Raw genomic sequence first — 57,671 nt, 5'->3', positions numbered from 1 at the left:
TAGGCTTTACCGCTCTGGTGGCCATAATATCTTATTTTGCAACGCGATCAACAGATGAAAGTTCTTCTGATGGATATTTTTTAGGAGGAAGAAGCCTTACTGCAGGGGTAATTGCGGGATCTTTATTATTGACAAACCTCTCTACGGAACAGATTGTTGGTCTTAACGGACAATCATATACAGAAGGTATTGTGGTGATGGCCTGGGAAACACTTGCTGCTATCGCTATGGTGGTTACCGCTATTTTCTTGCTGCCTAGGTATTTAAAAGGAGGTATCACAACGGTTCCTCAGTTCCTTAAGGATAGGTATGATGTTACAACAAAAACCCTTACCTCTGTCTTGTTCCTAACAGGTTATGTAGTGGTGTTGTTACCAACTATTCTTTATTCTGGAGCGCTTGCAATCAGTACCATGTTTGATTTGTCCACTATGTTAGGTGTTTCTGATAGTACGGCTTTAAACATGAGTATTTGGGGTATTGGAATCATTGGTTCTATATATGCCGTATTCGGTGGATTGAAGGCTGTTGCTGTTTCTGATACTATAAATGCTGTTGGGCTTCTGATAGGTGGACTTTTGATACCTATTTTTGGACTTATGGCCATTGGTGATGGAAGTGTTTTTGGAGGACTAGATGTTCTTTATCAAGCTAACCCTGATAAGTTCGATTCTACTGGTGAGATTACCAACAGTGTCCCATTTTCTACCCTGTTTACAGGTATGATGTTAATCAATTTGTTTTACTGGGGCACCAACCAACAAATTATACAAAGAGCATTGGGAGCTAAGAACTTGGCAGAAGGTCAGAAAGGATTGTTACTAGCTTCTTTTATTAAGATTTTAGGGCCGTTAATTGTGGTTCTGCCTGGTATTATTGCTTTTCATTATTTTCAAGGAGGATTAGAAATGCCTGATCAGGCGTATCCTGCTTTGGTAAATGCCGTATTGCCTAAATATTTGGTCGGCTTTTTTGTAGCCGTACTTTTTGGAGCAATTTTAAGTTCTTTTAATAGTGTATTGAACAGTTCTGTTACATTGTTTGGCTTGGATGTTTACAAGCAGCATATAAACCCAGAAGCTACAGAGCAAACGGTAGTGAAGTATGGTAAGATTTTTGGTATTGTTTTAGCAGTTGGGGCTATGCTTATTGCTCCATTAATATCTAATGCAGGTAGCCTTTTTGCTTATTTGCAGGAGTTAAACGGTATTTATACCATTCCTATATTTACCATAATTGTAGTAGGATATCTTACTAAGCGTGTTCCTGCAATTGCCGCTAAAATCGGGATTATAGCCGGTGTTGTACTGTACTGTTTCAGTCAGTTTTATTTACAGCCTTTGTTTGTTAATGGTGCATTAGAAGAAGCTGCCGCGGCAGGTTTAACTGATCCTGAAGCATTGGCATTAGTGAAAGCAGAAGCATATCCACACTTTATACATGTAATGGCAATCCTATTCGTGGTCAACGCATCCATTATGCTTATTATAGGTAAAATAAGACCGAACGAAGAACCATTTGAACTTGAGTATACAAAACAAGTATCTATAGAGCCTTATAAGTACGTGAAGCAAGTAGGTATTGTTATCTGTTTTATAGTTATTGCGCTGTATGTATACTTTGCTAAGTAGACTTAAACTCACTAGTATATAAAAGCTCCGTCTGACTAATCATCAGACGGGGCTTTCTTTTTGTTATCACGTTGCTTCAAAACTAATAGCTTGTGAAATAGATGCGATAGATTAGGTATCTACTCTAGAAAGGAAAAGTAGTATGTTCTTATGAGCACATTATAGTCTCGTTACCTATGCATTCGACTAAAACAAGCACTCATACTGCTTAAAAAAAAACAGCCCTAACAAATTAATGTCAGGGCTGTTTTAAACACTTAAATTTAATTTCTAGTAACCTGGGTTCTGAACTAGGTTAGGGTTCAAAATGATTTGTGTTGCAGGTATAGGAAATAATTGTTTGTTGGTGTCACCTATAGCAGAAGGATCTTTGAATTCCCAATCTTTAGTATATTGACCAAATCTAATCATATCATTTCTTCTCCAAAATTCAGCATACAGTTCTCTACCTCTTTCGTCCAATAAATCTTGCTCGGTAACTGTAGCCAATGGCTCGGCACCTCTCAAAACTCTAAGTTCATTTACTAAAGTTGTTGGGTCTCCACCACTACGCATGATAGCTTCTGCTTTCATTAAATGCGCATCAGAATATCTGAAGAATATTTCATGTTCAGCAAATTCACCATATTGTGGATGATACTTTATCACACGGATACCAGTTACTTCACTATTTTCAACTAAACTTTTTTCGCCGTTAGTTGCATTAGTAAAATCTCTCGTAAAGTTCAAAGGAGATGTGCCTCTGTCCGTAAGTTCGTCTCCATTAGGAGCAAACTGTTGTCCTATTAAGAAGCCAAAACCAATATTAGATCCATCAGCTAGACCGTCTGCATCTTTATCGGTAGTTCCATCAATTCCCGCAGGTTTTCCAGCTGAAGGAACATAGCCTCTTCTTTCTTCTTGGTCACCACCTTCTACGTTAGAATTCGCGTCACCTTCAAATATGTCATAAAATTCAGCTAAAGTACTAAAGCCATTCCATCCACCGGCTTGATCTGGTGTTGTAAGGTTGTAGTGAAGACCGTTCCAGATTCTATTACCAACAGAGGTCTTTACCCAAAAAATAGTTTCTTGGTCTGTGTCTGCCTTAAATATGTCAAAATATCCAGCGACTAATCCAAAACCATCACCGTTAATTTCATCCACTAAAGAAACTACTCTATTCATGTCTGCAGCGTCAGCTGTTCCGGATCCATTGAATATATGCTTGTTTAGCATAACTTTTGCTAATAAGTATCTGGCGGCTGATTTAGAAGCTGCTACTGTTTCACCATCTGGTGCAGTTGCTGGTAGTAATGAAATAGCAGTCTCTAGGTCTGCTACTATAAAATCAACGGCTTCGCTACCTGTTAGAACAGCAGGGTCCTCTAATGGATCTGCATTTGTATCTCTGAAAGGTACTTGACCATAATTGTCCAAAATAACATACATGCCTAATGCTCTAAGAAAAGAAGCATCTCCTTTTGAGGCTTCAGATGAAGCTGATCTAGAATCAAGCACTTCACTAGCAGTAAGTTGCAATTCGTTCCATTGGTTCCAAACGGTTGTAATGTACTGATGGTCTGGTGTCCAGGTATGTTGGTGTAATTGTCTCCATATTCCGTTATCTCCCCAGTCAGAACCTCTAGTAGGAACTAACAGTTCGTCCGTGGTCACTTCGCTCAAAGCAAATAAGTTAGCTTGGTCACCAATGTATCCATTAATCTGGTTGTACATAGCAGTAACAGAACTTGCAGCTTCTTCCGCGGTTTGTATTCCCTCAAAATTGGTAACCAATAAAGAGTCCGTTTCTTCAACCTCAAGGTCGCTACATGAGGATAATACTGATAGGGCCAAGGCCGGAAGTATCAGAATCTTCGATGTGTTTTTTATATATTTAATCATTGCTCTTTTTTTTTAATTTAGAATCTAGCATTTATTCCTAAGGTGAATGTTCGAGGTCTTGGGAAAGAAGTATAATCTATACCCTGACTCGGTATTCCTCCTGTAAAATCCCCATCTGAAGAAGTTGATGATGAAACTTCTGGGTCTAAGCCACTATAATCAGTAATCAAAAATAAGTTTTGACCGGTAAGTGACAATCTTAGGCTGTTTAGAGCTCCTTTTCCACTTAGTGGCACATTGTATCCAATACTTGCATTTTGCATACGAACGAAATCACCTTTCTCCAAGTATAGTGTAGAAACTTCTGATGATTGAAGCTCAAGAGCTTCTGGAGTTACATTTCTAGAAGTTTGAAAAGCTGCAGAATTCAAGAATGCATTTGCTGTATTATTATATACAGAGAATCCAAATTGTCCTGTAAAAAATGCTGATACATCCCAGTTTTTGACTGTCAGGTTTAGTGCTAAACCTGTAGTAATATCTGGTACTGCATCTTCACCTACAAAATCTTTATCATCAGCATTGAAATTTGGATTACCGTCTGCATCTTCAGAATAAGTAGCCATGTAATATGAGAAAAGCGATCTTCCTTCACCAAGACGTTGTGCAAATGCACCTGTAAGTCCAGGACCGTTCAATACACCAAAATCTGCAGTGGCTCCTTTTAAACCTTCTACGGTATTATCATTGTAAGCTATATTGAAAGATGTAGAAAAGGTAACGTCATCAGATTGAATGAAATCATAGTTCAATCCAAGCTCAATACCTTGGTTTATTAAAGTGCCGTCTTCTAAGTTTGTAAATTTAAAAGGGTCAAAAGCGGGAGCAGCGGCAGGCTGTCTGAATAATAAATCCTTGGTCTCTCTTCTATATAAATCTATTGATCCATTAAAACGGTCATCTCCAAATCCAAAATCTATACCAAAGTTATAATCTGTAGTAGACTCCCATTTTAGGTTAGAATTTTGTACAGCAACTGTTTCCGTACCAGGCCGGTTAATACTACCGTCATTATCTATAGTAGGCTTGCTATAACGAACTCTCTTTAAATAGTTGGCATAACCTAAACCTTCTTGGTTACCTGTGGTACCAGCACTCACTCTAAGTTTAAGAGTAGAGAATGCATCTCCAATGAAGTCTTCATCACCTAATTGCCATGCAAATGCACCAGAAGGGAAGTAACCATATTTGTTGTTAGTACCAAATCTTGAAGAACCATCAGCTCTAAGTGTTACAGTAAACAAATATTTGCTGTTCAAAGAGTAGTTGATTCTACCAAAAAATGACTGCAACTCATCAGTATTATCAAAAGCATCACCCCATGCTGAACGGAAAGAGTTTGATCTTGTCCCTAAAGTGCCAGCATCATTGAAAGGGTTTAGCGAGTTTACGAAACTGTCATCGGCATCATACCCGAACTGTTGGTAAGGACTTTTTATAGAATAACGTACGTTGTAAATAGATTCTTTTAGCTCTTGACCTATTCTATCAAGGTTGTTGAGGGATGTTCCCCAGCCCTGAGAGTTGATTCCTTGTCTCTGAAAATCTTGAAAAGTGAAACCTACAATAGCATCTATTGATGAGTTTGCAAACTCTTTTTTGTAATTTAAAGTAGCTTCCAACAATTTGCTCGTAGCTTCTAACGTGTTGAATGCTGCTTGACCATTATCAACAACTCTATCAAAATTCCTTACTCCTGGAGATATCACTGTAATTGCTTGCGCATCTGATCTGTCATAACCAACAGATACCTTTGCGGTAAGTTCTTCTGTAATGTCATATTCAGCCGAAAGATTTGTTAAAAACCTATCCGTATGAGTTTCCGATTGCCAGTTAGCTAAATAGTTTGCTGGATTTACAAGATTTCCATCTATACTAAACGTACTACTTGAAGGCCAAGTCGGGTTTGCTGCATAAGCTGCACCAATTAAGTTTCCACTTGATCCAGAAGCACCACTAATTGGAGGAGCTTCATCATTTACTCTAGAAAGGGTAGATTGAAAATTAATTCTTAATTTATCATCTAAAAATCTTTGAGATAGATTTACCCTTCCTGTAATTCTTTCTTGTGAAGATTTTTGAATTACACCAAATTGCTTTCCATAAGAAAAAGTAGCTCTTACGTTTCCGCTACCGTAGTTATTGCTATAAGCTAAGTTTTGGTTTTGAGAAGCAGTATTTCTAGTAATATAATCTTGCCAATCTGTATTTTGTCCAAAATCTAATCCGTCCGCAATTTCTTGAGATCTTAAGCTAGCTGATTTTGAAATAAATTCAGGTCCATCAAACAAATCATATTCGTCTGCTGGTGAAGAAACACTAAATGTTGAGTTGAATTCCCAGCTTCCTCCTGCACCTGCTTTTCCGGTTTTAGTGGTTACGATAACCACACCATTTGCACCTCTTGACCCATAAATAGCTGTTGCAGAAGCATCTTTTAGTATAGAGATACTTTCAATGTCACTTGGGTTTATAAAGCTTAAAGGATTTTTTGTTGCATTTCCTCCGTTAACTATGTCTCCGCCATCCGGAGTTGTAGACTCGCCTGAAAGAGGTATACCATCTACTACAAATAAAGGATTGTTATTGGAGCGAATTGAATTTGCTCCTCTAATACGAATATTAACACCAGCTCCAGGTTCACCACTTGATTGTGAAATCTGTACCCCGGCACTTTTACCTTGTATTAATTGTTCCGGAGATGATATAACACCGCCATTAAAATCTTCTGCCTTTACTGCGGTAACAGATCCCGTAGCATCCTTAATAGTAGTTGATCCATAACCTATAATAACAACCTCATCCAAAGCTTGAGCGTCTTCTTGTAAGGTTACGTTAACTGTAGATTGACCATTAACCGGTACTTCTTGCGAAGCAAAGCCAATGTAACTGAATATTAATGTGGCATCTTCTGGTACTCCGCTTATTGCGTAGTTTCCGTCAAAATCCGTTTGTGCTCCTGTAGTTGTGCCTTTAATTACAACACTTGCTCCCGGCAAGGGGCCGCTGGCGTCGGAAACGGTTCCCGATACATCCTGAGCCTGTGCTATGCCAAAGCTTAGAAAAGCCGCAACCATAACCAGGTTTTTTAGTAGCATAATCTTCATAAATGAATTGTTTTAAGTTGAGTTAAATTATAATATAATGTTAAATGTATACAAAAACGATGTTAATACCCATCAATTAGCATTAGCAAAAACTACGAAAACGGTTTCGTGTTGATAACTTTCATAAAATTCGATACTATTAAAAAATATATCGAATTAATATTGAATCAATAAAAAATGTGGTTGAAAATGGGGAGACGGTATGTAATTCCAAATATACAGATTTCTTTTTAATTGAAAAACGGTTGAAATCTAGTGATGATTAGTTAAGATTGTTAAAAATTATAGAAGGTTGTCATTTGCCCATATTAAAGTTTAATTTCACTATCCAAAAGTTATAAGATTTGAAACGAAAGATTACTCTAAAACAAATAGCACGAGAATTAGGGGTGTCTATCTCTACGGTTTCAAAATCGTTAAAGGATAGTGATGAGATAAGTACGGACACCAAACAAAAGGTAAAAGCCTTTGCTAAACTTTATAATTACAGGCCTAATAATATAGCACTAAGCCTTAAAAATAGAAGAACTAAAAATATAGGAGTTGTCATTCCAGATATTGTACACCACTTTTTTACTACCGTTTTTAGGGGTATTGAGAAATATGCTAACCAACACGGTTATAATGTAGTAGTGTGTGTGTCTGACGAGTCTTACGAGAAAGAGGTGTTTAATATGGAGCTTCTCGCCAATGGTAGTATTGACGGTTTTATAATGTCTGTTTCTGCGGAAACGCAACAAAAAAATGATTTTAGCCATTTAAAAGAGGTGATGGAACAGGGTTTTCCTTTAGTTCTTTTTGATCGTGTAATTGATGAAATTGAATGTGATAAGGTAATAATGAACGATGAAGAAATTGCCTATCAAGCTACGGCTAAAATGATTGCAGAAGGCCGGAAAAAAATTGCGTTGGTAACTACTGAAAGCTATTTTAACGTTAGTGAAAAGAGGGCGGAAGGTTATAAGCGAGCACTTAAAGAACATGGTGTTGATTATGATGAAAAACTAACCTTGGTACTACCTTTTAAAGGAGTAGAAGAATCATATATAGAGGACTTTGTAGAAAACAAGAATTTTGACGGGGTGCTTTGTGTAAATGAAATTTTTGCAGTTTTGCTTATGGCGACAACTCAAAAGAAGGGGATTAGAGTTCCTGAAGATGTATCGGTGATTGGTTTTACAGATGGGCTCTTGTCGCGTTATTCATCACCGACATTAACTACTGTTGCTCAGCATGGAGAGAAAATGGGCGAAATGGCAGCTGAGATGTTGATAGAAAAACTTGAAAACGAAATTGGGTTTCATGAAGAAGAAGACTATAGGACAGAAATTATTAAAGCAACACTTATAGAAAGAGGTTCTACTATAAATACCTAGTGGAAACGCAGGTTTAAATAATCAACTTTTTTATATTATAATAAGTCGAAATTATATGAGTATATCAGCATTTATATTTGACCTAGACGGTGTTATTGTCGATACCGCAAAATACCATTACTTAGCTTGGAGAAAACTGGCAAATGAGCTTGGTTTTGAATTTACAAAAGAGCAAAACGAACAGTTTAAGGGAGTAAGCCGCAAAAGGTGTCTAGAAATTCTTTTAGATATTGGCGGTATTACAGCAACTCAAAACCAGTTTGATAGATGGATGATTGAAAAAAACGAAGACTATCTAGAATATATAGAAAAGATGGATGAGTCGGAAATTCTTCCGGACGTACCTAAGGTTTTAGATTTTCTAAAGGAAAGGAATATTCCTATTGCTTTAGGTTCGGCTAGTAAAAATGCGAGACCTATTTTAGAAAAAGTACACTTATTGTCTTATTTTGATGCCATTGTAGACGGCAATGATGTAACAAAAGCAAAACCAGACCCAGAAGTCTTTTTAATTGCCGCTAGAAAATTGAAAACAGCACCTGAAAAATGCCTTGTTTTTGAAGATGCAGTAGCGGGAATACAAGCGGCAAACAATGCTAATATGTTGAGTGTTGGCATTGGTCATCCAGATATTCTTTCAGAAGCCAAATATAATTTCAAGGATTTTTCCGAAATGAGTATTGAGTTCCTTACAGACTTAATTGCCGATTAAGTTTAATTTTGTAAACTTTTCCCACCCCTAAATTTTAAGTAAAATGCAAGAGTATATAAAAGCAGACCCTTGGTCAATAATTGAAGAGGGATTTGATAGAGAATTGGTCAAGTCATCTGAAAGTATTTTTAGTATTGGTAACGGGGCCATGGGGCAACGTGCCAATTTTGAAGAACAGTATACAGGTGAAACTTTTCAGGGGAGTTATATTGCTGGAGTTTACTACCCTGATAAAACTCGTGTTGGCTGGTGGAAAAATGGCTATCCGGAGTATTTTGCTAAGGTTTTAAATGCACCTAATTGGATTGGTATTGGCGTTTATATAGATGGTGAGGTTCTAGATTTGAATACTTGTAAAAAAGTAGAAGGATTTAGTCGGGAGCTTAATATGAAAGAAGGATGGTACCAGCGTGTTTTTACAGCTGTTTTACCAAATGACGCAAAAGTTTCTATAAAAGTCACCCGATTTTTATCTCTTGATTTGGATGAAGTAGGGGCAATCAATTATGAGGTTAAGGCCGAGAGCGGTGATGTAGAAATTAAATTCGTTCCTTATCTAGATAGTGGTATAACCAATGAAGATTCTAACTGGGATGATAAGTTCTGGAACACCACTTCCGTTACTTCAGAGGCCAATCAGGCTTTTATTGAGGCGCATACTATGAAAACCAATTTTGAGACCTGCACTTTTATGGAAAGCAGGTTATTTCTTAATGGACAAGCATTAGACAATAAACCAGCAGAACAAACTGCAGAATTCCGTGTTGCACACGAATTTGTACAAACGGTGAAGAAAGGTGAAACTTTGGCGCTTCATAAATTTGGAGGGTATGTGGTTTCTCGGAACCATAAAGCTTCCGCATTGGTAGAAGCTTCTAAAAAGTCGCTAGCTAAAGCTTTCAATTTAGGGTTTGAAGCGTTGTTAGATAAACAAAAACAAGCTTGGGCCAAAATTTGGGAGATGAGTGACATCACTATTGAAGGTGATATAAAAGCTCAGCAAGGAATCCGGTTTAATATTTTTCAGCTAAATCAAACCTATTTGGGTAAAGATTCTCATTTAAATATAGGTCCAAAAGGTTTTACAGGCGAAAAATACGGAGGAAGTACGTATTGGGATACGGAAGCCTATTGTATTCCTTTTTACATGGCTACTAAGGACCAAAATGTTGCTCGTAGTTTATTAAAATATAGATATAATCATCTGGAAAAGGCTATTGAAAATGCTCAGAAATTGGGCTTTTCTAACGGTGCAGCCCTTTACCCAATGGTAACCATGAATGGTGAAGAGTGCCATAATGAATGGGAAATTACATTTGAAGAAATACACCGTAACGGAGCTATAGCTTTCGCAATTTACAACTACTACCGTTTTACGGGAGACTATTCGTATATCCCAGAAATGGGTCTTGAGGTTCTTATTGGTATTGCTCGTTTCTGGCATCAAAGAGCCAATTTTTCTGCCCTTAAAGACAAATATGTGATTTTGGGAGTAACGGGCCCCAATGAATATGAGAACAACGTTAATAATAATTGGTACACGAATTATCTGGCCAAGTGGTGTATTGATTTTACCATAGAGCAGTTACAGAAAGTAGATGACGGATATAATGAAGATTATAATCGCATTATCGGCAAAACTAAACTTACCGATGCAGAGGTAACTCAATGGGCAAAAGTAGCTGATAATATGTACTTCCCTTATTCAGAAGATAAGGGTGTCTTTTTACAGCAAGATGGCTTTTTAGATAAGCAATTGGTTACGGTTAGCGAACTTCCAAAGGCACAAAGGCCTATCAATCAAAAATGGAGTTGGGATCGCATTTTACGTTCGCCATATATTAAGCAGGCAGACGTACTTCAATGTTTCTATTTCTTTGAAGACCATTTTACGAAAGAACAGTTAGAGAAGCATTATGATTTTTATGAGCCTTTTACGGTTCACGAATCATCACTGTCGCCTTGCGTGCATAGTATTCAGGCTGCAAAGCTCAATCGCATGCAACAGGCCTATACCTTTTATCTGAGAACATCTAGATTAGATTTGGATGATTATAACCGTGAAGTTGAAGAAGGTTTGCATATTACTTCTATGGCAGGTACTTGGATGAGTATTGTTGAAGGTTTTGGTGGAATGAGAGTTGTAGATGATAAACTTTCTTTTGAGCCTAAAATACCGGAACAATGGGAAGCGTATTCATTTAAAATAAATTTTAGAGATAGAATTCTTAAGGTAACTGTGAAAAAAGACAGCACGGAGCTTTTATTGAACGGTCAAGAAGATATGTCAATCCGCTTAAAAGGAGAGCGAATTGTTTTGGAACCCAACAAAATTAAAGTCGTTTAAAACATGGGTCAAAATAAAAAGCAGGTCGTATATCATGTGTTTACAAGATTGTTTGGTAATACCAATACAACCAATAAGCCTTGGGGTACTATTGAAGAGAACGGAGTAGGCAAGTTTGCTGATTTCTCTAAGAAAGCCTTACAGGAAATAAAAAACCTAGGTGTTACTCATATCTGGTATACCGGTGTGCCTCATCATGCTGTAATAAATGACTATACGTCATACGGGATTTCTAATGACGATCCAGATGTTGTAAAAGGTAGAGCAGGTTCCCCATATGCTGTAAAGGATTATTATAATGTAAATCCTGATTTAGCCAAGAATCCAGAAAACAGACTGCAAGAATTTAAAAATTTAGTTGGCCGTACGCACAAAGCCGGTCTTAAGTTAATTATCGATATAGTGCCCAATCATGTGGCGCGTAAGTATGAGGGTGGGTCTACACCAGACGGTCAAGAACCTTTTGGAGCTTCTGATGATACATCGGTTGAATACCATCGAGATAACAATTTTTATTACATTCCCAATACTCCTTTTCAAGTGCCTGAATGGAGAGATGGTTACTTACCATTAGGGGGAGAGAATCACGAAGCCTTAGATCATAAATTTTGTGAAAATCCTGCAAAATGGACCGGCAATGGCTCGCGTTTGGCAAAACCTGATTTTAATGATTGGTACGAAACAGTCAAAATTAATTATGGAGTACGACCAGATGGCTCTTATGATTTTGATGTGCTTCCGGATGATTTTGGAGGAAAAGATTATAAAGCTCATTTTGAGTTTTGGCAAGAAAGGTCTGTACCTAATTCTTGGGTGAAGTTTAAAGATATTGCCCTTTATTGGGTAGATATGGGTGTAGACGGATTCCGTTACGATATGGCCGAGCTGGTGCCGGTAGAGTTTTGGAGTTATATGAACTCTAACATCAAAATGAAAAATCCAGAAGCCTTTTTAATGGCTGAGGTTTACAACCCTCATGAATACCGCAATTATATTTTTAGAGGAAAAATGGACTACCTATATGACAAGGTAGAGATGTATGATTCTTTAAAGGATATCATGCAAGGCAATGGCTGGACGGACCATATACCGGTAATAAAAAATGGAACCAAAGATATTGAACATCATCTGTTACATTTTTTAGAGAATCATGATGAGCAGCGTATTGCATCCCCAGATTTTGCTGGTGATGCTAAAAAAGGAAAACCTGCTATGGTAGTTTCGGCAACGATGACCACTGCTCCGGTTATGATTTATTTTGGACAGGAAGTGGGTGAGCCGGCAGTAGAAAAAGCTGGTTTTGGAGGTCCTACCCGTACATCTATTTTTGATTATATAGGTGTGCCACATCATCAACGGTGGTTGAATAATAAGAAATTTGACGGTGGCCAGCTTTCTGAAAACGAAGTAGAACTACGTGATTTTTATCAGCGTTTATTGACTTTTTCGGTCAATAGTGATGCATTAATGGGCGCTTATCAAGACATTCATTTTTATAATAAAGATCATGCGGAATATTACAACCATCATGTGCTTTCTTATGTGCGTTGGTCAGATAATGAGAAACTAATTGTTATCTCTAACTTTGATGCTAACGATTGGTTCGGTTTTGAACTGAAGCTTCCTGAAAACATCGTTCGTGAATGGCAATTGTCTAATGGAGAACATACCATAACCGATGCACTTTACGGGGTTGAGAAAACTTTAAAAGTAGAAAATGGTTTCGCTCAAGTGCGAATCGATATAAATCCACTTGAATCTTTTATTTTCGTCGTAAAATAGTTTGTCATGAGTAAGTTGTCAATTCTGACTGTCTTTTGTGTTTTAGTTTTATCAAGTTGTATGGAAAATAATAAACCCCTCGTAATTGGTCACCGTGGTGCCATGGGGCATGAAACCGAAAATACTATTGCCTCTATAGAAAAGGCTATGGAATTGGATGTGGATATGATAGAGATTGATGTTTTTAAAATCAAAAGCGGGGAAATCGTAGTTTTTCATGATGACTCTGTAGAACGGCTGACCGATGGTAAAGGCGAAATAGAAAGCTATACGCTAGCGGAGCTGAAAGCTTTGACGGTAGAAGGTGGACATAAAATTCCAACGCTTCAGGAAGTTTTGGATGTCATGGGAGGAAAAACCCAACTTAACATTGAGTTGAAAGGAAGAAACACGGCAACTGATGTAAATAGAATGATCGAAGCCGATGTGAAAGCCGGAAAGTGGAAGCTAAACGATATTATCATTTCTAGTTTTGAATGGGATGAATTGCGAGACATACGTAAGTTAAATTCAGATGTTCGTATTGCTATCCTAATTGAGGAAGACCCACTAGATGCACTTGAAGTTGGTAAAGAGTTAAATGCAGAAGCTATCAATCCTAGTTTTAAAAAACTTACAGCAGAGAACAACCTGAAAATTAAGGAAGCAGGTTTTAAAATTTATCCTTGGACAGTGAACGAACCACAAGATATTCTACATATGAAGAGATTTGGTGTAGACGGTATCATTACCAATTATCCTGAACGCGTAAATTAATGTTTGATGTTATAATTATAGGTGGTGGAGCAGCAGGGTTTTATACAGCAATTCATATTGCGGAGTCAAAGCCCAATCTCAAAATAGCAATTCTAGAACGTGGTAAAGATGTTCTAGGTAAGGTAAAAGTTTCTGGCGGAGGCCGTTGTAACGTAACCCACGCAGAATTTGATCCCAAAGAATTAACTAAAAACTATCCCAGAGGAGAAAAGGAACTTTTAGGTCCTTTTCATACCTATTGTAGTGGTGATACAGTCGGTTTTTTTGAGGAAAGAGGAATTACCTTGAAAATTGAACCAGACGGCCGTATGTTTCCGGAATCGGATTCTTCTCAGACTATTATAGATTGTTTTCTGGGTGAAGCAGACCGCTTGGGTATTAAAATACTAAAGCATAGTGCAGTTTCTAAAATTGAGTCTATTCCATTAGGAAATGATGAGTCAGGCTGGGAGATAACAACAATTAAGCATGCCTACCAATGTAAAAAAGTGGTGGTAGCTACGGGTAGCAACCCCAAAATATGGAAACTTTTAGAGAATTTGGGTCATTCCTTGGTGCCTGCAGTTCCCTCTTTATTTACTTTTAATTGTAAAGATGAACGTATTTCTGGTATACCTGGTGTAAGCACTATGGCAGAAGTTGAGGTGTTCGAGAACCAAGTATATCAATCAAAAGTAACCACAAAATTAAAGAGTAATAGTTCTAAATCTGCTGTGCTAACTTCAGATGGGCCATTGCTTATTACCCATTGGGGTTTGAGCGGGCCGGCAATTCTAAAGCTATCTGCATGGGGAGCGCGATTGCTAAGCGAAATGGAATACCGATTTAAAATCCGCGTGAACTGGTTGCCCGAGTATAATTTTGAAGGGTTGATGGGACTATTCTCTGAAATTAAAGAAATAGAGGCTAAAAAAACAGTATTGCGTACCAAAGCGGTGGAGGTACCGCGCCGTTTGTGGACAAATCTTGTAAGGGCCTCGGATATTTCAGAAACCGATAAATGGGCAGATGTTACCAAAAATCAATTAGAAAAATTGGCTAAACAACTTACCCAATGTGAGCTTAAAATTGATGGCAAGAGTACGTTCAAAGAAGAATTTGTAACTGCGGGAGGTGTTGATTTAAAGGAAGTTAACTTCAAGACTTACGAAAGTAAAAAGTTGCCAGGTATGTATTTTGCCGGAGAAATTATAGATGTAGATGCTATAACCGGAGGCTTCAATTTTCAAAATGCATGGACAGGTGGTTATATTGCTGCTCAAGCAGTTGCAAACACCTTTTAAATGAAAGTTTATATTGCTCTTTTAAGGGGAATCAACGTTAGTGGAAAAAGGAAAGTCCCCATGGCTGACTTGCGGGCTATGTTTACGGATATGGGTTTTATCAATGTAAAAACTTATATACAAAGTGGCAATGTAGTTTTTCAAAGTAAAGAAGATAAGACGGCCATTTTAGAAGATTCGATTGCAGAACATATCAAAAATACCTTTGGCTTTGAAGTACCTGTTCTGGTGAAAACCAAAACAGAACTTGAGGTAATATTTAAAAATAACCCTTATACGGATTCAGATGCCATTGCAGAGAAGCAAGTATATTTTGTATTGTTGAAAAATCCAGCAGAAAAAGAACTTACAAAGGCATTTCATTCAGAAAAATATGTCAATGAGGATTTTAAAATAACCGATGATTGCGTTTATTTACTTTGTAAAATAGGCTACGGAAAAGCAAAATTGAATAATAATCTTATTGAAAGAAAACTGAAAGTAGAAGCCACAACACGTAATTATAATACGATGGTGAAGTTGCTAGACTTGTCCTCTTAAAGCCATTAAGAATTTAGTTCCCACAGCTTATAATTCAGAACCGTGGCAAAACAAACCCATAACAGATATGGTACTAACAACCATGCAGCGGTTGTACTCACTACTTTGAACCTTTTTATAGTAATTGATAGGACTATTACAAGGGTAACTATTATTAGAAGCGCTAAGAATGGTTCTTTCAATCCAAAGAAAACTAGGCTCCAAGAGGCATTGAGCATCAATTGAAACCCAAAATGATAAAGCGCTGTTTGCACCCAAAGGTGATGAAGACCCTTTGCCCAAACAATACCTGCGGCTACGCCCATCATAACATACAGAACCGTCCAAACAGGAGCGAACAGCCAGCTGGGAGGGTTAAAACTAGGTTTATTAAGCGTAGTGAACCAATCGTTTACTGAACTTTGTGTAACAAAACTAGACAGAAAGCCAATGGCCAAACAAATACTTACAGCGTATGCTATATAAAGGGCTTTCTTTTTCAAAATGATTAGCGTTTACCCCTAAAATAGTGATTTATTCTATTGACTGCCACCACAATCTTGGTAAAAACTATCTTTGCACAAAATATTTCGCGATGACCGAAAAAGAATTTATTCCTTCTCCTTACACAAAGTCCGTTTCATCTGGAAAAACGACTTACAAATCTCCAAGCAATATTGCTTTGGTAAAATATTGGGGAAAGAAGAAAAATCAAATCCCTGCTAATCCTTCCATCAGTTTTACTTTAAGTGAATGTGCCACCGTAACTACACTTTCGTACACAAAATTAGATACGCCAAGTGCTATTTTTTCTTTTGATGTTTCTTTAGATGGAAAAAAGGAAGAAGGCTTCAAACCTAAAATCAAAACCTTTTTTGAGCGGGTGTACCAATACCTTCCGTTTTTAAAAGACTATCATTTTGAGATTGAAACTTCTAATTCGTTTCCTCATAGTAGCGGTATTGCTTCTTCGGCATCTGGTATGAGCGCATTGGCTCTTTGCCTTATGGAGATAGAACGAAACCTGAATCCTATGATGACAGCTGAGTTTTTCAATCAGAAAGCTTCTTTTTTAGCACGATTGGGTTCAGGTAGTGCGGCTCGTAGTATAAAAGGTAGTTTGGTTCAATGGGGTGAGCACGAAGATATCGATGCAAGTTCTGATTTGTATGGAGTAGAATATCCTCACAAAGTGCATCCTGTTTTTCAAAATTATTGCGATACCATTCTTTTAGTTGATAAAGGTCAAAAGCAGGTAAGTAGTACGGTAGGGCATGATCTTATGCATGGTCATCCGTTTGCGGAGCAACGTTTCAATCAGGCGCATGAAAACCTATTGAAATTACAATCCATTTTTGAAACCGGAGATATTGATGAATTTATAGGAATTGTAGAAAGTGAGGCATTAACACTTCATGCTATGATGATGACGAGCCGACCGTATTTTATTCTTATGAAGCCAAATACGTTAGAAATCATTAATAAAATTTGGGCATTCAGAGAAACTTCTAAAACCCACGTTTGCTTTACGTTAGATGCTGGGGCGAACGTTCATGTGCTCTATCCTGAAAACGAAAAAGTAGAGGTAGAGCAGTTCATAAAAGATGAACTGGCTCAATTTTGCCAAAACGGACAATTTATAAACGACCATGTAGGAAAGGGCGCACAAAAAATAAACTAGAAACTTCATAATTAAACGGAGTGAACACCGTTAATGATTCAAGAAGAATATGCCGTTTTAATCCGTAGCGCTTGAAAAAACGTATATATAGCATATCTTTATAAGAGGCTGATAACCAATTTGGCTAATGTCGGGTAAGAATTATCACTTAATTCCGACTAATTACAGCAGGGTTAATGGTTTTAACAGATAAAATTGTAGCGTTAATCGTGTTGTGGAGCGAATTTATAGAACCATCAATGGTATATTTCGTATTTTCGCGCCATATCTAATCAACTAGATAATGAAAGGACCGTTATTTTATTCAAAAATACTTCTCTTTGGAGAATATGGAATTATTAAAGACTCTAAAGGGCTTTCTATTCCGTATAACTTTTTCAAGGGCGCTTTAAAGACCGATGAGAATCCGTCTGAAACTGCCAAGAAATCCAATGCTAGCCTACGTGAGTTTGTAGGTTATCTAGAGATGGTGCATAAAAATAGCCCTGACTTAGTTTCTTTTGATTTTGATGCTTTGAAAGCAGACGTTACCGGTGGTATGTACTTTGATAGTTCTATCCCGCAAGGTTACGGTGTTGGTAGTAGTGGTGCACTTGTAGCAGCTATTTACGATAAGTATGCACAAAATAAAATTACAGTTCTAGAGAACTTGACTAGAGAGAAATTATTGACGTTAAAAGAGGTTTTCGGTAAAATGGAGTCTTTTTTCCACGGAAAATCTTCAGGTCTTGATCCTTTAAATAGTTATTTAAGTATTCCTATTCTTATCAATTCAAAAGATAATATAGAGTCTACAAGTATACCCACACAAAACCCGGAAGGTAAGGGTGCTGTATTCTTGTTAGATAGTGGTTCAACAGGTGAAACGGCTCCTATGGTTCAGATTTTCATGGAAAAGATGAAGCAAGAAGGTTTCCGTAACATGCTTAAAGACCAGTTCATTAAGCATACAGATGCTTGCGTTGAAGACTTTGTTAGTGGTAATGTAAGTTCACTTTTTGGTAACCTAAAACAATTGTCTCACGTAGTGCTAGATAATTTTAAGCCTATGATACCTGTAAAGTTCCATGATTTATGGAAAAATGGTATTGAAACCAATGATTACTATCTAAAACTTTGTGGTTCTGGTGGTGGTGGCTACATTCTAGGTTTTGCAGAAGACTTGGATAAAGCTAAAAAAGCATTGAAAGACTACAATTTGGAAGTGGTTTACAACTTCTAAAATCTCATATACATGTTTGGTAGAAAAAATAGACTTTTACTGTTAAAGGTATTCAGTCTTTTTTCTGTTGTTCGCGGTTACAATATTCTTATGATTGTTTTGGCGCAATATCTGGCGTCTATCTATATTTTGGCGCACCAGCTACCTGTCAGGGATGTTGTTTTGGATTTTAATCTTTTCATCATCGTAGTATCTTCAGCTTTGGTTATAGCCAGCGGTTATATTATCAATAATTTTTATGATGCAGAAAAGGACTTGATAAACAAGCCTAGGAAGAGTATGATCGATCGCTTCGTAGGGCAACAGTTTAAACTTACCACATACTTTATCCTCAATTTTTTAGCGGTCATTGCAGCTAGCTACGTATCGTTTAAAGCTGTGTTTTTCTTTTCGGCCTATATTTTTGGTATTTGGATTTACTCACATAAGCTAAAACGTTTACCGTTTATTGGGAATTTTGTTTCGGCAACCTTGGCAATTGCACCATTTTTCGCAGTTTTCGTTTATTACAAGAATTTCGAAAATGTAATATTCGTACATGCCATGTTCTTATTCCTCCTTATTCTAGCGCGCGAGATGATAAAAGACCTCGAAAACCTAAAAGGAGATTTAGTACAGAATTATAAGACCATACCTATTTTATATGGTGGTAGAGTATCCAAAATTCTCATTTCCATATTAATTGTATTAACGTTAATTCCTTCACTTTTGTTAATACTCAGGTTTGACGTAGGATATATGAATTACTACTTTATGGCCTGTGTGGTTCTTCTTATCCTATTTTTGGTTTTACTTTTTAAATCGAAATCAAAAAAAGAGTACGTCTGGCTGCACAACATTCTTAAACTAATTATCATCGTAGGGGTTTTTAGTATATTATTGATAGATGTAGGTCTGGTTTTAAATAGAATTTTATAATGGAGAATATATTAAAAGTGGCCTTGGCGCAGATTTCGCCGGTTTGGTTAGATAAAGAGGCAACACTCAAAAAGATAGAGGTCGCCATTCAGAAAGCTGCAAATGAAAAAGCGGAGCTTGTTGTTTTTGGAGAGGCCCTTTTACCAGGTTACCCATTCTGGTTGGCATTGACCGATGGTGCCGCTTGGGATACGAAAGTCAATAAAGAATTACATGCGCACTACGCTCGTAATTCAATTCAGATTGAATTAGGCGAATTGGACTCAGTGTGTAAATTGGCTAAAGAAAATAAGATTGCCATTTATTTGGGCATTATAGAAAGAGCTCAGAATAGGGGAGGGCATAGTTTGTATTGCTCTTTAGTTTATATAGATGCAAGCGGAGAAATTAAATCGGTTCACCGTAAGCTACAACCCACTTATGACGAACGCCTGACTTGGTCACCAGGTGATGGAAACGGACTTCAGGTTCATCCACTAAAAGAATTTACCGTTGGCGGACTAAATTGTTGGGAGAATTGGATGCCTTTGCCAAGAACCGCGCTTTACGGTTTAGGAGAAAATTTACATATTGCCGTGTGGCCAGGTAGTGATCATAATACAAAAGATATTACCCGTTTTATAGCACGTGAATCTCGCAGCTTCGTAATTTCAGTTTCTTCATTGATGAAAAGAGAAGATTTTCCTGAAACCACACCACATTTAGCCGAAATTTTGAAAAAAGCACCCGCTGTTATGGCTAATGGTGGTTCATGTATTGCCGGCCCGGATGGTGAGTGGTTGGTTGAGCCTGTGTTAGATAGAGAAGGATTACTGTATCATAACCTAGATTTTAATAGGGTTTACGAGGAACGTCAGAATTTTGATCCGGTCGGGCACTATTCAAGACCAGATGTTACTAAGCTTACCGTAAATAGGAAACGACAATCTACTGTAGAGTTCAAAGATTAAAGTTACCTTTGCATAAATTATAGACATGGGTAGATCAGATTCCAACGATGATAAGAGAGCTTCAGGCAGGCAAGGTGGTACTTTTCGCAAGAAAAGTTATGCACGAGGAAATTCACCTGTAAAGAAGAATACAGAACAACAACAACAACCTAAGAAGCCATCAGATCCTAATTTGATTCGCTTGAACAAGTATGTGGCTAATTCAGGTGTTTGTTCACGTAGAGAAGCTGATATCTATATTTCCGCAGGTAGTGTTACCGTAAACGGAAAGCCCGTAATTGAAATGGGTTATAAAGTGAAGCTTACCGATCAAGTTAAGTTTGACGGTCGTTTGCTGAACCCTATAAAGAAAGAATACGTTCTACTTAATAAACCAAAAGACTTCACAACTGCAGCTCGTAACGAGCATGGCAGACGTACCGCTTTGGGCTTAATTTCAAAAGCAACTAAAACTGAGCTTTTACCAGTTGGTAAGTTGAGTAAAGATACTACAGGTCTTTTGTTGTTTACCAATGATGGTGACTTAACAAAACGTCTTAACAGCCCTAAAAACGGTCTTAGAAAGATATTTCATATTGAGCTAAGCAAGCCCTTACGTAGTGCCGACTTGAAAAAGATTCAAGAAGGTATTTTGGTAGATGAAAACGTAATTAAGGTACAGGACGTTAGTTTTGTAGATAAAGCACCCAAAAACCAAGTGGGTATGGAAATCTTTAGTACACGAACCAATATCGTACAACGTATCTTTGAAACATTGGGTTATGAAATCGTAAAATTAGATCGTGTAGTTTATGCAGGTCTTACCAAAAAAGATTTACCTAGAGGACACTGGCGCTATTTGACAGAACAAGAGGTAGTCAATTTGGGTATGGTTAAATAAAAGCTCCTTTCGGAGCTTAGTATTCTAGGTTTTATTTTCATTGACTTTTAGTTGGATTGATATCCTTTGCCAAAGCGATAACTAAGCATAATACCGTGCGTGTTACCAACGGGTGAATCTTTCAATGCCATATTGTAATGGTATATCAAACGAAAGTTTTTAATAAGATAGAGGCCTGCTAATAGGTTCACGGATGAATTGCTTCGGTATCCTGCACCTAGTTCAAAGCGGTTTTTAAAACTTATAGAAACGTTTGTGTCTACTTGCAAGGGGGCTCCTTTTTCAGTTTTAATTAGAATGCTCGGTTTTAGCATAAAATCTTCAAAACGATTATTATAAAAACGATAACCGAAATAACCATATATAGGGCTTTCGAGTTTAAGGTCGTCATTTGATGCCAAACGGTCTCCTAATACATTTGGTGATGAAACTCCAGCATAAAAACGTGCATGATTAAATAAAAATCCAATGCCAATAGTAGGTATGGTTGCATTAATGTTTTGACTAAAATTAGGATCGTCTGCAATACCTAGCTCTAACAAATTATCTTGATATTTTTGTACTCCTGCTGTTATACCAAAAGACAAAGTACCTGGTTGGTAAATTTGCCAATAGGGGCGATCGTCTTCAAAATCAAAGAATATTTTATATGAATATGCCATGAAAGCACTGGTAGAAGTTGTAACTCCAATTTCATCGCGAATTAAACCAGCGCCAACTCCTATCTTGCCTTCTTGTCTTCCTACACTAATGGGAGAGTGAAAACTAAGACTAAAGTTTTTAGGACTTCCTTCAAAGGAGCTGAATCCCGTATTGGTTATTGTTACTTCAGTATCGGGCAATAAACCTGCGTAGGCAGAATTGATTACAAACGGATTGAAATTGTATTCTGGGAAAACAGCAGTTTGCTGACCAAAAGTTGAATTGTATGATAAGAATGACAGTAGAACACCTAGTGCTAACTTGCCAATTTTCTGATTTATTTTCATTGGTTTAGCGCTTGATTACTACGTATCCTTTAGTTTTCTTAAGAATTGTTTCTCCTTCAATTTCAATATGAAAGAAATAGGTGCCTGATGGTAATTGGCCAGCTCCCATTTTGGTTTTAAGGTTGGCATCACCTCTAAAAACTTCTGAACCATTGTTATAATTTTCTATTTTAAAGACGGCATCACCCCAGCGGTTATAGATGGTTACCATGTTTTTAGGGTAATAATCTATATTTTCTATATGCCAATATTCATTAATGCCATCACCATCCGGAGAGAAGCCATATTTGGTATCATCTTCTGGTATAAGTGTAGTAAATGTTTGTTCTTCACATGTTACAGCATCTCCCTTACTATTGTATGCGGTAACGTTTACATAAATTTCCGTTCCAAACGGAAACTCTCCATTATGCATATAACTGGTTAATGGACCAACATCCTGATTGTTAACAATGTCAGTTCCTCCAGAAGTTGTTCCAATAGAAATGCGATAACCGTCTGTTTTCTCTACTTCATTCCAAGTAATAGTACTTTCTAAGGCAACCTCGCTTTCTCCGTTAAAAGGACTTGTAATTGAAGTACATTCTGGAATAATTACCTCGGTCTTAAAACTATCTGAAGTACATCCAAGAGCATCACCAGAGGTGTTGTAAGGGACTATGGTTACAAATATCAGTGTTTCAGAAGGAAGGTCATTTCCAAAAGTATAGCTGGTTAGGGATGCAACATCTTCATTATTTACAATATCAGTTCCGTTGGCTGAAGTACCTACAGAAATCCGGTATCCATCAGCATCAAGACTTTTATTCCAAGAAATATCCGATATAATTGAAACTTCGGTGGCATTGTTTAATGGAGACGACAAGTTGGTACAAGGTGGTATGGGTCTTATGGTGAAACTTTCGGAAGTACATCCAAGTGCATCGCCAACCTCATTGTATGGGGTAATGGTTACTGTAACAACTTCACCTTGGTTAAAATCATTTTGAAAAACATGGGTAGTTCCAGTTACGATTAAGTCAGTTTGGTTGTTAGATGTTGTACTTCCCGCATTTATTGTCAACTTATAGCCATCTGCATCTAAAATTTCATTCCATTTTAACTCACTGACTTCCGCAACAATATCATTATTAGCAGGGGAAATCAAATTGGTGCATAAGGGAACCGATTTAATTGTAAAACTCTCTGAAGAACATCCAAGGGCATCACCAACTTCGTTGTAAGGAGTAACAGTTACGGTAACTGTTTCAGATTGTTCAAAGTCATTTGTAAAATCATAAGATATACCAGATGTTATATTGAAGTCGGTTAAATTATTGGCTGTACTATTGCTTCCAGTTACCGTTAATTTGTAGCCAGTAGCATCAGCAATTGGAGTCCATTCAATATTAGTATCTACTGCTACATCAATAGCATTTGCCGTAGGGGAAACTAAATTGGTGCATAAAGGCACTGGTTTAATGGTAAATCTTTCTGAAGAACACCCAATAGCATCTCCTATTTCATTGTAAGAAACTAGTGTTACGGTAACTGTTTCTCCTTGTTCAAAAATGGCAGGAAAATCGTAGCTATAACCTGTAGATAATACTAAATCGGTTACATTGTTAGCGGTACTGCTGCTAGCGGAAACGGTTAATTTGTATCCGTTAGCTTCGGCAATTGTAGCCCATTCAATATTTGTGTCTACAGCTACATTAATGCTGCCGTCAATAGGTAAAGTTAAGTTAGTACACGAGGGTACGGGTTTGATTGTAAAGCTTTCCGACGAACACCCAATAGCATTGCCCACTTCATTGTAAGGTGTAATGGTTACGGTAACCGTTTCACCTTGTTCAAAATCATTGGTAAAAGAATGCGTTGTGCCAGAAGTAACGTCAAAATCCGTTAAGTTATTTGCAGTACTACTGCTAGCTGTAACCGTCAACTTGTATCCTGTTGCTTCTGGAATAGAGTTCCATGTAATATCAGTATCAACGGCAATGTCAACAGCAGTATTTATTGGAGAGCTAAGTGTTGTACATGACGGAACAGGCTTAATTGTAAAGCTTTCTGAAGTACATCCAACAGCACTGCCCTGATCATTGTAAGGAACGATGGTAACAGAGACGGTCTCACCTTGTTCAAAGTCGTTAGTAAAATTATAAGTAGTTCCTGATGTAACATCAAAATCTGTTATGTTGTTAGCAGTACTACTGCTAGCTAAAACGGTTAGTTTGTAGCCATCTGCGCCTGTGCTAGCATTCCATTCCAAATTAGTGTCAACCGCAATATTTACGCTGCTGTTTGCAGGAGTTGTTAGTGTTGTACAAGCGGGTACGGGAGGTGGAATTATAGTAAAGCTTTCGGAAGTACATGGTCCGGTTGCATCACCAACTGAATTATAAGGTACAATGGTTATAGTAACAGTTTCACCTCTTTCAAAGTCATTGGAAAAAGTGTGAGTTGTACCAGAAGTAACATCAAAGTCTGTTAAGTTATTTGCTGTGCTGCTACTTGCCGTAACGGTCAACTTATAACCATCTGTATTGCTACTAGCGCTCCACTCAATACTTGTATCAACTGCAATATTCGTAGCTCCGTTTGTAGGAGTCATTAAGGTAGTACATGATGGTGGTCCGTCAGTAGTGAAACTTACCTCGGTACAAGGACCTATGGCATTCCCATTATCATTATACGGAATGACTGTTACATAAATAAGAGCGCTTTCGGGAAGGTCTGCTAATAAATCATAAGTAGTTACATTATTTACATCTGCGGTAAAAATATCTGTGCCTTCAGAAGTAGTCCCTACGTTTAACATATATCCGGTAGCCGAACTAACTTCAGCCCATGTTAGATTAGTGGCAGGTGATACTTCTGTTGCCAAATCTGCCGGTGTTGTTAGTACAGTACAACTTGGAGGACTTGTAGAATCTCCTGTTGTAAACGTTTCTTCAATACAGCCTGTAGCATCACCTTCATCGTTATAAGGAACAATTGTAACGTAGTGTAATCTACTTTCCTGTAAATCTCCTGGAATAACATAATTTGTAACACCTACCACATCAGCATTATTTACTACTTCAATTCCCCCAGACGATGTGCCTACAATTACTAAATAACCGGCAGCATTTGTTACTGGTGTCCAACTTAGTTGGGTATCAATAGGAACATCATTTGCGCCATTTAGCGGTGCTGTTAAGCTGGTGCAAGTTGGTGGTACAGGAATTAACTCTGTATGGAAAAATTCTTCGGTACATGCGTTTGCATCACCCTCATCATTGTATGGGGTAATGGTTACAAATATATCGCTGTCTTCTGGTAGGTTTGTGGCAAATTCATAAGTGGTTTTATTACCAACATCTTCAGCGTTAAGTATATCATTTGCCCCTGTTGACGTACCAACTGTTAATTTGTAACCGTCTGCGTTTGAAATAGGGTTCCAGCTTAAGTCACTAGTTACCAGCACATCAGTTGCGGGAAGCGTAGGTTGTGTAAGGTTAGTACATTCGGGTATAGTGGCAAGGTCGTTAGATATGGTAAAGCTTTCTTCGGTACAAGGTCCTACTGCATCTCCTTCATCATTAAAAGGAATTATAGTTACGTAGACAACGTCTCCTGTATTAAAATCTGATGCAAATTCGTACGATGTTTCATTGGTTATAGTTACATTATTTACAACATCAGTACCGCCAGCTGTAGTGCCAACAGTTAAACGATACCCTTGCGCAAAAAGAGCGGGTTCCCATGTGATGTTGGTATTTACTGGTACGTCTACATCTCCATTTAATGGTGATGCTAGTAGTGTGCAGTCTGGAATTGGGCAATCGCGAACATCTAAACTAAACGTCCACCCAAAATTGTCTATCATGGCTTGTCTTTCTTCTTGCGCATCGCAATAAGGAAGACCTTCTGCGCCAAGTGTTATGCCACTTGTCAAGGTTTGTTCTGACCAAGCAATTAATGTGTTGTCATAGTTTTCTCTAATCAGTGCGGTGTTATCCAGCATGTCTCGCATATCGGTAACTCCACTTACATCCCATTCGGCTAAATTTTGATTTAGTGCTGTAGCATTATAGAAAGCAGAACGCATAGTTACATTACCTATATTCCATAAATCCATTGGTTGATTATATGCTGAAGCTCCATAGAACATATAGTCCATATTGCTAACACCAGAAAGACGCCATTTATTTAAACTTTGATTAAAAGTCGTTGCATCACGAAACATCTCTTCCATGGTGGTAACATCTCTTACATTCCATGCTTCAATAATTCCATTAAAAGCGGTAGCTCCATGGAACATATCTTCCATAGTGGTTACAGAAGCTACATTCCATGAATTCATGGTTTGGTTATAGGCAACCGCATCTTCGAACATAGATTGCATCGTTTGCACATAAGAAACATCCCAAGAATCAATGGACTGATTAAAAGCAGTAGCGCCGCTAAACATTTCTTCCATAGTTAAGACTTCGCCAGTATTCCAATTCTGAATGGGTTGATCAAATACAGATGCATCTTCAAACATAGATTTCATATTGGTTACAGAGCCAACATTCCAATTGCCAATAATATCATTAAATGCCGCTGCGCCTTTGAACATTAAAGGCATTAAGGTTACCGATGAAACATCCCAAGAATTTAATGGTTGATTAAATAATAAAGCACTTTCAAACATAGAAGTCATGTCGGCCACTGCACTAACATTCCATTGATCTAAGGGTTGGTTAAAAGCTTCAGCTGATTCAAACATGGATTGCATGCTTACCACTGAGTTGACATTCCAGTTTTGCAAAGGTTGATTAAATACTTGGGCATCGTTAAACATAGAATGCATGCTGGTTACACGAGAAACATTCCAGTTGGCAATGGGTTGGTTGAACAAAAAAGAATTTTTGAACATAGATGCCATATTTGTTACTAAACTGACATCCCATCCATTTAGCGGTTGATTGAAATTTTCTGCACTTTCAAACATACTTATCATGGTTATAACAGAAGATACGTCCCAGATATTAATAGCTTGATTGAATGCTGTTGAACGTGAGAACATAGAATTCATATTCGTGACTTTTGCAACATCCCAGTTATCAAGCGGACTATCAAAAGCAGTGGCTAGGCTGAACATATAACTCATATCGGTGACATTACTAACATTCCAATCATTTAAGTTTTGATCGAAAGAAGTAGTACCGTTAAACATATACCTCATGTCAGTAACGTTACTAACATTCCAGTTATTCAAGGGTTGATTAAAAAATTCGGTTCTCCTAAACATTAACCCCATGTTGGTGACCTTACTTACATCCCAGTTATTTAGTGGTTGATTAAAATCCATGTACCGTACAAAACCATCAAACATTCTGTACATATTTGTTACGTTGCTAACATCCCAAGAATTTAAAGGTTGGTTGAAAAGTTCGGCTCTTTCAAACATTGCTGACATATTAGTCACATTACTAACATCCCAATTATCTATATTGCCGTTAAACAATGAGGCCTCCGCGAAAGCTTCGGACATATCTGTTACTTGTGAGAGGTTTGGAACGTCTGTAGCATTGTAAATCATGTTTTCACAACCGCTACACGCCTTTTTCATAGATTGGTACACATGAGTACCCCACTGATCAATAGAAATTACTTCGTCATCATCTCCACTCGAGAAGTAGGGAGCAGGAAAATCGCCAATAATCGCTATAGTATAAATTCCAGGAGTGTTGTAAATGTGGGTAATATCATTTGTAACATTATTGTTGTATTCACTATCACCCCAATCAATTGAAAAGTTATAAGAAAATGAAGTATTTCTTTGTATTTTGAAATTGTATTGATCAAGACCGGAGGCTGATCCAAGTCTAGTATCAATTGTAATCTTGTAGGCATCGAGGCTATTTACCCATGATGGAACCGTTGTAAAAGTAAATTCTTCGCAACCAATTGCAGGTCCTTCTGCATTATAAGGGGTAATTGTGATGAAAACAATATCACCAGGAATAAACTCATTACTAAAAGTTAAAATTTGTACGTTACCAACATCATAATTATCTGCAGGTGAACCATTGATATTAACAAAACTTCTGACTCCAGCTCTTTCGACTTCAAGGTCAATATAATAACCCGTGGCGTTCGGTGCTGCGGCCCAATGAATGTTTGAATTTGCGGGTACGTTAGTATCTCCTGCTGTAGGGTTTGTTATCGTTGTGCAAAATACATTACTACAGTTTACAATATCACCAGTAATATTCCAGCCATGATTGTCGATAAGATCTTGGCGCACCAATCGACTATCGCAATATTTTACACCGGTAGCACCTAAGCTTACATTGTCTTTAAAAGTTTGTGTTGCCCAACTAATCAGCGTGTCATCGTAATTCTCTTGCGAAAGACCTGAATTAGAGAGCATAGAACTCATATTTCCAACATTTGCAATATTCCAAGGCACTAAGTTTTGGTCAAAAGCAGTAGCGTTTAAAAACATACTTGACATGTTAGTGGTACTACTTGTATTCCAATTACTTAAAGTTTGGTTGAATACTAATGAATTTGCAAACATTCCACTCATGTTGTATACTCCATTGACCGACCAACTATTTAAAGGTTGATTAAAATTATCGGCGTTTTTGAACATACTCGATAAATTAATGGCACTAGATATATTCCAAAGTTGTATGTCTTGGTTAAAGGATGAATCTTCAAACATACTAGCCATGTCTGTCACCTTACTTACATCCCATTGGTCAAGAGGTTGATCAAAAGCTGTTATGTAGAATGATGCCCAACCTGAAAACATACTATTCATATTGGTTACGGAACTTACATCCCAATTGTTTATGGGTTGATTGAATGTAGAACTTTCGAACATACCGGCCATGGTAGTTACATTGCTTACATCCCATTGATCAAGAGGTTGGTTGAAATTTTTTAAACCGCCAGCACTTCCGAAAGTATTACTCATGTTGGTGACATTCGAAACATTCCAATTATTTATGGGCTGATTAAAGGGGGTATTGCTGGCGAACATGCTTGCTATTGTTGTAACATTCGAAACATTCCAATTGTCTAATGGCTTGTTATATTTGCCACTACGAAACATCTCAGACATGTCAGTAACATTGTCAACTACCCAATTGTTAATAGGCTCGTCGAAAGCAGAACTACTAAACATACTTTCCATATTTGTTACTTTGGCAACATTCCAGTTATTTAAAGGTTGATTGAAAGCTCTTGTATATTCAAAGGTTGACACCATATTTGTTACATTCGAAACATTCCAATTATTGATGTTTTGATTAAAGTCTTCTGCGCTTTGAAAAAGACTTTCCATGGTGGTTACAGCGCCTGTATTCCAATTATCTAAGGGCTCATTGAATAGTTCTGCTTTGTAAAAAGAAAATGACATGTCTGTTACCGAGTTAGTTGTCCAATTAGCTAATGGCCTATTAAATATTTCGGCTTCATAGAAAATACCTGATATATCGGTAATTGTGCTGGTGTCCCAATTATTTACTATACCATTAAATGAGGTACAGCCTCTGAACATTTGCTTTAGAGAGGTAATCTGAGAAAGGTCAGGTGAATCTATAGCATCAAAATTTAAGTTTTCACAACCATAGAAAGCATTTTCCATAGTTTGCCATTGTATAGTGCCCCAATTCAAAATTTCAATAATTTTTAGTCTATCTCCTGTATCATTAAAATAGATTGATGGAAAGTCACCACTTATAGAAATTGTATAAGGTCCTGGTGTTGCGTATGAATGTGTAATGTCACCAGTAACTCCAGTATCGGTATTGCTATCTCCCCAATCTACCGAATAATTATAGCTAGTGTAAGCTGGGTTGGTAGGTATGGTAACTTCATTAATGGTAGAAGAACCGGTACTAATATTGTTTGTATTCCAAATAGAAGTAAACGATTGGGAGAAAACGCCCGTGCTAAGTAGTAATAATACTAGCAGAGATAGTAGGTTCTTGGTCATTTTAGGATGGTTTTTGTATCTAGACTACAAAGAGGTCCAAATACGTAGTTTGGTGACTAGGGCATTTAGTGACTTGAAGAATTACTCCTCGTTTAGAATAATATCAGCTAGTATTTCTTCCATTTCGTTTTCGGTGAGCCCAGCAGTAATTTTTGAGCTATAAATAAAACGAATGATGTCTTTTTCTACGGGAAGAAAATCATTGTCTGCACTAATTTGTGAGCAGAGAAAGCTAAATTCATCTTCGCATTTGTCTGAATGACCAAAACCAAGGGCATGCCCTAATTCATGCTTTAACAATACTTCTAAGGGATTCGAAATCCAAATACGTGTAGAAACTAAAACTGAGTTTTCGGAAGGGGTCATTGCAAAACCATCGTAGTTTCCATCTTTTATTTCTTCATACATATCCGGCCAAATAGTTTCTACTTCTTCTTTCGTTCCAAAAAATAGATTGGCGTTTGCTTCTTCTGAGTTTTCAACTAGAGAAATACTAAAGGCGCTATCTGTAAATAAGGAGTTGTATTGTGTTATTACACTTTCAACGGTAGTTTTATATTCTTGTGAAATTGTTCCGTTGAGGTACATTTTCATGGGGCTTCCCCATTTTTGGTTGGCGCTCAACGAGGTGTTACTAACACCTTTCCAGAAAGTTAGGTGTTGGGCGTAGGTAATTATTTCTTTTTGTTCTTCGGATAGGATAGTGGTCTCATCAATATCGTTTATCGAAAGATTAAAATTCTGGTCAACAATTGTTTTTCCATCAAAAGCAGATACGGTAAATGGATAAGAATTTGTGGTTTCAAAATCGAGTTTGAGATTTGTTCCTGTTTTAATTTCACCTGTAGATTCGTTAATGAAAATATCCACATCGGATTCTAAGGTGTAGGTTATCTCATCATTATCATCATCAGTAGCGCTTGCAAAACCAATGGAACTATCTGATGGGGAATGCTCATTTATTGAGTAGGTACCTGTTTTGAAAACCGGAGATTTATTTGAGCTTTCTTCCGAGGGGTTCTCTGTTTTTTCTACTGTAGAAGTGGTTTCTTCTGCCGTTTCGTCAAATGATTCAGCTGTAACATTTTCAAGGTCCGTACTACAGGAAATTACCCATAAGGACAATAGGGGGATGAAAATTCTTTTCATAGGTTTGGTTGGTTGAAATCGATTTGGTCATATCAACTAGGTTGTTAAAAGTATAGGATAGGCATATGGTCGAGAAATTTTTGTTGTGAACACCATGATTTGTATGGCGAGTATGTTAAAATTGAGAGTTTGGAAATTTCTGTCAGACAGAATAGCTGCTATATTATTGATTTTTAGAAAATTAAATAGTTTTCGTACGAGTTTGGAAAGCAGCGTGTATTCTCCCGAGTTTATCGGGAAAATGAGAAAGATATAATGTGAAGTGAAATTTTTAAGCTTGCAGAATTCTATTAATTGTTTTTTTCTTCAAACAACAATCAAGATTCCGGATCTAGAATAACAGTGTCCGGTTCGTAGTCCAATTTTATGGTAATGTTCTTTCTAGCGGTTGCCATATACATTTTATAGATTACTATTTCCCCGTCTTTTAGTACCCCAATTTCGATAGGAAAATTAAAAACATGGTGTTTTTGAAGTTGCTCAATATTAGATTTTATGATTATAATCTTTTGCCTAAGACTAAGCCAAAATGGGGAATAGTATCACCATTGGAATCAAATTGAATTGCCCCCAAAAGACCTAGATAAAAATTATCTCCAATCTGAAAATTATAGTTTAAGCGAAGCGATGCTCCTACTGCAAAAGTTCTAGCCGGAGAGAACCTAAGACTACTGCGAACGGGATATGGAAGGTCTGTCCCTGCTGGGAATAAGACAGAATCCAAGTCCATAAGCGAGGTAGCCTGATATCGAAATAAGGGCAGAATGGAAATACCGAATTGTTGGGTGGTCGTTTGTATAAAATTATATCTAATACCTGTGACAATCTGAAAACCGGCAGTAACCGTATGCAATGTAGCATCGACCCTTTCGCCATCCGATAGTTCATAAAAAAGTGGAGTGTAGGGGGAATCGTTCAGGGTACCTTCGAAACCCAATTGCCAATAAAATTTATTTGAAAATTCCTTACCATAGTTGGTGCCGAAATGATACCCAGTAATATCGCCTGTTCCATGTATACTGAGCCCAAATGAAAACTCCAAATACGATTTTGATTCGTTTTGTCCGTAAAGAATGAACAATGGGGCTATGAAAAGAGTGAAAATTAAAATGTTCTTCATAATTAGTTGCTGTTTAATTTTCTTTCAACCTAATAACTTCATCTTTCCTAAATCGTAGCGTTTGTAACGATTTTCCGAGAACTGAACTATTCTGGTGTCTAAGTTATCATCATCTCTCTTAGCACTAATTTTAACTGATTTTGTCAGAGACAAAATGTTGGCGATTGAATCATTTTGAAAAGTGTTAAATATGACTAAAAATTCTTATTAAAAGTGTAGGAATAAAAAGGTTAACTTTTTATTAACATGTAAGATTAGAGAAGGGTGGCAAGTAATTTATTTACTCTCCGGAGTATGCTCTACGATTAATTTAAAGTATAATAAATAGTGTAATTCTTGGTTTTGTCTAGCATGAGCATCCTTTTATGACAAAAAAGTAGATTAGTGAAATTTTGAGATCTAGTGTTTATGTATAGAAAGTTATTTTTTTAAAAAACTATGGTAGACAAGAAATGATTTCATATTTGTAAGAGAAAAAAGGAAAGAAGTTATATGAAATTAGGCCCAAAAAAAATCACTAATTACTCTTCTCTTCAAACAACAACCAAGATTCCGGATCTAGAATAACATTGTCCGGTTCGTAGTCCAATTTTATGGTAATGTTCTTTCTAGCGGTTGCCATATCCATTTTATAGATCACGATTTCCCCGTCTTTTATTACCCCAATTTCTATAGGAAAATTAAAAACATGGTGTTTTTGAAGTTGCTCAATATTGATTTGCAATTTTTTCTTGTCGTAACTCCAATTCCATTTAAGCTCAGGATGTCCTTTGGTAAAAAGCCATTGCTGAAAGAACGCTTCAAGGTCTTCACCCGAAGCCTCCTCCATTATTTTTTGAAAGTCGGCTGACATTGCATTGGAATTCCGATAAGCTTTGTAATAGGCTTGTATGCCTTTCCAAAAAGTGTCATCACCTATTTTATGGCGAAGCATATTTAATGTCCAACCTCCTTTTTGATACGTGTTGATGCTCAAGACCTTTAGCGGGTCAGTAATGGAAGGGTCTACAATGGGTGAGGGGTTTTGCAAGTAGTAGTCAATTATCTGCTTGCGGTCAAGTTCTAACTCTTCTTTTCGTTTGTCATTACCATAAACACTTTCTTGGTATAGGATAGTAAAATAGGTGGCAAAACCTTCACTAAGCCAAACATGATTCCAGTCATTTTCACTGGCGGAATTTCCGAACCATTGGTGTGCGATTTCGTGTGCAATAAGACCTTCAACTTCATTTTTACCAGTTACAGAATTTTCAAAGTAAGAAATAGTTCCTGCATTTTCCAGGCCTCCCCATTGGGTCTTGGCTTGCATGTTGGCTAACTTGGCGTACGAATATGGACCAATGTTATCAATAAAATATTTTAAGACCTTGGTTGCTACACCATAATCTGAAAAACCATCTAATCGGTTTTCAGGGTATACCCATGCACTTACGGGAATGTCATAAACTTCGTCTAACAAAGTGCTAGCAAACTTGGTTACACCAATAGTAACCACTTTCATAGCTACGGGAGCAGGTTCTTTGAAGGTAGTGAGTTTTAAATCATTTCCTAGATTGCTTTCCTCAATTTTATCACCAGTAGCTACTACATCGTAATGGTCAGGAGCGGTAATCCTGAATTCAATTGTAGCCTTGTCGGAAGGATGATCTACAGAAGGGAGCCAATGCCGTGCTAAATTAGGCCAGTTGTCACCAAAGAATGAGCGTTGGCCAAATTTAGTGGTGTCAATGACAAGGCCTCTTTCGGGAATACCTTCATAAACTACTTTATATATTCTTGTTTTTTCTTCGGATGAAGTTGGAGTGATTTTAATCTTATTCTGCTCAAAGGAGTACTTAGCAAGCTTATCGCCTTCAAAGACATTAGTAACTTGCATGCCGTAGTTACCCGATTTAGCAATTAAGTCCAACGCAAACGGATTAACTTCATTTTTAAAGGCTACGGTAATTTCAGCCTCTCCTTTTATGCTATTGGATTCGTCATTTAAAGTAAGCCCGAAAACATAACCCTGCACGTCAGCAGATGTATTTCTTTGGTAGGTGTCTTGGGCGTTTGCCTTTTGCCCAATTAGCACTAATAAAGTCAAAAAAATAAAATACGTGTTGTGAGCTCTTGTTTTCATAAACCGTTTCCTTCTATGCTAGCTAATTTAAGAGATCTTATCCATCTTCCCTTTAATCTCCTTCAAACAAAGATTCCCTAAACTACCTTCGTGTGTGTGGTGAATATCTCGCTTTGGAGTAAAGGTACCTTCTTGAATTTCTTGTCCCATTTTTTTATAGGCATCTCTAAAAGGCATTCCGTTCTGCACCAGCTCGTTTAAAGTGTCTACACTAAATAGATAGTCGTATTTTGGGTCTTCCAATATACCTTTGTTTACCTTCATTTCCTTAAGGCTGAATGTCAGAATCTCAATACAGGCTTTCATATCCTGAATAGCCGGAACAATAATTTCCTTTACCAATTGTAAATCTCGGTGGTAACCACTTGGTAGGTTATTGATAACCAAAGTCAACTGATTGGGAATACTTTGAAGCTTGTTGCATTTACCTCGTACCAATTCAAAAACATCGGGGTTTTTCTTATGTGGCATAATACTACTACCAGTAGTCAACTCATCTGGAAAGGATAGAAAGTTGAAATTCTGACTCATGTACAAACAGATGTCCATAGCTAGTTTTGATAGGGTAGCGGCAATATTTGCCATACCAAATGCAGTAGCTTTTTCTACTTTTCCACGACCCATTTGGGCAGCGACTACGTTATATTTCAAAGTCTTAAAACCCATTTCTTTAGTAGTGAAACTACGGTCTATAGGAAAAGAACTTCCGTAACCAGCAGCACTCCCAAGCGGATTTTGGTCCGCTACTTTATACGCAGCATCAACAAAATATAAATCATCAATAAGGCTTTCTGCATAGGCTGATAACCAGAGTCCGAAAGAAGAAGGCATTGCAATTTGTAAGTGAGTATACCCAGGAAGTAATACGTCTTTGTGTTTTTCGGCAAGTTCCAATAACAAATCAAACAATTCCTTGGTTCCTGATTTTATTTCAGAAAGTTCATGTTTTAGGTACAGGTGCATGGCAACAAGAACTTGATCGTTTCTTGATCTGGCCGTGTGTATTTTTTTTCCTGTATCGCCTAGTTTTTCGGTAAGGACGTATTCTATTTTGGAGTGCATATCCTCAAAAGAATCTTCAATTACAAACTCGCCTTTTTCAATGGTCTCGGCAATAGCATCCAATTCTTTGACCAAAGCGTTAGTTTCTTCTGTGGTTAATAATCCTATTTTACCTAACATCTTAGCATGTGCCTGCGATGCGATAACGTCGTATTTAGCCAAATGTAAATCTAGTTCGCGGTCGTTTCCAACAGTAAAATGGTCTATTTTTTTATCGGTGCTAAAGCCTTTGTCCCAAAGTTTCATAGTGTTCTATATTGGTTGGTATCAACTTGTAAATAGGTGTGGATACCGTTATTCGTTTTATTTTTTAATAAAGCCGTCTAAGATTTTAATATACAAATCAATACCGTCTTCAATTTCTTTTACGTAGATATATTCATCTGCCGAATGCGAACGAGTACTATCGCCAGGTCCCAATTTTAAAGATTGACAACTTAATGCAGCCTGATCTGAAAGAGTAGGGGAGCCATAAGTTTTTCGGCCTAAAGCAATCCCTGATTGGATAAGCGGATGGTCTTTAGATATTGCCGAAGAATTTAAACGTAACGAACGTTCTTTTAATTCACACGGAGCTTCTTTCTTCAGTAACTCAGCTATTTCTGCATTGGTATATTTATCGTTTACACGTACGTCTACAACTAATTCTACTTTTGCCGGTACAACGTTATGCTGTGTTCCTGCATTTATTTGGGTAACGGTCATTTTTACTTCACCTAAAGCTTCGGAAACTTTATCGAACTTATAATTTTTGAACCATTCCAAAACCTCAATAGTGTTATAAATGGAATTGTCATCGTTCGGATGCGCAGCATGTGAAGGCGTACCTTTTATGACTGCATCAAAAACAACGAGTCCTTTTTCTGCAATGGCTAAATCCAATAAAGTTGGTTCACCAACAATAGCCACATCAATTTTAGGAAGTATTTCCAACAACCCTCTTAAACTATTTGAGCCGGCAGTTTCCTCTTCCATAGAGGCCACCATTAAAATATTATGATTAAGATTTTCTTCGGCATAAAAATGCGTGAAGGTCGCTATTAACGATACCAATGGGCCACCTGCATCATTACTACCTAAACCGTATAATTTACCATCTTCAATATGCGGATTGAAAGGGTCTCTGGTATAGGCGGAGTTTGGTTTTACCGTATCGTGATGAGAATTTAAAAGTAACGTAGGTTTGCTTTCGTCAAAATGTTTGTTCACCGCATAAACGTTGTTTATGTGGCGCTTGAAAGGAATGTTAAAAGACTTGAACCAGTTTTCAATGGCGTCTGCAGTTTTATCTTCTTCAGATGAAAACGATTGAATCGAAATCAGTTCTTTTAATAAATCTATCGCTTTTTGCGTTAATGCTGCTTGTTCCATTTTTATAGGGTAAGAGTCGTGAATAAAGTAGATTTAGGGTCTAACATACTAATATCTCCAATACGCACCTGATGTACGTTTTTTTGTAAAGCGTGAAAGCAATTTTCCATTTTTGGTAGCATACCGTCAGCAATAATTTTCTGTTTTAGTAAGTCTTGGTAGGATGCGCTATCAATATTTTTTACAACCGAGTCATCATCATTCACATTTAAAAGAACACCTTTTCTTTCAAAACAATAGTAAAGAATAGTTTCATAGTTTCCGCTCATTCCTATAGCAAGTTCAGAAGCAATGGTATCTGCATTGGTGTTTAGTAATTGACCTTTGCCATCATGTGTCATAGCACAGAAAACAGGAGTAAGACCAGCTTCTAAAAGTTTTGCAATAGTTTTTGTGCTAACTCCATCAACATCACCCGCATAGCCATAATCAATGTCTTTTACAGGTCTTTTATGAGCTTGAATGGTATCGCCATCCGCACCGCTTAATCCAATAGCATTACAGTCGTGCGATTGCAACTCTGCTACAATATTTTTATTTACCAATCCGGCATAAACCATGGTAATCAGACCCAAACTTTCTTCGTCAGTAATTCTGCGGCCATCAATAAGTTTTGATTTAATACCTAATCTGGTACCTAATTTTGTGGCTAGTTTTCCTCCACCGTGGACCAATATTTTGGGCCCTTTCAATTCGGAAAATGCTTTTAGGAACTTAGAAAGTTCTTCTTTATTCTCGATGACGTTTCCGCCTATTTTTATGATGGATAATTTCATGCCTACTGTTCCAAGATTTTCTTCAATACAATCTGCGCTGCATAAGTTCTGTTATTGGCCTGTTCTATAACAAGCGATTGGTCACCATCTAAAACAGCATCTGCAACCACTATGTTTCTACGTACAGGAAGACAATGCATGAATTTTGCGTTACCTACTTTTTCAGGAGTCATCGTCCAGTTTTTATCTTGGCTCAGTACTTTGCCATAATCAGAGTAGCTACTCCAGTTTTTTACATAAATGAAATCAGCATCTTCACAGGCCTTTTTCTGGTCGTGCTCAATGGTTGTCCCTTTGGTAATTTCTGGGTTCAACTCGTATCCTTCCGGGTGTGTAATAACAAAATCGGCATCTTGTAAATGCATCATCTCAATAAAGGAATTGGCCACAGCATGCGGTAATGCCTTTGGATGCGGCGCCCAAGAAAGTACCACTTTAGGTCTTGCTTTCGTGTTTTGTTCGGCCAGAGTGATGGCATCTGCTAGGGCTTGTAAAGGATGACCTACCGAACTTTCCATATTTACGATGGGAACACTGGCGTATTTTTTGAAACCATTTAAAACTCGTTCGGCTTCATCTTCTTCTTTATCCTGTAATCCAGCGAAAGCTCTAATGGCAACAATATCGCAATACTGAGAAATAACCTGTGCAGCTTCTTTAATGTGCTCAGAAGTACCTTGATCCATAACGGTACCATCGGCATATTCTAAAGCCCATCCTTCACTTCCAAAGTTCATAACAATAACTTCCAATCCAAGGTTCATAGCTGCTTTTTGAGTACTTAAGCGCGTACGAAGACTGTTGTTGAAAAACAATAAACCAATAGTTTTATCTGAACCTAGGTTTTTATGTTTTCTTGGGTCTTCTTTCAGGTCTCTGGCTTCTTCTACCCAATTATCTAGCGAATCTATGTCTTGTAAAGAAAGGTAATGTTTCATTTGTGTTCTGTTTCTCTGGATATTCTACTTATTTCCTGTGGATGTGTTTTACATCAATGGTCTTTTGAAAACTGACCGTCTTTGGTTTTTATTTTGGTATGTTTTCCTGAACCGGCAAAAGCATCTGTAATGAAGCTATCGTTAAGACCGTTTACAATCCAAGTTTCAATACCAGCATTCTGTGCAATGGTCGCTGCCTCAATTTTTGATTGCATCCCACCAGTACCGTGTGATGATTTACCCGAGCTAACTTCTTGTTGTAAACTAGAGACGCCTAGTACTTCAGGAATGGTCTCTGGTTGCCCGTTGTCTATAGAATTTTTGGTATATATGCCATTTGTGTTGGTGGCAATCATGAGGAGGTCTGCTTTAAGAAGTGCTGCGGTTAAGGCGGCTAACTTATCATTATCACCAAATTGAATCTCATCTGCAGCAACCGTATCATTTTCATTAATAATGGGAATGAAATTGTTACTTACCAAGATGTCTATGGTATTCTTGATGTTGGCTTTGGACTTAGGGTTCTCAAAGTCTGAATACGATAAAAGACACTGTGCAGAAAAAAGGCCAAGCTCTCTAAAGCTTTCTTGAAACATGCGCATCAAATGCGGTTGTCCAATAGCAGCTAAGGCTTGTTTTACGTTAATCTCTTCTCCGTTATGCTCTAGTTTTACAAATTGTTTTGCTGCCGCAATAGCACCAGAACTAACAATGACAAACTCATAGTCGTCTTTGAGCGCCGCAATTTGCCTGCCTATATCCTCTATCTTTCCTCGAGAAATCTGATTGGTTTCCTTCGTTAAGGTATTTGAGCCTATTTTTAATAAAATCCTTTTTTTCATTAGGTGTTCTTTTACTTCATTTGGGTGCCAGAAGGAAAATGAAATTTATCCTCTTGTTTGCCCGTTTCCTTTTACATACCACTTATTGGTTACCAAATGTTGAAGACCTATAGGGCCTCTTTGGTGCAATTTATCTGTACTGATGGCAAGTTCCCCGCCTAAACCAAATTGACCTCCATCTGTAAAGCGAGTGGAAGCATTATGATATACTGCAGCCGTATCTACATTATTCATGAAATAGTCTGCTGTTTCATTGTTTGATGTGATAATTGCCGCTGAGTGGCCGCCACCGTATTTATTTATTCTTGAAATAGCATCTTCAATATCAGAGGTTTGGCCAATTACAATCTTGTAATCTAAAAACTCTTCATACCAAACGTTCTCGTCTTCTATGGTTTTGGTGCCTTCCATACCTGAAATAACATCATCAGCTAAAATTTCAACATTGCTCTTTTTCAGTTCCTGTATTAAGTGTTGAAGAAATTGTTGTTTTCGAGGTAAATCTGAAGAAATAAGAACTTTGTCCAACGCATTACAAGCCGATATTTTGGTAGTTTTTCCGTTGATGATAATATCAATCGCCATCTCTAAATCTGCTTCTTCATCTATGTATACAAAATTGTTCCCACGACCGCTTATAATAACTGGGCAGGTAGCATGTTGTTTTACAAAGGCAATTAGTCTTTCTCCTCCTCTAGGAACAATGAGGTCTACTTTTTGGGTAGGCTTTTCAAGAAAAGCCTGTGTTTCCGTTCTATCGAACTGTAAATAGGTAACCCAATCTTCTTCAGCTTCGTTGGCTTCAAGAGCCTTATGCCATAGATCGACTAGGAATAAATTGCTGTTCAGCGATTCTTTTCCGCCTTTCAATAAAATTTTATTTCCTGATTTAAAAGCGATACCAGCGGCCTCAATAGTAACATCCGGTCTAGATTCGTAGATAATTAGAATAGTTCCAAAGGGTGCGGTTTTGTTGCTTACCTGCATACCATTGTCATGAGAAAAACTAAAGCGTTCAACACCTAAAGGGTCTTCTTGAGAAGCAAGTTGTTGCAGGCTCAAAATCATACCGTCTATTTTTCCTTGGTCAACTTTGAGGCGATCACGCATAGCGATATCGTCACCCAAATAACTGTCCATGTCAATTTTGTTGGCGGCGAGAATAGCGGTCCGTTCTTTGCCCAACAAGTGCGCCATGTCCAAAAGTACAGCGTTGCGTTTTTTGATGTCCAATAATAAACTCATTACAGTTCGGCTTTTAAGGCGGTGAAAAATGTATCTAAGTGAGCTTCGGTAATATTTAAAGCAGGAAGTACTCTCAAGACATACTTGTCTTTGGCGCCTCCGGTAAATAGTTTTTGGTTATGAATTAGTCTCTTTCTTAAATCAGCAACTTCAAAATCAAATTGAAGACCAAGCATAAGTCCTCTGCCTTTCACTTTTTTGATTTGTGATATTTCTGCGGCTAACGCCCTGAAATATCCTTCTAAATGAGCTGCGTTTTCAATGAGTTTTTCATCTTCCAATACTTCTAGAACAGCTAAAGTAGCCACGGAAGCCAAATGATTTCCTCCAAACGTAGTTCCTAATAATCCGTAGGAAGCTTTGATGTCTTCATGGATTAAAATGCCACCCACAGGGAAGCCATTGCCCATGCCTTTAGCAACCGAAATAATATCTGGTTGTATGTTGTGATGTTGAAAAGCAAAGAATTTACCGCTTCTACCAAAACCACATTGTACTTCATCTGCAATAAGTAAAGCTTCGTTGACTTTAGCTAATGCTGCAATTTTTTGGAAAAACTCAGTAGTTGGCTCGTCTAAACCACCAACACCTTGTATGGTTTCTATGATAACCGCACAAACATCGCCTTTTTCTATTTCAGACTCAAATGCCTGTACATCATTGAAAGGTAAAAAAGTAACCTTTTGTTGTAAGTTGATAGGAGCGTTTATCTTTGGGTTATCCGTAGCTGCAACAGCCGCAGAAGTACGCCCGTGAAAACCATTATTGAATGCAATTACCCTAGATTTCCCGGTATGGAAAGATGCTAGTTTTAAAGCATTTTCATTGGCTTCAGCACCAGAATTGCATAAAAAGAGATTGTAATTTTCGCAATCTGAAAGTTGACCAAGTTTTGTAGCCAGTTCTTCTTGCAACGGGTTTTTTACAGAGTTGCTGTAAAAACCAATTTTATTCAGCTGATCGGTAAGGCGTTTTACATAATGTGGGTGAGAATGACCAATAGAGATTACGGCGTGCCCTCCGTAGAAATCTAAATAATCTATTCCTTTTTCATCGGTTACTACAATTCCCTTTGCTGAAACTGGGGTTACATCGTATAATGGGTAAACATCGAATAAATTCATAACTTTTGCCATTGTGCCGCGCCATACGCCTTGCACATATTTTAACGGAGAGTTTTACAACTGCCCTTCTTTAATTCTACTGATTTTTTCATAGGAAGCTACGATTCCTTGTATAAGGGATGAGCTTAAACCTTGGTGTTCCATTTCGTTCAAACCTTGAATGGTACAGCCTTTTGGTGTTGTTACCTTATCAATCTCTGCTTCTGGATGGCTACCGGATTCAATTAGCAAGCTAGCTGCACCGCTACAAGTATGCATAGCTAATTCTTGTGCCTCTTTAGCATCAAAGCCTAACTGAATAGCACCTTGGGTGGTAGCACGTATTAAACGCATCCAAAAAGCAATACCACTAGCACAAATAACCGTTGCAGCTTGCATTTGCCCTTCGGGTATTTCCATAGAATGACCCATACGATTGAAAATGGCCTTCGCTAAATCAATTTTCTTTTTACCTTTTTCATTACTACAGATACAGGTCATAGATTGACCAACTGAAATAGCGGTGTTAGGCATACTTCTTATAATATTGTAGTCCGAGCCCAGAATCGCTTCCATTTTGGCTATACTGAACCCTGTAATGGTAGAAATTACCACATGGTTTTCGGTAAGCAAATCCTTGATGTCCTCAAGAATATTTTCTAGTTGACTAGGTTGCACAGCTAGAATAATAATATCAGAATTTTTAACGGCCTCTCTGTTGTCTGAGGTGGTCGTAACATTACCGTACTTTTCATACTCCGCTATTTCAGAAGTATTTCTTTTCGTAAGGTACATGGTTGTGGCACCGTTGGAATTTAGAATTCCTTTTGCAATGGAAAGTCCTAAATTCCCAGCTCCTATAATGGCTATTTTCATTTTCAAATTTTTGGTTGTTTCCGTTTTAAGTCCGATGGAATCTTATTGCGGAAATAGTTTTCTGTTAATCGTTAAAAAACGCCAGCTTTAAGGTTAAGGCCTGTGCCTTCTCCAAAGCCGAAAATAAGGTTCATGTTCTGAATCGCCTGCCCGGATGCGCCTTTGAGCAAATTATCTATGGCCGAGGTGATAAGTAACGTGTTTTCGTGCTTATGCAAGTGAATATGACATTGATTGGTATTTACAATTTGTTTTAGGTGAATAGGCTCTTCGGCTACTTGGGTGAATAGCGCATCTGCATAAAACTCCTTGTACAAATCAATAGCTTCCTCTAAACTCCCGTCATATTCGGTGTAAGCCGTAGCAAGAATACCGCGGGTAAAGTTTCCACGGGTTGGAAGAAAGAACAACTCACCTGAGTCTGATTGCAACGATTTTAAACTTTCGTTTATTTCGCCCAAATGCTGATGGGTAAACGGTTTGTACCAACTAACGTTATTGTTTCTCCAGCTAAAATGTGAAGTAGCAGAAGGACTAACTCCTGCACCAGTACTACCGGTAACCGCATTGATATGAACAGTATGCCCCAACTTGTTCGCTTTTGTCAGAGGTAAAAGAGCTAATTGAATAGCCGTTGCAAAACAACCAGGGTTGGCAATATATTTAGCCTTCTTTATCTCTTCTTTTTTAAGCTCAGGAAGTCCGTAAACGAATTTCTTTCCTTCAAAAACAGCATCGGCCTGCAACCTGAAATCGTTGCTGAGGTCAATTATTTTAGTGTTTTCAGAGAATGTGTTTTCCTGTAAAAATTTAGAGGAATTACCATGACCTAGACATAAGAATACGACATCTACATCAGGATTGATACTTCCTGTAAATTCCATTTCAGTGGTTCCCAATAAATCAGCATGTGCCGTTGTAACCTTCTTGCCAGCTCTGGTTGTACTGAAAACAAAATCTATTTCAGCTTCAGGGTGATGCAGAAGAATTCTAATGAGTTCCCCGCCTGTATAACCAGAACCGCCAATAATTCCTGCTTTAATCATTATTCTGATTTACGTGGTTATATATTTTTCCAGAATTAGAAAGTATTTTTATAAAACCTTTTGCATCATCAGCAGACCATCCTTTATTTACTTCACCGTAGCTACCAAAAGCATCGGTCATTAAATCGTGTTTAGATGAAATTCCGTTTAATCTAAACTGGAAAGGGTAAAGGCTTAGGAAAACATCACCAGAAACGTTCTTTTGTGTATCTGTTAAGAAGGCTTCAATATTTCTCATTACAGCATCTAGGTAGTTACCTTCATGCAATAACATTCCATAGAAGTTACCTTGTTGTTCTTTTTGGAATTGTTGCCATTTGGTTAGGGTGTGTTTCTCTAATAAATGGTGTGCTTTTATGATGATTAATGCGGCAGCAGCTTCAAAGCCAACTCTACCTTTTGTACCAATAATGGTATCACCAACATGAATGTCTCTGCCAATAGCATATTTAGAAGCCATAGCTTCTAGTTTTTCTATATTGGCAACAGGAGTATCTTTATCTCCATTAATAGCAACAAGTTCACCTTTTTCAAAAGTTAGTTTTACATCCGTAGGTTCTTTTTCTTGTAATTGGCTTGGGTATGCACTATCCGGTAATGCATTTTGAGAAGTTAATGTTTCTTCACCACCAACAGATGTTCCCCAAAGACCTCTGTTTATAGAATACTTAGCTTTTTCCCAAGGATAATCTACACCATTCTCTTTTAGGTAGGCAATTTCTGTTTCCCTAGATAATTTGTTATCTCTAATAGGAGTGATGATTTCAATCTCGGGAGCAATGATTTGAAAAATCATATCAAATCTCACTTGGTCGTTACCAGCGCCAGTACTACCATGAGCGATATAATCTGCACCAATTTTTTTGGCATAAGTTACTATCTCTATAGCTTGTACAATTCGTTCTGCACTAACAGATAGGGGATATGTATTGTTTTTTAGAACATTACCAAAGATGAGATATTTTACAACTTTATCGTAAAAAATCTGAACGGCATCAATAGAAGTATACGAACTGGCACCCAATTGTATTGCTTTCTCTTTTATAGAAGCAATCTCTTCTTTGGAGAAACCACCAGTATTTACGCTTACTGCATGTACATCAAAACCTTGTTCCTGTGATAGGTATTTAGCGCAGTAGGAAGTGTCTAATCCGCCGCTATATGCTAAAACTAATTTTTTCATTTTAAAAATTGTATTGTCTCGGCCACCATCAAATAAATCAATGACCTATTAGGTTATTCGTTTGTTTTCTTTTTAAGAAAAAGCGATTCTTTAATGCTTTTGAGTCTTTTGAAAGCTTTACTGTTGATATGTTCTTTTTCAACTTTTTTCTCTTTCACATCTGAATCATATAGCATACCTGTACAAAGGCACATTTTACGTTCGGTACGTGTAAGAATATCAAAGTTTTTACACGTTTGACAGCCTTTCCAAAACTCTGGGTCATCGGTTAGTTCAGAAAATGTAACTGGTTTATAACCAAGTTCGTAATTCATTTTCATTACGGCCAAGCCAGTAGTGATACCAAATATTTTGGCATCTGGAAATTTGTCTCTCGAAAGCTCGAAAATTCTTTTTTTGATTTTTTTTGCCAATCCTTGATTTCTATAATCAGGATGAACAATAAGGCCGGAATTCGCTACGAATTTCTCGTGCCCCCAGACTTCTATATAACAGAAGCCCGCAAATTTGTCGCCATCTAAAGCAATAACGGCATTACCATTCTCTAAACGTTTCAGAATATATTCCGGTGTACGTTTAGCTATGCCTGTGCCTCTTACCTTAGCAGATTCCGTAATGGTATCGCTAATGATTTGAGCGTATTTAAGATGTGACTTGTTAGCAATAATTATGTTCATTGCCAAAAGGGTTTAAACTGTAAAAAAAATGAATTGTTGGTCGTTTTGCGGAAATGGACTCACCTATTCCCATGAAATATATACACCCTTACGGGCGACGGCGAGAAGCCGGGCGAACAGGAGCAAGATTGCTCAAAGTGTTATATATGTGTCTTTGTCCTTTCATGGAAAACCAAATGTACAAGATTAGGGCGAAAGTATAAAGGTGTTCGGTTAATTTTTGCGAAAAATAACAAATTGCTCTTTTGAGTTAAAAATTTCGTAAATCAAAAACGCATATACGGAAATATATTCAACGGCAATTAATCCTAAGTTTTCTTTAAAGTCCATCTTTGAATAAGCGTAATAGCTAAGTATTACCGTAGCGGACCAAAGTATAGCATATTTATAGCGAGTAAAAATGCCAAGCACTACCAGAAATACTATGTACCAAGGGTGTACTGTGGCAGACATGAAATAATACAAAGTAAGTACGGCGAGCATTGAGGTTATTAAAACTGATATTTTCTGATTGTCTCTTAAAAAAGTGAACAGCAGTACAACTAGTATAGTAACAATAGGTGTTATTTTTCCATAAGTTTTTATGAGTTCCCAAGGTTTACCGTCAAACTGAATTGAGATTTGTTTAATAGCATTGTAAATACCCGCATTGAATTCAAAGTTTGAAAACCAGAGACCTACAGTTTCGGAATAGTTAGCAATGAATTCAGAAGAGTAGAACGGAGCGAACATCAATAAACAGCTTGCGCCTATTATGATATAGAAGGTTATACTTTTCTTGAAGCCAAGGTGTTTAAGGAAAAGGGGTAAAAACAATAAGGGTACCAGTTTTACGCAAATAGATAGGGCATAGGGAATGGCTGCTAATCTCCATTTTTTAACGGATAATAAATAGAGCGACCAAACAAAAAAGAAAAGCATAACACCTTCAAAATGTAGGTTTCCAGTAAGTTCTATTATAACCAAAGGGTTTAAGAAATACCAAAATATGAGATGCGGTGATTGGTTAAGGTTTTTTAATAGTTTTCTGCCAAAGTACAAGATGCCTATATCTGCCAGAATAATCATCGTTCTCATAACAAGTACCGAGCCCATAATACTTTTGCCTCCTAAAAGGGCTGCTATGGCAAACAGTAACTGATTTAACGGTGGGTAGTTACTAAAGTGTTTTGCGCTAAGACTTCCCATACTGTTATAAAGGAGTTGAGCATTGGGGATGACTAAATCGCTTTGGGTAATTAAGTTGTTGGGGACTTCCAAGTAGGGGTTGATGAAATTGCCAACAAGATGTCCATCCCAAATAAAACGATAATAATCTTGAGAGAGATTTGGTTCTGTTAACAAGAAAATGAGCCTAAAAATAACACCTACAACCAAAAGAAACTTTAGATTCCATTTTTCGAATTGTATGAGTTTTAAGCACAGAAAAAAGGAAGCGGCAAAAAGGGTTAACAGTTTAATGAAATCTGTCCGCTCTAGCTGAAAAGCAAAGGTGTAATAGAGAATAGCACCCAATAGGGCCATAAGTATGGGCACTTTGTGAAGCTTCCAGTATGTGGCAGGTGTATTAGGCATTTAACGGTTTGTTCTTATTACCGAAAAAATAAGGAAATTAAATGACTTAAAAATGTTTGTTGAATATGGCTTAGTTTTATTAAGCACGAGCCGTAAGCGACTTTGTGAAAACAAATCCAAAACCTATAAAAAGCATAAAGTGAAAAGGAAAAAGTCCAAAATCATTTAAAGGAATAGCGCTATACATCCCAAATAGGAAATATACCATAAGAATAGCCTCTAAAATCATGTTGGGGGACAATTTCCTGGTAAGGTATTTATTGCCTTTCCAAGAGTCTGTAAGGTTGTTTAAATTGAATTTAGGCGTACGCACAAACTCACTTCTTTTACCCATATGACCTTCAAGAACAGCAATAGAATTGTGTAATGAAAAGCCCAGTGCCACTGAAAAGAAAGTAAAGAATAGTTTAATGTAGTCTATGAAATTATCAAAGCTACTGCCTTGAATACTTTTGTAAGTAAACCAGTAGCAGACAAATAAAATTATAGTACTTAATACAAAGAAGCTTAATAGCGTAAATACGATATCTAACTGCGGATATAAAGCTTTAATATACATGGCTGGGATGCTTAATAGGGCAACCAAGAATACACATAAGAACATAGAGCTGTTCAAAAGGTGCATTACACCATGAAATTTAGTTTTAAATGAAATGTTTTTAGCGGAAACAACGTTAACTACTGTTTTTCTAAAGTTTTCAGCACCACCTTTATTCCAACGAAATTGTTGCGAACGAGCCGCGCTAATTACAACAGGAAGTTCTGCAGGTGTCTCAACATCTTCAAGATACTTGAATTTCCAGTTTTTTAATTGTGCTCGGTAACTTAGATCAAGGTCTTCCGTAAGGGTATCTCCTTCCCAGTTTCCGGCATCTATAATACACTCTTTACGCCAAATACCAGCAGTACCGTTAAAGTTAATGAAATGCCCCTTGGCATTTCTACCTACCTGTTCAAGGGTAAAGTGAGCGTCCAAAGCAAAAGCTTGAATACGTGTTAAGGTAGAATACTCGCGGTTAATATGACCCCATCGTGTCTGTACAACACCAATTTCTGGATCTTTAAAATAAAGAACAGTTTTTTTTAACCAATCACTAGAAGGTAAAAAATCAGCATCAAAAATAGCAATGAATTCACCTTTTGCTATCTCTAAACCTTCCTTTAAAGCTCCTGCTTTAAAGCCTTGGCGATTTTCACGGCATATGTGTTGAATATCTAGACCGGTTTCTTGTAATGCTTTTACCCGTGCAGCAGTTTCATGTACCGTATCATCGGTAGAATCATCAAGTACCTGAATTTCAAGTTTGCTTTTAGGGTATTCTATTTTTGCAATGTTTTCCAACAAGCGCTCCATAACATATTCTTCGTTATAGACAGGCAATTGTATGGTAACGTATGGAATCTCTTTTGGATCTAGAAGATTAAATTTTGGAGCAACTTGGTTGCGCCTTTTATACCCTAGGTAATTTACCAAAAGGTTAAGCTGCGCTAGGCTATAAAAAAATATCAATAGTAGTGCTACACTATAGATTGCGATAATAATGTAAGCAATGATTAAACCCATATATTATTTTATGCTGTATTTAAAAATCCAACCTAATATTTTAATGCCCGCAAATATACTACCTTTTACGGTACCGGATACTTTGGACACTCCAATTCTTTTTTTGTAACGTACTGGTACTTCGGTATATGCTAACTTTTTCTTTAAAGCCTTCAATTGCATCTCTACCGTCCACCCGTAAGTTTTGTCCTCCATGTTGAGTGCTAACAACTTACCATAGGATATAGCCCTAAACGGACCAAGATCGGTAAATGTTGCACCGAAGAACAATTTCATTAAAAAAGTAGCCAGCCAATTGCCAAAAATTTGCTGCGGAGTCATACTACCTTCCTCCCTAAGTCGCTTTACACGGGCTCCAATTACAAAATCAACTTCTTTATTTAGTATTGGGGCGACAATCTTATCAAGTTCTTCCGGATAATCGGAATAGTCTCCGTCAATAAATACGACAATATCGGGTGCTTTGGATTGTTTAGCAATATGGTCCATTCCTTTTAAACAGGCGTAGCCATAACCCATTCTGCTCTCGGTCAATACAGTAGCTCCTGCCGCTGTAGCATTTTCAGCTGTTTTATCAGATGAATTATTATTTACTACTATAATTTCGGAGACCGATTTTGAGATTTCACGGATTACCGAAGCTATAGAATCTGCCTCATTGTATGCAGGAATTATGACTTTAATGTCTGGTTGTGGCATTGGTGAAGCTTATTTTAAAGTATACTTATTTTTTCCTTGTTTTAAGGGGATGTGTTTTCCATTCCAAACCAGTTCGCCCTTCATTTCCTTAGGAATGGTTATCTCTGCTGAAAGCTTTGTTTTTGATTTTTTTAAGTCGAAAACAATATTTCCTTTGGAAGTAGGGAGCAATCCATCCATAGATTGAAGCTTGCCAAAAACGGGAGCAATTCTTACTTCTTCAAAATTATTTTTAACCGATTCTATTCCTGCTAAATAATTAAAATAAAAATAGGCGGGGGAGGCACTCCATGGATGCACTTCTGAGCGTGTTGGTTTCTTTTTACTTTCAAAACGCTCTAAGGTTGTGGTCATATGATCATTAATCATAGATTCCCAAGGTTTCTGGGCCAAGTCAAAAAGTTCAGGTGCGCCAACTTTTTCTATTGCTCGAAATAAATAGAAACGATAGTAGTAGGTTGCTTGTAGCAAATCTTTATCATTTAAAATTTTTGTCAAAAGTGCTTTCTGCTGACTTTTATCAATAGCATCTGTAAGAATGGCCATGATGTTGGTATGCTGGTCATAAATGGTTTTGTCCGGACGTTCTGCAAAGACCTGTTTGTTTGAATCATAGCAAAGGTCAAATACAGATTTTTTTATGGCATCTGCTCGGCTTTGGTATTTTTTAGCGGTAGGGGTATCGCCAATAACTTCAAATAATTTTGCGGCGTTTTGTAGCGCATGCACATAATGAAGGCTTACTACGGCAGAGTTTTTCCCGTTGTTTTTTGTTGCTGTTCCTTTACCGTCATTGGGTCCTGAATACCAATCTATGAAATATCTATATTTGGTTTCATTCACCAAATTCAATTCGTTCATGTTCTTTTCAAAACCGGCTAACGTATGAACGATACCGTCTTTATAATGTTCTATAAAAGATTTGTCGTCAGTAAGGTTGTAATAATCAGAAATCATATCTACCCAAACTAAAGAATAAGTGGGGTAAATAAAGGTTGACCTAAGTGGGTATGCTCCCAAAATGTTGCCCTCAGCATCTCGTGATTGATGAAATTGTTCAATGGCATTTTTAGTATGGTCTAGATTACCGCTCATAGCTTGCCATAGTAGCGCATGAATTTTAGTGTCACCCACATACTGCATGGTTTCATAATAGGCATCGCTTAAGAAATAATCTTGCGTACAGATGTCTACCGTTCTTTTACAGATATCAAAAATATCATTATACATTTCATCGTCAGAGGTGAAACTAGCCGAAGAAGCAATGTTTGTCCTTGAGCGATAATTGATAAAATTATCTAAGACCAATCCCTGTTCTTTTGTTTCTATTTCAAACTCAACAAAACGGAAGGTCCGCATCCAATTGGGAATAAACTTTTGAGCGTCTTTACCGTTTGAAACAATACTATCGTAGTAGCCTAAGAGCTTCTTATTTTTGATGTCATCTCGATCTCCTTTTTCATCATGCTCATCAAATAGATTTTCTGCATACTTTATCTTAATGCTGGCATTTTTTCCTTTACTAAAAATAAGTTCAGGAAAACCATTGGTAACGTATTTTTGGTCTATTAAAAACGTTGCTATTTTGTTACTTGGAATCTCAAGCTTTCCTGAGGCAGGGAAAGTGGGAAGTGTGGTTTCAGAACTTCGTACGGTACTTTCAATAGGTTCTTTTTCCCAAGTAAGTAATGGTAAGTTGCGAGGTTCAAGTAAATAGGCCATTGAGCCACCCATGCTGCTCGCACCTTCAAAAAACATGGTTCTAGACCAATTGGAATCATCAAAAACCAGTTGTTCCCAATCCGTAGGGTATTTGTTCATGTCTACAAAATCCGTAGGGTTGTTGGCATAAAAGCCACCTACTATAGATTTTGGTCCGCCTCCTCGCCAGTTAACTTCTATGGCTTTATAGGAGTCGTCCAACGAGCATAACCAAGTATCTCCCTTTCCTGTGGTAGTCAACGTTTTTGCATTTTCTGTTACTCCGTTTACCATTACACTGGTAAAAATGGACTGAAGACCGTAGAAGCGTCGCTTCCCAAAGTTGATGACTTTTACGGAAATAACGTTCTTGCCATTTTGAAGAAAATTTTTAAGGTTTAGGGTTTCGAACTTCCAATGCTTAATATCACTTAATTGTGGGCCGTGAGTTACCATTCTTCCGTTTACGTAAAGGAAATAGTGGTTGTCCGCAGATATGTTTATGATAAAATCTTGATTTACATCAGCAACATCAAAAGTGTTTCTGAATAAGATTACTCGGTCTTCACCTCCGCTTATATCTGGGTGACTTACCCAGTTGGCCTTGATGTTCTCGGTAGTATACTTTACATCAGGATAATTAAGCTCAACTTGCGCCGATATGGAGATTGAAAAAAGTAATAAAAAGATAAGCAAAGGGTAACGTGTCATTATTTAAGATCTGATAAGTTGTTTTCGCGTCTAAAACTACTAAAACTAAACCATTCCTTAATTTTTTTACCGTTTTGATATTTCTCTGCAGAGGTTAATTCTTCGTTGACGTACTTAAGGCAGTAGCCATTTTTTTTGCCTTTGCTCAATTGGCATTTGTGGCTTACTTTTCCCATAGAGTCATAGAACAACCACCAATTAGATTTCATGCCGTCCTTATAATGGCCTTCTTGTAAGGGTTTGCCGTAACTATCGTAAAAATACCAATAAGATACACGTTGGTTATTTTTGTAATAGCCTTTCTCCGCTACTTTTCCATTTGTGTGGTAGAATTTCCAAAAATTAGCCTTTACGCCATTTTTTAACCAACCTTCTTCTTTAATAACTCCAGTTTGGTAATATTCTTTATGGTACACAGAATTCTCCTTGGGTTGTAACCCGGAAAGAACAAATAACACCATTAAAAATAGTTTAGAAAACATTGTTGGAATTGTATAATTAAATTGTCGGTTTTTGAAAGGAGAACTAACAAAAAAACCTTTACACTTTTTTTTAAATGTAAAGGTTTAGTGTATGACAATATAATCAAAGGTTATGCCAACTATTTTTTATTTACCAAATCCATCAAATCAACATCATTACCCAACAATACTTCTGTAGGGTTGATACGGCCTTCTTCTGGACCATTCTCTAATTTTAGAACACCACGTGGGCAAACTGCTGAACAAACACCACAGCCTACACAGCTTGATCGTACAATATTTTCTCCTTTTTGAGCGTATGCACGTACATCAATACCTTGTTCGCAATAGGTAGAACAATTACCGCAAGAAATACATTGTCCGCCGTTGGTAGTAATTCTAAAACGAGATTTAAAACGCTGTACAAAACCAAGATAAGCAGCCAATGGACATCCAAACCTACACCACACCCGATTACCAAAAATAGGATAGAACCCTGTTCCAATAACACCTGCGAAAATGGCTCCAATTAGTAAGCTATAGGTATTTTGTACGCTTTGGGTCTTAATACCAAATATGGTGCTAGATTCAGTAAAGAAACTATACAGAGTCATACCGGTCATAACAACAGCAAAGAGTAGCACACCATGTATCAACCAACGTTCTACTTTCCAAGAAAATAATGATTTGCTTGAATGCTGGCGATAAGGGTCTCCTAAAGTTTCTGCCAATCCTCCACAGCCACAAACCCAAGAACAGTACCATCTTTTTCCAAAGAAATAAACCATTACAGGTACGATAACTAAAGTTAGGACAATACCCCAAACTAGAATGAATAATCCAATGCCACCGCTATTAAGTAGTTCTTTTAAATTCCACTGAAAAAAGAAATCATAGTCTAAAGGAAACGCATTCTTGAAATCATAATATGGCATTTGTAAACGCACCATCATTTCAGGAATCAAGAAAGCAAAGACAATTTGAAAAAATAGAACAGATGTTGTCCGCACTACTTGGTAAACATTGTGGCGGTATTTTATATACATCCGTACAGCCATTACTGTCATTACCGTACAGTACATGAAACCATAAACAAACCAATGCCCTGCAGGATTACCACTAAGACTTTCACTAATTGGGTCTACTAGAAATGTCCAGTTTACCGCAAATTCTGGTCTGAAGTACAAGATTAGATAAAAAGAAACAAGGAAGATAAATACTAACCAGGCTATCCAACCCCTGTTAGTGGCGCTATCATGATAAACGCCATCATTTTTAATTCCTTTTTTACCTAGTAAAATAACATTGGGTAAAATGAACATTAATGCGCCAATTATACCAAGGCCAAAACTCAAAAACCACATAAGGCCTTTGTTTTGGGATATAAACCCAGTTCCTGATTTTTTACCAACTAAGGCAGCCATATCATGACCGCTGGTATAGATTACTTTATTGTACTCTTTGTTTTTTTTGTGTTGGTTATTTGCCGCATCCAAAGCAGAGCTAATCGTTGGCGATAGACTTAACATGCCGTTGAAATCTTTGCCAACTACATTTTCGTTTATGGATTGAATAAAAACATCACTTTTAATGTTCTTTTCCTTTACGATTTCGTCAAAGGTATTTTGGTCTAAACTGAAGGTACCTAAAACAGGTACGGCAGCAAAAACAGCAAGTCCTATTAAAAATATGACTAGACCTAAGTTCTTTATTGCTTTCATTTTTTATTTCTGGTTAAGCTTTGCTAAAAATTCGTTTCCAACTTTTTTTCTGTACGGATAAGTTGGTTTGCATTACCGAGTTGTATTTTGATATGATTTCCTCTTCGTAATGCGAATAGAATTCAGGGTCAAAATTGGCATCTTTTAAATACTGCATTACATGGTCAATATCTCGTTCCTCGGTGAGCCAACGGTCAAATATCTCATGACGCATACGAATACCAAAGGTGTTGATCCCTAAGAATTTCTTGGAATCCTTATGGTAGGATGCCGTAATACAGATTTTTTCGGAAGCATGACGCCAATGAAAATGACTTTCGTGTTCTTGTTTTGATCTTTCACTAAAAACCCAACCATAGGTTTGGTATTCAATGTCCAAAAATTTAGCAGAATTAAACCAATGCCCAGGGCTATACTGTCTAGGTTTGCCGCAAATAGTCTGCGCCAATGCTTCGCCCATCATTCGCCCGGTATACCAGACGGCTTCAATAGGTCTTCTGTTACCAATGGCTTCGTGCTGTTCGGCACAATCTCCTATGGCATAAATATCTTTTATATTGGTTTCTAGAAATCGGTTGACTTTTACACCTCTCCCTAATTCAATACCAGAATCTTTAAGAAAATCTATGTTCGGGGTTACACCAGCCGTTAGGCCTACCACATTACATTCTATAGTTTCACCCTTGTCTGTTGTAATAGCTTTAGCTCTGCCATTCTCATCTGCAATGATTTCAACTAGATTTGTTTCCAGTTTTAAGTCAATGTGGTGTTCTAGAATATGTTCGTTAATCATTTCGGACTCTCCAGAAGGAAGAACGCCGTTCCAAAAGCTGTTTTCACGAACCAAGAAGGTTACAGGAATTTTACGAGATCGTAGCATCTCTGCCAGCTCTATACCAATAAGTCCACCGCCAACTATAACTGCACGGTTACAGGCTTCTTTATTGGGGGCATTGGCCTCTATTTTATCTAAGTCTTGTTTTGAATATAGGCCTTGAACACCTTTGAGGTCTTGTCCTGGCCAGCCAAACTTGTTTGGTTTTGAACCTGTCGCAATTATTAACTTGTCATAGGCTAGTTCTTTCCCCTCTGCCAATATAAGCGTTTTCTTTTCATGGTCAACAGCAGTGACGAAGCCTTTGAGCAGTTCTATTCGGTTTTTTTTCCAAAACCAATTCTCATAAGGTTGTGTGTGTTCAAATTTCATGTGGCCCATGTAGACATACATTAAGGCTGTGCGAGAAAAGAAGTAATCTGTTTCTGCCGATACAATGGTTATTTTTTTATCGGATAGCTTTCGGATATGCCTTGCAGCAGTTACACCTGAAATTCCGTTACCAATAATGACGATATGCTCCATAAATTAATTGGGTTGTTGCGGGTTCTGTCGTTCTTAAAGGTAATAACTTAACGAGCTCTTTTAATTTAGAACGATTTTAAATGTTTGCGTTTTATGTAAGGTTTTGGATGAGATAACGAACTTGTAAGGCCTTGATTGTGAAAATTTTAAATAATCGATAAATAAATCTCTTTTTTTGTATGGATGTTAAAATCGTCTCGACAGAAATGGCAAGGATAACAACAAAACTATCAAATTATGAAACTTTCAATCTTGGTTATTTTTCTTTCAATAACCACTATATCAGTAACTTTTGGACAAGATACAGCTGATTTTTTTACAAAGGCAGACGCCTTCTTTAAGACCAAGGTAACAGATGGTCGTGTTAATTATTCCGCAGTTAAAGGAAATGTAGCAGATTTAGACAACCTACTTGAAGCTGCAAAAAAAATAAATGTAACGGAATCCAACGCAAACGAGTACCAAGCATTCTGGATTAATAGTTACAACCTTCTTGTAATTAAAGGAGTAGTAGAAAACTATCCTCTAAAATCTCCATTAGATGTTGGTGGTTTTTTTGACAAAGAAAAATATGAAATAGGAGGAAAGAACACGACTCTTAATGATATTGAAAACAAATTATTACGGGCCAAATTTCCATCGGAAGCACGTTTTCACTTTGTGTTAGTGTGCGGTGGATTAGGCTGTCCTCCTATAATAAGCAAAGCATATAAGCCCGAAACTCTGGATGCTCAATTAGAAAAGCAGACTAAGTTGGCTTTAAATAACCCTCAGTTTATTCAATTGAATAAGAATAAGATAAAAATCTCACAGATTTTTGAGTGGTATAAAGGCGATTTTACTCAAAACGGACAAAGCTTGGTGGGCTTTATAAATAAGTACAAAACAGAACAACTTCCTGAAGGGGCTAAGGTTTCTTATTATCCATATGACTGGACCTTGAACGAAATAAAATAGTAACCAGCCCTAACTTTTAAACTAAAACTTATGAAATCAATAAAAAGAAATTTATTTCTTTCGGGTCTTCTTTTGGCCAGTACTATAGTGTTTGCACAAGAAGATGCGGATGATCAAGACAATACAACTCAGAGTAATATTCAACAATACACACCTTCTAAGTTAATTGGAAAAGGGCAAATAGATATAAAATGGTTTAATAACCTGTATACACAAACTGAAAGTACGTTTAGCGATGGTAAGGAGCCTAGGCAGACATTCTTTACTTCTACTTTAGAAGCTTATACTGGTGTTGGTGAAGATAAAAGGTGGAATGTAGGAGCTATTTTTGAATTCCGGTCAAATGTAATAGGAGACAGAGATGCCTTAGATGTGTTTAAGTTTGATGGAGAAGGTAGTACTGCACGTTCAGGTTTAACTTCTATAGCACCATCCGTAAAGTTCGTGCCGTTTAGGTCTATCAGTAATTTTTCTATTCAGAGTTCTTTCTTTATCCCATTGGTAGATAATGAAACTGAGAATGGTGTGTTCTTGGACCAAAAAGGATACATCTGGCAAAACCGATTTTTCTATGATTACACATTTCCAGGAAATAAATGGCAGTTGTTTAGTGAGTTGAATTCTGAGTTAAGTTTTGGCGATAAAGAAGAAAGCTTTGCTAATAACAGTTTGAACTTAACGCCAGGTGTGTTTTTAAGTTATTTCCCTAGTTCTAAATTTACCATTTTAGCTTTGGCTCAACATTCTCAACGTTTAGATTTGGGTAATGATTTTGCTCAGAACTTTACTGCGGTAGGTGGTGGTGCAAAATACCAGTTAACCAATGCTTTGAACCTAGAGGCATTATATACTAATTTCGTAAGAGGAAGTAATACCGGTCTTGGACAAACCTTTAATTTGGGTTTAAGGGCAATTTTTTAAGGGGTAATCATAAATACTGTATTTTAGGGGTCTTAATAACGATGCATGCGTAGATTAGGACTCCTTTTTTTGTGTCTACTTCAGTTTTCCTGTTCAAGTCAGGATAAGAAAAAAATTAATGGTGTAAGCTTTGTAGCCTCAAGAAATGAGGTGCTTCAAGAACATATAGATGGCGTAAAAGAAGTCAATGCAAACCACGCGGCAGTAATGCCTTTTGCCTTTATTCGCGATGTAGCTTCTCCTGAAATTGTTTTCAATACGGAACGCCAATGGTTTGGGGAAACCAATAAGGGTGCAATGCAATACATTGGCCTGCTTCATAAAAATAATATCAGGACCATGGTAAAGCCGCAAATTTGGATTTGGCGGGGAGAATTTACCGGTACTTTGCACATGAACTCCGAAGAGGATTGGAAAAAACTTGAGGCTTCCTACTCCAAATTTATTTTGGCTAATGCTAAAATGGCCCAAGAGACCCAATCCGAAATATTTTG

The 57,671-nt window shown here is 37.3% G+C and carries 42 protein-coding genes (2 of these 42 cut by a window edge); 16 read left to right on the top strand and 26 right to left on the bottom strand.

Annotated elements, in window-relative coordinates; translation table 11 throughout:
- Nucleotides 1-1,631, top strand: partial view of a solute:sodium symporter family transporter gene (locus HW347_RS01415; protein WP_214610177.1) — the 3' portion only. 22 nt of this gene lie to the left of the window's left edge; only the last 1,631 of its 1,653 coding nucleotides appear in the window; its start codon lies beyond the left edge, outside the window; the stop codon is at nt 1,629-1,631.
- A gap of 270 nt (nt 1,632-1,901) precedes the next feature.
- On the opposite strand, the gene HW347_RS01410 is transcribed toward HW347_RS01415, so the two are convergent.
- Together HW347_RS01410 and HW347_RS01405 are read right to left on the bottom strand one after the other, a co-directional pair.
- On the bottom strand, nt 1,902-3,515 hold the full coding sequence (locus HW347_RS01410; RefSeq protein WP_214610176.1) for a RagB/SusD family nutrient uptake outer membrane protein: 1,614 nt from the start codon (nt 3,513-3,515) through the stop codon (nt 1,902-1,904).
- Nucleotides 3,516-3,532: 17 nt separating this feature from the next.
- Nucleotides 3,533-6,622: a SusC/RagA family TonB-linked outer membrane protein gene (locus HW347_RS01405; RefSeq protein ID WP_214610175.1), complete on the bottom strand. Its 3,090-nt coding sequence runs from the start codon at nt 6,620-6,622 to the stop codon at nt 3,533-3,535.
- Nucleotides 6,623-6,966: 344 nt separating this feature from the next.
- Here HW347_RS01405 and HW347_RS01400 point away from each other — a divergent pair, with 344 nt between their 5' ends.
- From HW347_RS01400 to HW347_RS01370, 7 genes are read left to right on the top strand one after another with little or no spacing between them, the layout of a single operon-like run.
- Entirely contained in the window at nt 6,967-7,998 is a 1,032-nt protein-coding gene (locus tag HW347_RS01400; protein ID WP_214610174.1) for a LacI family DNA-binding transcriptional regulator, read from the top strand.
- 55 nt (nt 7,999-8,053) lie between these two features.
- Nucleotides 8,054-8,710 (top strand): beta-phosphoglucomutase, encoded by a 657-nt coding sequence (gene pgmB, locus HW347_RS01395; RefSeq protein ID WP_214610173.1) that lies wholly within the window; start codon nt 8,054-8,056, stop codon nt 8,708-8,710.
- Between the two features lie 43 nt (nt 8,711-8,753).
- Complete coding sequence (locus HW347_RS01390) at nt 8,754-11,057, top strand: glycoside hydrolase family 65 protein (protein WP_214610172.1); 2,304 nt, start codon at nt 8,754-8,756, stop codon at nt 11,055-11,057.
- A 3-nt stretch (nt 11,058-11,060) separates the two neighbouring features.
- Entirely contained in the window at nt 11,061-12,839 is a 1,779-nt protein-coding gene (locus HW347_RS01385; RefSeq protein WP_214610171.1) for an alpha-amylase family glycosyl hydrolase, read from the top strand.
- A 60-nt stretch (nt 12,840-12,899) separates the two neighbouring features.
- Complete coding sequence (locus HW347_RS01380; protein WP_214610170.1) at nt 12,900-13,595, top strand: glycerophosphodiester phosphodiesterase; 696 nt, start codon at nt 12,900-12,902, stop codon at nt 13,593-13,595.
- Nucleotides 13,595-14,878, top strand: a complete 1,284-nt coding sequence (locus HW347_RS01375) for a BaiN/RdsA family NAD(P)/FAD-dependent oxidoreductase (RefSeq protein ID WP_214610169.1) — start codon at nt 13,595-13,597, stop codon at nt 14,876-14,878. The genes HW347_RS01380 and HW347_RS01375 overlap by 1 nt, the downstream gene beginning before the upstream one ends.
- Nucleotides 14,879-15,418 carry a DUF1697 domain-containing protein gene (locus tag HW347_RS01370; RefSeq protein ID WP_214610168.1) on the top strand — a complete coding sequence of 180 codons (540 nt, stop codon included), beginning with the start codon at nt 14,879-14,881 and terminating at the stop codon, nt 15,416-15,418. It begins immediately after the preceding gene.
- A gap of 5 nt (nt 15,419-15,423) precedes the next feature.
- Here HW347_RS01370 and HW347_RS01365 read toward each other — a convergent pair whose 3' ends face one another.
- Nucleotides 15,424-15,900 carry a TspO/MBR family protein gene (locus HW347_RS01365; protein WP_214610167.1) on the bottom strand — a complete coding sequence of 159 codons (477 nt, stop codon included), beginning with the start codon at nt 15,898-15,900 and terminating at the stop codon, nt 15,424-15,426.
- A gap of 92 nt (nt 15,901-15,992) precedes the next feature.
- Here HW347_RS01365 and HW347_RS01360 point away from each other — a divergent pair, with 92 nt between their 5' ends.
- From HW347_RS01360 to HW347_RS01340, 5 genes are all read left to right on the top strand, one after another.
- Nucleotides 15,993-17,078, top strand: a complete 1,086-nt coding sequence (locus HW347_RS01360; protein ID WP_214610166.1) for a diphosphomevalonate/mevalonate 3,5-bisphosphate decarboxylase family protein — start codon at nt 15,993-15,995, stop codon at nt 17,076-17,078.
- A gap of 283 nt (nt 17,079-17,361) precedes the next feature.
- Nucleotides 17,362-18,300: a mevalonate kinase family protein gene (locus HW347_RS01355; RefSeq protein ID WP_214610165.1), complete on the top strand. Its 939-nt coding sequence runs from the start codon at nt 17,362-17,364 to the stop codon at nt 18,298-18,300.
- A 12-nt stretch (nt 18,301-18,312) separates the two neighbouring features.
- The gene (locus tag HW347_RS01350; protein ID WP_214610164.1) at nt 18,313-19,218 is read left to right on the top strand and encodes a geranylgeranylglycerol-phosphate geranylgeranyltransferase; all 906 of its coding nucleotides are present in this window, start codon (nt 18,313-18,315) and stop codon (nt 19,216-19,218) included.
- Nucleotides 19,218-20,168: a carbon-nitrogen hydrolase family protein gene (locus tag HW347_RS01345; protein WP_214610163.1), complete on the top strand. Its 951-nt coding sequence runs from the start codon at nt 19,218-19,220 to the stop codon at nt 20,166-20,168. Before HW347_RS01350 ends, HW347_RS01345 begins: the two co-directional genes overlap by 1 nt.
- 25 nt (nt 20,169-20,193) lie before the next feature.
- A complete protein-coding gene (locus HW347_RS01340) occupies nt 20,194-21,048 on the top strand; it encodes a pseudouridine synthase (protein WP_214610162.1) in 855 nt (284 codons plus the stop codon).
- A 47-nt stretch (nt 21,049-21,095) separates the two neighbouring features.
- On the opposite strand, the gene HW347_RS01335 is transcribed toward HW347_RS01340, so the two are convergent.
- From HW347_RS01335 to HW347_RS01225, 23 genes are all read right to left on the bottom strand, one after another.
- Entirely contained in the window at nt 21,096-22,037 is a 942-nt protein-coding gene (locus HW347_RS01335) for a PorP/SprF family type IX secretion system membrane protein (RefSeq protein ID WP_214610161.1), read from the bottom strand.
- A 4-nt stretch (nt 22,038-22,041) separates the two neighbouring features.
- Nucleotides 22,042-29,997 carry a BspA family leucine-rich repeat surface protein gene (locus HW347_RS01330; protein ID WP_214610160.1) on the bottom strand — a complete coding sequence of 2,652 codons (7,956 nt, stop codon included), beginning with the start codon at nt 29,995-29,997 and terminating at the stop codon, nt 22,042-22,044.
- Between the two features lie 81 nt (nt 29,998-30,078).
- The gene (locus HW347_RS01325) at nt 30,079-31,146 is read right to left on the bottom strand and encodes a cadherin domain-containing protein (RefSeq protein ID WP_214610159.1); all 1,068 of its coding nucleotides are present in this window, start codon (nt 31,144-31,146) and stop codon (nt 30,079-30,081) included.
- A 499-nt stretch (nt 31,147-31,645) separates the two neighbouring features.
- Nucleotides 31,646-32,266, bottom strand: coding sequence for a hypothetical protein (locus HW347_RS01320; RefSeq protein ID WP_214610158.1), 621 nt, complete (start codon nt 32,264-32,266; stop codon nt 31,646-31,648).
- 517 nt (nt 32,267-32,783) lie between these two features.
- On the bottom strand, nt 32,784-34,388 hold the full coding sequence (locus HW347_RS01315) for a M1 family metallopeptidase (RefSeq protein ID WP_214610157.1): 1,605 nt from the start codon (nt 34,386-34,388) through the stop codon (nt 32,784-32,786).
- Nucleotides 34,389-34,415: 27 nt separating this feature from the next.
- Entirely contained in the window at nt 34,416-35,696 is a 1,281-nt protein-coding gene (gene argH / locus HW347_RS01310; RefSeq protein ID WP_214610156.1) for an argininosuccinate lyase, read from the bottom strand.
- A 57-nt stretch (nt 35,697-35,753) separates the two neighbouring features.
- Nucleotides 35,754-36,821 (bottom strand): M20 family metallo-hydrolase, encoded by a 1,068-nt coding sequence (locus tag HW347_RS01305; RefSeq protein ID WP_214610155.1) that lies wholly within the window; start codon nt 36,819-36,821, stop codon nt 35,754-35,756.
- 2 nt (nt 36,822-36,823) lie between these two features.
- Entirely contained in the window at nt 36,824-37,597 is a 774-nt protein-coding gene (gene argB / locus HW347_RS01300) for an acetylglutamate kinase (RefSeq protein WP_214610154.1), read from the bottom strand.
- A gap of 2 nt (nt 37,598-37,599) precedes the next feature.
- Nucleotides 37,600-38,535 (bottom strand): N-acetylornithine carbamoyltransferase, encoded by a 936-nt coding sequence (locus HW347_RS01295; protein WP_214610153.1) that lies wholly within the window; start codon nt 38,533-38,535, stop codon nt 37,600-37,602.
- Between the two features lie 53 nt (nt 38,536-38,588).
- Nucleotides 38,589-39,377, bottom strand: coding sequence for a glutamate 5-kinase (proB, locus tag HW347_RS01290; RefSeq protein ID WP_214610152.1), 789 nt, complete (start codon nt 39,375-39,377; stop codon nt 38,589-38,591).
- Between the two features lie 45 nt (nt 39,378-39,422).
- Nucleotides 39,423-40,622, bottom strand: a complete 1,200-nt coding sequence (locus HW347_RS01285; RefSeq protein ID WP_214610151.1) for a glutamate-5-semialdehyde dehydrogenase — start codon at nt 40,620-40,622, stop codon at nt 39,423-39,425.
- Nucleotides 40,622-41,746: an aspartate aminotransferase family protein gene (locus tag HW347_RS01280; protein ID WP_214610150.1), complete on the bottom strand. Its 1,125-nt coding sequence runs from the start codon at nt 41,744-41,746 to the stop codon at nt 40,622-40,624. The genes HW347_RS01285 and HW347_RS01280 overlap by 1 nt, the downstream gene beginning before the upstream one ends.
- 54 nt (nt 41,747-41,800) lie before the next feature.
- Entirely contained in the window at nt 41,801-42,601 is an 801-nt protein-coding gene (gene proC, locus HW347_RS01275) for a pyrroline-5-carboxylate reductase (RefSeq protein WP_214610149.1), read from the bottom strand.
- Between the two features lie 71 nt (nt 42,602-42,672).
- Nucleotides 42,673-43,647: an N-acetyl-gamma-glutamyl-phosphate reductase gene (argC, locus tag HW347_RS01270; RefSeq protein WP_214610148.1), complete on the bottom strand. Its 975-nt coding sequence runs from the start codon at nt 43,645-43,647 to the stop codon at nt 42,673-42,675.
- The gene (argG, locus tag HW347_RS01265) at nt 43,640-44,830 is read right to left on the bottom strand and encodes an argininosuccinate synthase (RefSeq protein WP_155598042.1); all 1,191 of its coding nucleotides are present in this window, start codon (nt 44,828-44,830) and stop codon (nt 43,640-43,642) included. The genes argC and argG overlap by 8 nt, the downstream gene beginning before the upstream one ends.
- A gap of 53 nt (nt 44,831-44,883) precedes the next feature.
- On the bottom strand, nt 44,884-45,507 hold the full coding sequence (locus tag HW347_RS01260) for a GNAT family N-acetyltransferase (protein WP_155598043.1): 624 nt from the start codon (nt 45,505-45,507) through the stop codon (nt 44,884-44,886).
- A 213-nt stretch (nt 45,508-45,720) separates the two neighbouring features.
- Entirely contained in the window at nt 45,721-47,082 is a 1,362-nt protein-coding gene (locus HW347_RS01255; protein WP_214610147.1) for a mannosyltransferase, read from the bottom strand.
- 79 nt (nt 47,083-47,161) lie between these two features.
- Nucleotides 47,162-48,646: a cellulose synthase family protein gene (locus HW347_RS01250; protein ID WP_214610146.1), complete on the bottom strand. Its 1,485-nt coding sequence runs from the start codon at nt 48,644-48,646 to the stop codon at nt 47,162-47,164.
- Nucleotides 48,647-48,649: 3 nt separating this feature from the next.
- Nucleotides 48,650-49,345 (bottom strand): glycosyltransferase family 2 protein, encoded by a 696-nt coding sequence (locus HW347_RS01245; RefSeq protein WP_214610145.1) that lies wholly within the window; start codon nt 49,343-49,345, stop codon nt 48,650-48,652.
- 9 nt (nt 49,346-49,354) lie between these two features.
- The gene (locus HW347_RS01240) at nt 49,355-51,757 is read right to left on the bottom strand and encodes an alpha-L-rhamnosidase-related protein (RefSeq protein WP_214610144.1); all 2,403 of its coding nucleotides are present in this window, start codon (nt 51,755-51,757) and stop codon (nt 49,355-49,357) included.
- A complete protein-coding gene (locus tag HW347_RS01235; protein WP_214610143.1) occupies nt 51,757-52,218 on the bottom strand; it encodes a toxin-antitoxin system YwqK family antitoxin in 462 nt (153 codons plus the stop codon). The genes HW347_RS01240 and HW347_RS01235 overlap by 1 nt, the downstream gene beginning before the upstream one ends.
- A 140-nt stretch (nt 52,219-52,358) precedes the next feature.
- Nucleotides 52,359-53,939: a 4Fe-4S binding protein gene (locus HW347_RS01230; RefSeq protein WP_214610142.1), complete on the bottom strand. Its 1,581-nt coding sequence runs from the start codon at nt 53,937-53,939 to the stop codon at nt 52,359-52,361.
- 13 nt (nt 53,940-53,952) lie between these two features.
- Complete coding sequence (locus HW347_RS01225; RefSeq protein WP_214610141.1) at nt 53,953-55,299, bottom strand: NAD(P)/FAD-dependent oxidoreductase; 1,347 nt, start codon at nt 55,297-55,299, stop codon at nt 53,953-53,955.
- 237 nt (nt 55,300-55,536) lie between these two features.
- Here HW347_RS01225 and HW347_RS01220 point away from each other — a divergent pair, with 237 nt between their 5' ends.
- The 3 genes in view from HW347_RS01220 to HW347_RS01210 are tightly spaced (at most 45 nt apart) and all read left to right on the top strand, a layout consistent with a single transcriptional unit that may run on beyond the window.
- Nucleotides 55,537-56,256 carry a DUF547 domain-containing protein gene (locus HW347_RS01220; protein ID WP_214610140.1) on the top strand — a complete coding sequence of 240 codons (720 nt, stop codon included), beginning with the start codon at nt 55,537-55,539 and terminating at the stop codon, nt 56,254-56,256.
- 30 nt (nt 56,257-56,286) lie between these two features.
- The gene (locus tag HW347_RS01215) at nt 56,287-57,177 is read left to right on the top strand and encodes a hypothetical protein (protein WP_214610139.1); all 891 of its coding nucleotides are present in this window, start codon (nt 56,287-56,289) and stop codon (nt 57,175-57,177) included.
- 45 nt (nt 57,178-57,222) lie between these two features.
- Nucleotides 57,223-57,671 carry the 5' end (the start) of a glycoside hydrolase family 113 gene (locus HW347_RS01210; protein ID WP_214610138.1) on the top strand. The gene runs 553 nt beyond the window's last position, so only the first 449 of its 1,002 coding nucleotides appear in the window; the start codon lies at nt 57,223-57,225; its stop codon lies off the right edge, out of view.

This window comes from Zobellia barbeyronii (genome assembly GCF_018603515.1).
Lineage (GTDB): Bacteria > Bacteroidota > Bacteroidia > Flavobacteriales > Flavobacteriaceae > Zobellia > Zobellia barbeyronii.
This window is presented reverse-complemented; position numbering and strand designations above follow the sequence as displayed.

Excerpts from the sequence above, each read along its gene's own strand:
- HW347_RS01410 (WP_214610176.1), bottom strand. The coding sequence starts at position 3,515 with ATGATTAAATATATAAAAAACACATCGAAGATTCTGATACTTCCGGCC.
- HW347_RS01405 (WP_214610175.1), bottom strand. The coding sequence starts at position 6,622 with ATGAAGATTATGCTACTAAAAAACCTGGTTATGGTTGCGGCTTTTCTA.
- pgmB (WP_214610173.1), top strand. The coding sequence starts at position 8,054 with ATGAGTATATCAGCATTTATATTTGACCTAGACGGTGTTATTGTCGAT.
- HW347_RS01390 (WP_214610172.1), top strand. The coding sequence starts at position 8,754 with ATGCAAGAGTATATAAAAGCAGACCCTTGGTCAATAATTGAAGAGGGA.
- HW347_RS01385 (WP_214610171.1), top strand. The coding sequence starts at position 11,061 with ATGGGTCAAAATAAAAAGCAGGTCGTATATCATGTGTTTACAAGATTG.
- HW347_RS01380 (WP_214610170.1), top strand. The coding sequence starts at position 12,900 with ATGGAAAATAATAAACCCCTCGTAATTGGTCACCGTGGTGCCATGGGG.
- HW347_RS01375 (WP_214610169.1), top strand. The coding sequence starts at position 13,595 with ATGTTTGATGTTATAATTATAGGTGGTGGAGCAGCAGGGTTTTATACA.
- HW347_RS01370 (WP_214610168.1), top strand. The coding sequence starts at position 14,879 with ATGAAAGTTTATATTGCTCTTTTAAGGGGAATCAACGTTAGTGGAAAA.
- HW347_RS01360 (WP_214610166.1), top strand. The coding sequence starts at position 15,993 with ATGACCGAAAAAGAATTTATTCCTTCTCCTTACACAAAGTCCGTTTCA.
- HW347_RS01355 (WP_214610165.1), top strand. The coding sequence starts at position 17,362 with ATGAAAGGACCGTTATTTTATTCAAAAATACTTCTCTTTGGAGAATAT.
- HW347_RS01350 (WP_214610164.1), top strand. The coding sequence starts at position 18,313 with ATGTTTGGTAGAAAAAATAGACTTTTACTGTTAAAGGTATTCAGTCTT.
- HW347_RS01345 (WP_214610163.1), top strand. The coding sequence starts at position 19,218 with ATGGAGAATATATTAAAAGTGGCCTTGGCGCAGATTTCGCCGGTTTGG.
- HW347_RS01340 (WP_214610162.1), top strand. The coding sequence starts at position 20,194 with ATGGGTAGATCAGATTCCAACGATGATAAGAGAGCTTCAGGCAGGCAA.
- HW347_RS01335 (WP_214610161.1), bottom strand. The coding sequence starts at position 22,037 with ATGAAAATAAATCAGAAAATTGGCAAGTTAGCACTAGGTGTTCTACTG.
- HW347_RS01330 (WP_214610160.1), bottom strand. The coding sequence starts at position 29,997 with ATGACCAAGAACCTACTATCTCTGCTAGTATTATTACTACTTAGCACG.
- HW347_RS01325 (WP_214610159.1), bottom strand. The coding sequence starts at position 31,146 with ATGAAAAGAATTTTCATCCCCCTATTGTCCTTATGGGTAATTTCCTGT.
- HW347_RS01320 (WP_214610158.1), bottom strand. The coding sequence starts at position 32,266 with ATGAAGAACATTTTAATTTTCACTCTTTTCATAGCCCCATTGTTCATT.
- HW347_RS01315 (WP_214610157.1), bottom strand. The coding sequence starts at position 34,388 with ATGAAAACAAGAGCTCACAACACGTATTTTATTTTTTTGACTTTATTA.
- argH (WP_214610156.1), bottom strand. The coding sequence starts at position 35,696 with ATGAAACTTTGGGACAAAGGCTTTAGCACCGATAAAAAAATAGACCAT.
- HW347_RS01305 (WP_214610155.1), bottom strand. The coding sequence starts at position 36,821 with ATGGAACAAGCAGCATTAACGCAAAAAGCGATAGATTTATTAAAAGAA.
- argB (WP_214610154.1), bottom strand. The coding sequence starts at position 37,597 with ATGAAATTATCCATCATAAAAATAGGCGGAAACGTCATCGAGAATAAA.
- HW347_RS01295 (WP_214610153.1), bottom strand. The coding sequence starts at position 38,535 with ATGAAACATTACCTTTCTTTACAAGACATAGATTCGCTAGATAATTGG.
- proB (WP_214610152.1), bottom strand. The coding sequence starts at position 39,377 with ATGAAAAAAAGGATTTTATTAAAAATAGGCTCAAATACCTTAACGAAG.
- HW347_RS01285 (WP_214610151.1), bottom strand. The coding sequence starts at position 40,622 with ATGAGTTTATTATTGGACATCAAAAAACGCAACGCTGTACTTTTGGAC.
- HW347_RS01280 (WP_214610150.1), bottom strand. The coding sequence starts at position 41,746 with ATGAATTTATTCGATGTTTACCCATTATACGATGTAACCCCAGTTTCA.
- proC (WP_214610149.1), bottom strand. The coding sequence starts at position 42,601 with ATGAAAATAGCCATTATAGGAGCTGGGAATTTAGGACTTTCCATTGCA.
- argC (WP_214610148.1), bottom strand. The coding sequence starts at position 43,647 with ATGATTAAAGCAGGAATTATTGGCGGTTCTGGTTATACAGGCGGGGAA.
- argG (WP_155598042.1), bottom strand. The coding sequence starts at position 44,830 with ATGAAAAAATTAGTTTTAGCATATAGCGGCGGATTAGACACTTCCTAC.
- HW347_RS01260 (WP_155598043.1), bottom strand. The coding sequence starts at position 45,507 with ATGAACATAATTATTGCTAACAAGTCACATCTTAAATACGCTCAAATC.
- HW347_RS01255 (WP_214610147.1), bottom strand. The coding sequence starts at position 47,082 with ATGCCTAATACACCTGCCACATACTGGAAGCTTCACAAAGTGCCCATA.
- HW347_RS01250 (WP_214610146.1), bottom strand. The coding sequence starts at position 48,646 with ATGGGTTTAATCATTGCTTACATTATTATCGCAATCTATAGTGTAGCA.
- HW347_RS01245 (WP_214610145.1), bottom strand. The coding sequence starts at position 49,345 with ATGCCACAACCAGACATTAAAGTCATAATTCCTGCATACAATGAGGCA.
- HW347_RS01240 (WP_214610144.1), bottom strand. The coding sequence starts at position 51,757 with ATGACACGTTACCCTTTGCTTATCTTTTTATTACTTTTTTCAATCTCC.
- HW347_RS01235 (WP_214610143.1), bottom strand. The coding sequence starts at position 52,218 with ATGGTGTTATTTGTTCTTTCCGGGTTACAACCCAAGGAGAATTCTGTG.
- HW347_RS01230 (WP_214610142.1), bottom strand. The coding sequence starts at position 53,939 with ATGAAAGCAATAAAGAACTTAGGTCTAGTCATATTTTTAATAGGACTT.
- HW347_RS01225 (WP_214610141.1), bottom strand. The coding sequence starts at position 55,299 with ATGGAGCATATCGTCATTATTGGTAACGGAATTTCAGGTGTAACTGCT.
- HW347_RS01220 (WP_214610140.1), top strand. The coding sequence starts at position 55,537 with ATGAAACTTTCAATCTTGGTTATTTTTCTTTCAATAACCACTATATCA.
- HW347_RS01215 (WP_214610139.1), top strand. The coding sequence starts at position 56,287 with ATGAAATCAATAAAAAGAAATTTATTTCTTTCGGGTCTTCTTTTGGCC.